This window comes from Streptomyces sp. Tue6028 (assembly GCF_002300165.1).
GTDB lineage: Bacteria > Actinomycetota > Actinomycetes > Streptomycetales > Streptomycetaceae > Streptomyces > Streptomyces siamensis.
Map to the genome: position 1 here is coordinate 1 of NZ_MLCE01000017.1, position 57,671 is coordinate 57,671.

The window sequence follows — 57,671 nt, forward strand, 5'->3', positions numbered from 1 at the left end:
CCGCCCGATACCCCTCGCCTCCGGCTCCTGGTCCCTCGGCGTCTCCGGCTCCTGGTCCCTCGGCCTCGCCCAGGTGCTCCCCGGCCCCGCCCGGCCCTGTCCGGCTCCCCGGCCAGGTGCGGGCGGGCCACCGGGCCGATGAGGAGGCCCGGGCCGGCGGGACGAAACGGCGGGCCGGGTCCGGTGGACCGACGCGACGGGCTGGGGCCGGTGCACCGACGCGACGCGCCGGAAGGCGGGCCGAACGGGTCAGCCCCTGATGATCCCCAGGACCTCGTCGCGCACCTTCGTCATCGTCGCCTCGTCGCGCGCCTCCGCGTTCAGGCGCAGCAGCGGCTCGGTGTTGGAGGGACGGACGTTGAACCACCAGTCGTCGGCGCTGACGGTCAGGCCGTCGAGTTCGTCCAGCCGGATGCCCTCGCCGCCCGCGTAGGCGGCCTTGACGGCGGCGAGGCGGGCGGCCTGGTCCTCGACCGTGGAGTTGATCTCTCCGGAGCCGACGTACCGGTCGTACTCCGCGACGAGCCGGGAGAGCGGGCCGTCCTGGCCGCCGAGCGCGGCGAGGACGTGCAGGGCGGCGAGCATGCCCGTGTCGGCGTTCCAGAAGTCGCGGAAGTAGTAGTGCGCGGAGTGCTCGCCGCCGAAGATCGCGCCGCTGCGGGCCATCTCGGCCTTGATGAAGGAGTGGCCGACGCGGGTGCGGACGGGGGTGCCGCCCTGCTCCCGCACGACCTCCGGCACCGACCAGGACGTGATGAGGTTGTGGATCACCGTGCCGCCACCGTGCTTGGCGAGTTCGCGGGAGGCGACCAGGGCGGTGACGGCGGACGGGGACACCGGGTCGCCGTGCTCGTCCACCACGAAGCAGCGGTCCGCGTCGCCGTCGAAGGCGATGCCGAGGTCGGCGCCCTCCGCCCGGACGCGTGCCTGGAGGTCCACGATGTTCGCCGGGTCGAGCGGGTTCGCCTCGTGGTTGGGGAACGTGCCGTCCAGCTCGAAGTACATGGGGACGACGTCCAGGGGCAGGCCGGCGAAGACGGTCGGGACGGTGTGTCCGCCCATGCCGTTGCCCGCGTCGACGACGACCTTCAGGGGGCGGATGGAGGTCAGGTCGACGAGGGACCGCAGGTACGCCGCGTAGTCCTCCAACGTGTCGCGCCGCGTGATCGTGCCCGGCGCCGCGTCCCGGGCGGGGGCGCCCGAGTCGAGCCAGGACTCGACGAGTTGGCGGATCTCGGCCAGGCCGGTGTCCTGGCCGACCGGCGCGGCGCCCGCGCGGCACATCTTGATGCCGTTGTACTGGGCGGGGTTGTGGGAGGCGGTGAACATGGCGCCCGGCAGACCGAACGCGCCCGAGGCGTAGTAGAGCTGGTCGGTCGAGCAGAGGCCGATCTCGGTCACGTCGGCGCCGCACGACGCCGCACCGCGCGCGAAGGCACCCGACAGACCGGGCGACGAGGGCCGCATGTCGTGCCCGATGACGACGGCGTCCGCTCCGGTCACCTGGACGAAGGCGGCTCCGAACAGCTCGGCCAGCGACTCGTCCCACTGGTCCGGGACCACCCCGCGTACGTCGTACGCCTTCACGAGCTGCGACAGATCAGCAGTCACGGCCAACCCTCCAGAAGTCCACTTCGGTCGCCCCAAACTACCCGTCCGGACCGGCCTGCCGCTGTGCGGTCGGCGAGCGGACGCGCATCGGTGACCTGCGGACCTGTGCCCGTCACCCGGGGGAAACCCGCTCGTTTCAAGAGGCCGGTTCCCGGCGCCCCCGGGTTGGCGACCCACGACCGGAGCCGGTTCGCCGGGCGCGCGTCCGGGCGCGTCCCGGGGCGGGCGGCCGGACGGCGCACGAGGGGCGGCGTCCCGGCCCGGGGCCTACGCCCAGGGCCGGGACGCCGTCCGGCCGGACTCAGGGGAGCATCCACTCCAGGACCGGTGAGCTCTGCCCGACCACGATGAGGCACATCACCAGCAGCAGCCCCACGCTCCACGGCAGCACCTTGCGCAGCAGGTCGCCCTCGCGGCCCGCGAGACCGACCGCCGCGCACGCGATGGTCAGGTTCTGCGGTGAGATCATCTTGCCGAGCACGCCGCCCGAACTGTTGGCGGCCGCGAGCAGTTCGGGCGACAGGCCGGACTCCCTGGCCGCGCTCACCTGAAGGGCGCCGAACAGGGCGTTCGCCGAGGTGTCCGAGCCGGACACGGCCACACCGAACCACCCCAGAACGGGTGACAGGAAGGCGAGGCCCGCACCGGCCGCGGCGACGAAGTGCCCGATGGTGGCGGCCTGTCCGGAGAGGTTCATGACGTAGGCGAGGGCGAGGACGGACGTCACGGTGAGGATCGCGAACCTCAACTCGTGGACCGTGGCCGCCCATTCCCTGACCGCCACGCGCGGGTGGACCCGCAGGACGACGGCCGTGCACAGCCCGGCGAGGAGCACGAGCGTGCCGCCGGTCGACACGATCGGCCAGGTGAAGACGTTCCCGCCGACCGGATTGCCCTCCGGGTCGACGACGTTCAGGAAGGGCCAGTCGTACATCTGGGTCGCCCCCGCCAGCCAGTCCTTGACGGCGGGGATCTGCGCGACGGAGAAGATGGCCACGATCAGCGCGTACGGGGCGTAGGCGCGCACCACTTCGGGGCGCGGGTCGCGCTCGTCGAGGTCGGCGCTGCGCACGCCCGTCAGCACCGCGGCCCGTACGGGCTCGGCCGCGGGCCTGCGCGCCTGCGGCACCGCCACCAGGGCCGCCGCGCCCGCCAAGGAGGCGCCGATGTCGGCGAGTTGCGCGGAGAGGTAGTTGGAGGCGGCGAACTGCGCGACGGCGAAGGCGACTCCGCACGCCAGGGCGGGCACCCAGGTCTCCCGGAGTCCCCGGCGCCCGTCGACCAGGCCGACGAGCACGAGGGGCACGACCAGGGCCAGCAGCGGGGTCTGACGGCCCACCACGGAGGCGACGGAGTCCAGCGGCAGGCCGGTGACCTGGGCGAGCGTGACGACCGGGGTGGCCATGGCGCCGAAGGCGACGGGGGCGGTGTTGGCGACGAGCGAGACGACCGCGGCGCGCACCGGGTCGAAGCCGAGCGCGACCAGCATCACCGAGCAGATCGCGACGGGGGCGCCGAAGCCCGCGAGCGCTTCGAGGAGTGCTCCGAAGCAGAAGGCGATGACGAGGGCCTGGATGCGCGGGTCGTCGGAGAGCCGCCCGAAGGAGCGGCGCAGGATGTCGAAGTGCCGGGTGCGGACGGTCATCCGGTACACCCAAAGGGCGTTGACGACGATCCACAGGATGGGGAAGAGGCCGAAGACGGCACCCTGGGCGGCGCTGGAGAGCGTCTGGCCGACGGGCATGCCGTAGGCGAGCCAGGCGACGAGGAAGGCCGCCAGGAGGCCGATGAGGCCGGCCCAGTGCGCCTTGGTGCGGACACCGCCGAGCAGGACGAGCACGATGACGAGGGGCAGAGCGGCGACGAGGGCGGACAGGCCGAGCGAGTCGGCGACGGGCTCCAGTTGCTGGACGTACACGGGCACCTCCCCGAGTTCCGTGATGCGGAAAGCGATTTCTCACGGCAAACGGAATGGTCGTGTCCGCGACAACTTCGCGTCAATGGGCGTGCACGGCTCAAAGTGATCGGTGTGCGGAAGGGTGCGGGGCGCTCAGTTGTCGGGCGAGCGCAGGATCCGCAGGTGGCCGCGGCGGGCGACCTCCATCGGGTCCGCGGAGCGGGCACTGCCACCGGCCTCCGCGGCACGCTGCTGCGGGCGGGCCGCCTCGCGCACGGCGTTGGCGAGCGCTTCCAGGTCGTCCCCGCTCGGGCGGGCGGGACCGGAGGCGTCGGCCAGCCGGACGACCTCCCAGCCACGCGGCGCGGTGAGGCGCTCGGAGTGCTCGGCGCACAGGTCGTAGCAGTGGGGCTCGGCGTAGGTGGCGAGCGGGCCGAGGACCGCGGTCGAGTCGGCGTAGACGTACGTCAGCGTCGCTACGGCGGGACGGCCGCAAGCGGTGCGCGAACAGCGACGTACAAGGCTCACGACGTTGGACGGTACCGCACTCTTGAGCGGGCCGCGACGACTCTCCCCCAGGTCACCCCACCGTGTCGTGCTGTGACACCGCCCACACGACCGTTCCGGCGCCCGACCCTGACCTGGGCGGACAACGCGTTCCGCGAGGCCGAACCGACCTGAAACCGGTCACCACTTGACGCAAACCATGTCAATTGCGATGTGCGTGACGGTCCGGGGAGGATACGGAATCGAGCCCAAGCTTGGCTGGAATGGTCATCGGGCGACATCCGGAACGAACGCCGGACCTCGTGCCGCCGGCTCTCCCGCCGAACGGCGGGCAGCCGCGTGGGGGCCGGGCGCGCGGGCCGCGCGGGGATTACTCTTCGTCAGTGATGGACAACCCCGTATCGCCCCGCGCCGCAGCACCCGGGCCCCGCCGCCGTGATCGCCACGGCAGGGGCATGCGCGGCCCGGTGGCGCCACCGCAGGTGCCACTCGCGGCGAGCCGCGCCGAGGTGTTCGCGGACCTGGTGCAGGACTCCGTGGAGCGGCTGGAGCGGCGCTGGCCGCAGCTCGCCGACATCGATTTCCTGGTCCTGGAGGTGCCCCGGCTGGAGGCGCCGGGCGAGACCTGGAGCGACGAGGCGGTGCCGCTGGGCGGCACGATCCCGGCGCGTGAGGGCCGCCCAGCGCGCGTGGTCGTCTACCGCCGTCCGGTCGAGATCCGCACCAAGGGGCGCGACGAGCGCGCCGCCCTGGTGCACGAGGTCGTCGTGGAACAGGTCGCCGAGCTGCTGGGGCTGACACCGGAGACGGTGGACCCGCGGTACGGCGAGGACTGATCACTCCCCGCCGGATCCGCGAAGGGGACCCGGCGGGGAGGACGCCGACGCCGGATTCCCAGGGATCCGGCGAGGCGGGCGCACCGGTCGAGTCCCCCGAGGGGCCCGGCCGGTCACTGCTTCAGCAGCGCGGAGAGGTCCTGCTCCGCCTCCGGCACCGACACCGTCCCGCGGTCGTCCGGGAGGGTCTGGACCGTGAAGCCGGGAACGCCGTCCTGGGTGGAGGCGAGCATCCGGGAGGCGTAGACGGGGCCTCCGGAGATCCGCTCGACCGTGAGGGCGTACGTGCCCTTGAGGCCGCTCGGGACCGGCGCCGCCACGTTCTGTGTCGTGCCGCCCTTGATCGTGAACGTCTTGGACACGGCCGTGCCGCCCTCGCTGCCCGCGGACGCGGTGACCTTCACCTGGGCCTGGCCGCCCGGGGCGGCCAGGGCGAGCGTGGTGCCCTTGGCGCTGTTGTCGGCGACGCTCGCGCGCGCGGAGACCGGACCGGTGGCGGGAATGAACGCGGTCTCCTGCTGGTCGCCCTTGCCACGCACGACCCGCAGGGCGGCGACGACCGGCACCGGCCGGTCGGTGGGCGTGAGCACCAGCGAGCCCGCCTCGCCGCGGGTGACGTCGCCGAGGTCGACCGCCGCGGTCATGCCGGCCTTCACATGCACCGTCTCGTTGCCCGCGGGGGTGATCGCGCCCGAGGGGGAGGCGAGGCGCACCTTCAGGTCGGCGTCGGTGTCGCCCGGCACGAAGGCGACGAGGCGCACCGACGTGGCGTCCTTCGGGATGCCCGGCATGACCAGGCTGCCCGCGGGGTCGGTGGACGCCGCCAGCCAGTCGCCGCCGAGCTTGTCGTCGAGGGCCTGCACCGCGGCCCCGACACGGCCGCTGCGGACCTTCACGTGCACGGTGAGGTTGGTCTGCGGGGCGTCGGTCAGCGTGTTCAGCAGGATCGGCTCGCTGGAGTGCGGCTGGACCGTGATGCCGTCGCCCACCGTGGACTTGAGGGTGCCGTCCTTGCCGTACAGCTCGATGTCGACGACCGCGGCGGAGTCGTCCGGGTTGGTCAGGTGCACGTAGTCGGAGCGATCCTCGGCGGTGCTGGCCCCCGGGAACCAGAACTCGGTGTCCGGGGCCGTGCAGTTGGTGCCGAGCAGGCCACGGCCGGTGCCCGCGGCGACCTCTGTGGTCTCCTGGACGGTCCAGCCCGGCGCGAACCTGCCCTCGGCCGTGCCGACCAGGGCGGGCGCGTCGGCACCCGAGCTGTCGCCGGTGGACGGCTTGCCCGGATCCTTGGGCTGCACGACGGGCTTGCCGGCCTTCTTGCCGTCCTTCTTGCCGCCGCTCGCGTCCGCCGACTGCTCGCTCGCGACCTGGAGTTCGGCCTTTCCGCCGGCGCTCGTGCCCTTCGAGACCGGCGTGAACGACGTGTACGCCGTGTCCGCGATGTCCGAGGTGCTCGGCTGCGGGCAGAGCAGGCTGGTGCGCTGCACGGGCAGCCGTGCGGCCGCCTTGGCGGTGTCCTCGCCGGCCGCGCCCGGAGCACTGAGCGCGGCGAATCCGGTGACGGCGGCGAGCGCGCCGGCGCCCGCGATCAGGGACAGGGTGGTGCGGTTCACTGCTGGCTCCCGTCGGGGCGCTCACTGTCGGTGCCGTGCGGCGGCTGCGGGGGCATCGGGGGCTGCGCCGGGTCGTAGGCCGGGTCGTAGCCCTGGCCCGCCCCGTCGTAGCCCTGGGCGTACGTCTGGTCGTACGACGCCGTGCCCCCGTAGGCGTACGGGTCGTACTGGCCGCCCTGGTAGGGGTCGGCCTGGTACGTCTGGTCGTAGCCGCCTGCCGTGTACTGCTGTCCGCCTTCGTACTGCTCGCCGCCGTAGGTGCCGTACTCGGCGCCCGCGTAGCTCGGTGTGTCCCATTCGCCGTACGCGTGCTGCTGCGGGACGGCGGCGGGGGCGGCCGGCGCCTCCTCGTCCCCGGGCGCGGGGGCGTCGGAGTCCTGGGCGGCCTGCTCGGCCTCGGCCTGGGCGCGCAGCCGCCGGGCGCGGCGGCCGTCGCCCGTGGTGTCCTGGGCCGGGACCGGCTGCTCCTCGGGAAGGTCGTCGTCGACGTCGCGGCGCCGGCCGGGCAGGGCGAGCACCACGAGGACGACGGCGAGCGCGCCCTGCGCCCACAGCCAGGCGGTGTGGCCGATCGGCGCGTCGAAGGTGATGTCCAACCGGCCGCCGTTCGTGGGCAGTTGGAAGCCCTGGGCCCAGCCGTCGACCGTGGTGCGGGTGAGCGGCCTGCCGTCCAGGGTCGCCACCCAGCCCTCGTCGGCCGAGTCGGCGAGACGCAGTACGCGGCCGTCGGGGCCGGCGGGGATCGTGGTGTGCACCTCGACGGGTCCGGCCGCGATGGACAGCGAGTCGCCGGACTCGGGGACGATCGCCGCGCGCGAGACCTGCTGGTCCACCCGCCACAGGGCGCTGCCGTCCTGCTGGCTGAGCCGGGTCAGGCCGGGGGTGGCGTCCAGGACGCGGCTCACCTCGCGGGGCGCGCCCTTGCGGACGAGGACGTAGCGCACGGCGAAACCGCCGAGCTCGTCGGCCTGGTCGGCGCCGGAGCCCGCCACGAGGTTCGCGACGACCTTGTCGAGCCTCTTGTTGTCGCCGCCCGCCTGCGCGAGTTCGGCGTCGCCGAGGCGGGCGCCGGAGCCGCGGACGAGCATGTAGCCGACGTCGGCGGCGGACCGGCTGTCGAGGACGAGGGTGCGGGCCTGGTCGCGGGTACCGCTCTCCTCGGCGACGAACGCGGGGACCTGCACCGGGTCGCGGCGCTCCAGGGGGCCGTCGGCGCCCCGGATCATCCAGCCCGCGGCGACGAGCAGGGGTCCGGCCGCGCAGGCGAAGGCAATGAGCGCGGCGACCGGCTGACGCCAGCCGAAGCTCTGCTCGGCCACGCGCGCGCGTGCCCCGTCGGCGCCGAGCACGGCGGCGGCCAGCAGCGCGAGGCCGTAGACCAGGGTCGCGGGACCCGCCCAGGTGGAGCCGTTCGACAGGACGGCGAAGACGAGGGCCACCAGGGCCACGGCCCAGGCCGTCCAGATGCCCGCCTGACGCTCCGTGCGCATCAGGGCGCCCAGCGCGGCCAGCACGATGCCGAAGAGCATCAGCCCGCTGACGGTCCCAGGACCGCCCGGGCTGGCGCCGAGCAGGTCGAGCGCGGAGGCCGCGCTGTCGCCGTACGAGAGGCCGGCCTGGTCGAAGAAGCCGAAGGGGAGCAGCGTCAGCGACCAGGGGGCGAGGATCAGCAGCGGGGTGCCGAGCTGGGCCAGGAAACGCAGTCCGTAGGCGGTGATCTCGCCGCGGCGCACCACGAGGAGCGCGAGACCGAGGACCAGCGCGACGGGCCACACGATCGGCGTGAACGCCGTGGTGACGGTGAGCAGCAGCGCGTACGCCCAGGTGGCGCGCCAGCTGCCGCGGGCTCCCGAGGCGTGCGCCAGTCCGCTCGCGGCGATGCCCGCGCGGGCGATGAGGGGCAGCAGGATCGAGAGGACGGCGGTGCCGATGCGCCCGCCCGCGAGCGCGCCGGTGGCGGCGGGCAGGAAGGCGTAGGCGACGGACGCCCAGGCACGCAGCAGACGGGACTCGACGAGGGGCCGCGAGGCGAAGTACGCGGCGAAGCCGGCCAGCGGCACGGACGCCACCAGCAGGACGGTGACCGCGAGGCCGGTGGAGCCGAGCATCAGCGACGCCAGCATGGCGACGACGGCGAGGTACGGGGGTGCGGACTGGGTGCCGCCGGCACCCACCGGATGCCAGCCGTCGAGATAGCGCGACCACAGCTCCGAGGAGTCCGCCGGGGCCGGGAGCAGCGCGCCGCCGGAGAGCGCGCCGCCGCCGAGCAGTTCACGGCAGGCCAGCAGCGAGACGAACAGCAGCACCAGGAAGAGCATCGGGCCGGGATTGCGGGCGATGCGCTTGAGGCGGGCGAACTGTTCGATCTCCAGGAAGTCGGCGTCGTCGCCGCCGGGTCCGGACTCGACCGCGCTGCCGTGCCGGCCGGCGCCGGCCGTGGCCTCGGCGTCGGAGCGGCCCACCAGATTGCTCGCGACCTGTTCGACGGTGGCCCGAACGGTCGCGCCGGGCGGCGGGAACAGCGCCCGCAGCTCGCCCTTGTCGACCTGTGGGCGGCCGCGCCTGCGGCGGCCCGCGACGACCCGCTCCGGGCGCAGCAGGACGCTCAGCAGGCCGCGGATCTCGTCGACGGCCTGTCCGGGGACCTTGCCGACGAGATACGCCACCGTGCGCAGCAGGGTGCCGAGGACCAGCCGGATCAGGACCCAGGGCAGCTGCGCCGTGCGGGCGTTGACCAGGAGGGTGTAGACGGCGCCCGCCTTGTCGACCTTGTGCGGGGACGCGGAGGTGCGGCCCACGCAGTCGACGGTGCGGCGCTCGCGGGAGGCGGCCTCGGCGTGCCGTACGACCGCTTCCGGCGCGACGAGGACGCGGTGGCCGGCGGCCTGGGCGCGCCAGCACAGGTCCACGTCGTCGCGCATCAGGGGCAGTCGGCGGTCGAAGCCGCCGAGCTCCTCGAAGACGTCGCGCCGGATCAGCATGCCCGCGCTGGACACGGACAGGACGGGGTGGACGTGGTCGTGCTGGCCCTGGTCCTGCTCGCGGCGGTCCAGACCCGTCCAGCGGCGGCCGGAGTTGGCGATGGTGACGCCGACCTCGAGGAGCTGACGGCGGTCGTACCAGCCGCGGAGCTTGGGGCCGACGACGGCGACGTCCCTGCCGAGCTCGTGCTCGTCCTCCACGACGCGCAGCAGTCGGGCCAGGGCGTCCGGCTCGGGGGCGCTGTCGTCGTGCAGCAGCCACAGCCACTGCTCGGGCTCGCCGTGCGGCAGGTCCGGCAGGTCGTAGGCGTCGTCGCGCCAGGTGCGCGTGACGGGGTCCCAGCCGCTGGGGCGCTTCAGATAGGGCAGGTCCTCGGGGGTGAGGACCTGGGCGGTGCGCGAGGCCTCCTCCACGGCCTGGCCGAAACCGGTGCGCCGGGCGAGGTGCAGCACCCGGTCCGCGCCGAGCGCTTCGGTGAGCAGTTGGGCGGAGTCGTCCGCGCTGCCGGTGTCGGCCGCCACCGCGTTCTGCACGGGGCGCTCCTGGCCGAGCAGCCCGGCGAGCACCTTGGGCAGCCAGCGGGCGCCGTCGTGGGAGACGACCACCGCGGTCACCACGTGGCGCGGGAACTCAGGTGTGGCAGCGGCGTCTTGATGGGCTGCCGAATGGCTGTGCACGGACATCGAGGTACGGGCCCCGGTTCGATGGACTGCGGTGGACGTCTGTGTCCGGCGGGGACAGCGGGACGTCTCGGACGAGGGCCCACACTAACGGCTGGGCAACACAGCGGCCCGCCGCCTGTGGATAACCCACCGGCGACGGGCCGTTCGTTACGTAGGAGTGTGTGCCGTTTGGTCGGGGGCACACGCGCGCGTGCACTGCTTCTCCCGGAGGGCCGCTCCCGGCGGTCCGCCTCCGGGGGACTCTCAGACGGCCGCCTTCTTCAGGCGGCGCCGCTCCCGCTCGGACAGACCGCCCCAGATGCCGAACCGCTCGTCGTTGGCGAGTGCGTATTCGAGGCACTCGGAGCGGACCTCACAGGCGAGGCAGACCTTCTTGGCCTCGCGGGTGGAGCCGCCCTTCTCGGGGAAGAAGGACTCGGGGTCGGTCTGGGCGCACAGCGCGCGCTCCTGCCAGCCGAGTTCCTCGTCCGCGTCGTCGACCAGCAGTTGCTGCACCAGCTCGGTCATGTGCGCCCCTCGTCTGTCTTTCGCGTCCCCGTGCTGCTGTCGTTACCGATTTCGGCTGAACGACACGAGTGAAATTACAAGTGTGCCGATCCGGGCCAGTCAAGCCGAGATCTGCTATTGGGCCCCTTATTCACTCTGCGGAACCAAGGCTATGCGGAAAGTGTTCAAATCGGCATAAACCCTGACAGCCCAAGGGGTCCAGGCCGGACGCCCCACCCCTCACCGGGAAGGACGACCGGGAGTTCGATCTCGTTCCGACACGGACTCCGAAGCGAACCGGATCACATTTGGATCACGGGGTCGCAGCGAGGTTTGTGCGCCCGGTTGTGCGCCATGTGTCCCGGGCGACTCCTGAACAAACCTTTCGCCTGCCAGGTGAACCGGATGAGGTGAAACATCTCCCACATCTTGGACATCAAGTTGACAGTGAAGGTGTGAACCGGTGTCCTTGAGGGCATGCTCGCGAACTTGGCGCTCACCTCGACCCGCACCGCCGGGTCCCACGGTGCTGCCCGCGCTCGCTGTAGCTGTTGCTGTCGCAGCTGTTGAGCCCTACCGCGCTCCGGCTGCCTCGCCGCCACTGAGGCGAATCCTCCGCCCCTCCCGGGGCGCACGCCCGCACCAGGGCATCCCTCCCGTCCGTGAACCGGGCGGACACGGTCAGCGACACCCCAGCACTCTCCCGCCGAGGAACCACCGCATCCATGAACAGCGACAGCGACCTGCAGATCGCCGGCGACATCCTCGAAGTACCCCACCTCCTCCAGCCGCCGCGCGAGCACCCCGCCACGGTGGCCGAGTTCGTCGGGCTCGCCCGCTCCATCGCCGCCGACCGCTCCCGGTGGGAGCACCTCGTCCGGTTCGACGCGACGTCGCGCTGGTACCACCGGCTGCACACCGGTCCCGGATACGAGGTGTGGCTCCTGTCCTGGGTGCCCGGGCAGGGCAGCGGACTGCACGACCACGGTCCCTCGTCCGGCGTACTGACCGTCCTGGAAGGCGCGTTGACCGAGCGCACCGACCGCGGATCGCGCGCGCTGGAGTCCGGCGCGCAGCGGGTGTTCGCCCCCGGTTACGTCCACGAGGTCGTCAACGACTCGCTCGAACCGGCCGTGAGCCTGCACATCTACTACCCGGGCCTCACCGAGATGCCGATGCGCCCCCGGGCCGAGCAGCGTGCGGCCGGCGCGACCCCCAACGCCCGCTGCGCCGTGGCCGAGGTCTCGTAACCGCCCTGACGCGTTGTCGTACCCGCCTGCCAGACTGAACCCCATGCGCATTGTGGTTCTGGCAGGCGGTATCGGTGGTGCCCGGTTCCTGCGTGGTCTCCAGCGGGCCGTGCCGGACGCGGACATCACGGTCATCGGCAACACCGGCGACGACATCCACCTCTTCGGGCTGAAGGTCTGCCCGGACCTCGACACGGTGATGTACACGCTCGGCGGCGGCATCAACGAGGAACAGGGCTGGGGTCGCGCCGAGGAGACCTTCCACCTGAAGGAGGAGCTCGCGGCGTACGGCGTCGGACCCGACTGGTTCGGACTCGGCGACCGCGACTTCGCGACGCACATCGTGCGGACGCAGATGCTGGGCGCGGGCTATCCGCTCAGCGCCGTCACCGAGGCGCTGTGCGACCGCTGGAAGCCGGGCGTCCGCCTCATCCCCATGTCCGACGACCGCGTCGAGACGCATGTCGCCGTCACCCTCCCCGACGACGACCCCACCGGCCCCGGCGAGCGCAAGGTCGTCCACTTCCAGGAGTACTGGGTGCGGCTGCGGGCCTCCGTGCCGGCCGAGGCGATCGTGCCGGTCGGCGCCGAGCAGGCCAAGCCGGCGCCCGGGGTGCTCGAAGCCCTGGCCGAGGCGGACGTCGTCCTCTTCCCGCCGTCCAACCCCGTCGTCTCGATCGGCACGATCCTCGCCGTGCCCGGAATCCGCGAGGCCATCGCCGACGCGGGGGTCCCCGTCGTCGGCCTCTCCCCCATCGTCGGGGACGCGCCCGTTCGTGGGATGGCCGACAAGGTGCTGGCCGCGGTGGGCGTCGAGTCCACGGCCGCGGCGGTCGCCGAGCACTACGGCTCGGGGCTCCTCGACGGCTGGCTCGTCGACACCGTCGACGCGTCCGCCGTGGAGCGCGTGGAGTCGGCCGGCATCCGCTGCCGGGCCGTGCCGCTGATGATGTCCGACCTCGACGCGACGGCACGGATGGCGCGCGAGGCGCTGGCCCTGGCCGAGGAGGTACGGACGTCATGACCGCGGAGCTGCCCCCCGAGGAAGCATCCGCGGCGGGCGAGGGCCCGGCGGACACCACCGCGCGCGGCGTCGCGGGTTACCGGGTCTGGGCGTTGGAAGGGCTGCCCGAGGTGCGTCAGGGCGACGACCTCGCGAAGCTCGTCGCCGCGGCGGAGCCCGGCCTCGTCGACGGGGACGTACTCCTCGTCACCTCGAAGATCGTCTCCAAGGCGGAGGGGCGGATCGTCGTCGCCGACGACCGCGAGGCCGCCATCGACGCCGAGACCGTCCGCGTCGTCGCGCGGCGCGGCGCCCTGCGCATCGTCGAGAACCGGCAGGGCCTCGTGATGGCCGCCGCCGGCGTCGACGCGTCCAACACGCCCGCCGGGACCGTACTGCTGCTGCCCGAGGACCCCGACGCGTCGGCGCGGGCCGTCCGGGACGGGCTGCGGGACGCCCTCGGCGTCCGGGTCGGCGTCGTGATCACCGACACCTTCGGACGGCCCTGGCGCACCGGGGTCACCGACGTCGCCATCGGCGCCGCGGGCATCCAGGTGCTGGACGACCTGCGCGGCGGCACGGACGCGCACGGCAATCCGCTCAGCGCGACCGTCGTCGCCACCGCCGACGAACTCGCCGCGGCCGGCGACCTGGTCAAGGGCAAGGCCGCCGGGCTGCCCGTCGCGGTGCTGCGCGGGCTGCCGCACGTGACCGCCGAGGACGACGGCGAGGGCACGCGCGCGCTGGTGCGCGGCGCGCGCGACGACATGTTCCGGCTGGGCACCTCGGAGGCGGTACGGGAGGCGGTGACCCAGCGGCGCACCGTGCGGGCCTTCACCGACGAACCCGTCGACCCCGGTGCCGTCCGGCGCGCCGTCGCCGCCGCGGTGACCGCGCCGGCACCGCACCACACCACCCCCTGGCGATTCGTCCTCCTGGAGTCCGAGGAGTCCCGTACACGACTGCTCGACGCCATGCGGAACGCGTGGATCGCGGACCTGCGGCGCGACGGCAAGAGCGAGGAGTCCATCGCCAAGCGGGTCCGGCGCGGGGACGTCCTGCGCAACGCGCCGTACCTCGTGGTGCCGTGCCTCGTGATGGACGGCTCCCACACGTACGGCGACGCGCGCCGCGACGGGGCCGAGCGCGAGATGTTCGTGGTCGCCACCGGCGCCGGTGTGCAGAACTTCCTGGTCGCGCTGGCCGGGGAGCGGCTCGGGTCCGCCTGGGTGTCGTCGACGATGTTCTGCCGGGACGTCGTACGGGAGGCGCTGGGGCTGCCGGAAGGCTGGGACCCCATGGGCGCCGTGGCCGTCGGGCACGCGGCGGAGGAGCCGAAGGCCCGGCCGGGGCGGGAGGCGGACGCGTTCGTCGTGGTGCGCTGAGGCCGGCCCCGGCCGCAGGGAACCGCCGGTGCCGTCAGCGCCCAGCGCCTACCCTCATAGGGCGCCCCTCGTCCCCGTGACCCCCGGGGCCCCGCACAGGACCCGACTAGGACCTCATCCGTGGCTGGACGATTCACTCCTCGGCCGACGCGTACGACGGTGCGCGGCGGACACGTCGGCGTACCCCACGGCATGCCCCGCCAGACCGCCGGGCCCGTGCGCAGCCGGACCTGGACGCCGCCCGGACCGCTCGACCTCGGGCTCGTGCTCGGGCCGCTGCGGCGCGGGCCCGCCGATCCGACGTTCCGGGCGACGCCCGACGGCTCCGTGTGGCGGGCCACCCGCACACCCGCCGGGCCGGGGACGCTCCGGGTCTCCCTGCGCGGCACGGTGGCGCGGGGCGAGGCGTGGGGGCCGGGGGCCGAATGGCTGCTCGACCGGCTCCCCGACCTGCTCGGCGCCTCCGACGACCCCGACGCGTTCGAACCGCGCCACCGGCTGCTCGCCCACACCCGCCACCGGCGGCCGGGACTGCGGCTGACGCGCACCGGGCTCGTGATGGAGTCGCTGATCCCGTCCGTGCTCGAACAGAAGGTCACCACCGACGAGGCGTACCGGGCCTGGCGCCTGCTCGTACGGAAGTACGGGGAGCCGGCGCCGGGGCCCGCGCCGGACCGGATGTACGTCATGCCCGCGCCGCGGACCTGGGCGTTGATCCCCTCCTGGGAATGGCATCGCGCCGGGGTGGACAACAAGAGGGCCTCGACGATCCTGCGGGCCGTGCGGGTCGCGGCGCGGCTGGAGGAGGCGGTGTCCTTCGAGCCGGTGCGGGCGCAGGAGCGGCTGGAGCTGGTGTCCGGGATCGGGCCGTGGACGTCCGCGGAGGTCGTGCAGCGCAGTCATGGCGCGGCGGACTCCGTGACCGTCGGGGATCTTCATCTTCCGGGCATCGTGGGGTACGCGCTGGCCGGGGACCGGGATGCGGACGATGCCGTGATGCTGTCGCTGCTCGAACCGTATGCGGGGCAGCGGCATCGGGCCGCTCGGTTCATCTTGTTGTCGGGGCGGGTGCCGGCGCGGCGCGTGCCGAAGATGCCCAAGTGGGACATCGGGCGGCTCTAGTTCGCGCGGGGGCGCGGGTGGGTGGGCGCGCGCGTCCGGCTGGGGCTCGGCTCGCCCGTTGTCGCTCGCCCGTTGTCGCTCGCCCGTTGTCGCCCGCCGTTGTCGCTCGCCGTTGCCGGGCTCGGGGTGGTTCTCGCCCCCTCCGCCCCTACCCGTCCCTTGTTCCGGGGCTCCGCCCCGTACCCCGCCTGGGGGCTCTGCCCCCTGGACCCCCGCTCCTCAAACGCCGGAGGGGCTGACATGCCCCCGGAGGGGCTGATCCGTCCGCGGAGGGGCTGATATCTCCCCGGTGGGGCCGAGTCGGGCTCGGGCCCACCGGGGTGCCGGGGCTACTGGTCCGAGGAGAAGCGGAGCGAGGACGCGGGGATGTGGGCGTCGCACCAGACGCGTACGCCCTGGCGGAGTTCGTTGTCGGGGCCCACCACCGCGCCGTCGCCGATGACGGCGTCGGTGAGGACGGTGCGTTCGCCGATGCGGGCGCGGGCTCCGACGAGGGAGTCGGTGACGATCGCGCCGGGCTCGACGACGGCGCCCGGCAGGATCGTGCTGCCCGTGATCCGGGCCCCCTCGCCGACGTACGCGTCGGCGCCGACCACCGTCCCGCCGGTGAGTTTGGCGTCGGGGGCGACCCTGGCCGTGGGCAGGACCAGGCGGTCGCCGCAGCGGCCGGGGACGGCCGGGGAGGGGGCGCGGCCGAGGACGAGGTCCGCCGAGCCGCGCACGAAGGCCTGCGGGGTGCCCAGGTCGAGCCAGTACGTGGAGTCCACCATGCCCTGGAGGTGGGCGCCGGTGGCCAGGAGCTCGGGGAACGTCTCGCGTTCCACGGAGACGGGCCGGCCCTCCGGGATCGTGTCGATGACCGAGCGGCGGAAGACGTACGCCCCCGCGTTGATCTGGTCGGTGACGATCTCCTCGGGCGTCTGGGGCTTTTCGAGGAAGGCGGTGACGCGTCCCGTCGCGTCCGTGGGGACCAGGCCGTACGCCCGCGGGTCGGTCACCCGCGTCAGATGCAGGGAGACGTCCGCGCCGGTCGTCTCGTGCGTGCGCACCAGGGCGGGGATGTCCAGGCCGGTGAGGATGTCGCCGTTGAAGATCAGCACCGGGTCGCCGGGGGCCGAGCGGAGGCGCGAGGCGACGTTGCGGATGGCGCCGCCCGTGCCGAGCGGCTCGACCTCCGTGACGTATTCGATGTGGAGACCCAGCGCGGAACCGTCGCCGAAGTACGGCTCGAACACCTCGGCCAGATAGGACGTGGCCAGGACGATGTGGTCGACACCGGCCGCTCTCGCCCGCGCCAGCTGGTGTGTGAGGAAGGGGACCCCGGCCGCCGGAACCATCGGCTTGGGGGTGTGCACCGTGAGCGGGCGCAGCCGGGTGCCTTTGCCGCCGACCAGGAGGATCGCTTCTGTCACCTGTCGTCTCTGCTTCCTGCCGGGACCGGCCGAACTGTGTTTCGGCCGGCCAGTGTATGCAGACCGTTGGATGGCGCCTTCGATGGCGGTGCGGTGACCTTCGATGGCCCGGTACGACGTCAGGTGACCTCTGCCGCGCCCGGTGGTGCCCGATGGGCCGTCCCGGGGTGGTCGCGGCTCCTCAAGAATGCTCACCGGCCCTGGTAACGGGCCGCCGCCTTTCTGGCCGAGCCGAGCTTGCCGTAGAGCTTCTGTCCGGGGCAGTCCGTGGCGAACCCGTCCCGATGGCCGGAGATCACGTTCAGTCGTACGTTCTTTCCTTTTCGGTAGAGATTGCCACCACCCGACTTCAGGTATGTCTTGCCACGCGGATTGGCTCCGAAGAGGCCGAGTTTCCACGCCGTCAGCTTCGCGATGCCGGTGACCGCGGCGGCGGGCGGCTTGGAGCTGTCGAAACTGCCGATCACGGCGATGCCCATGCTGTTGCTGTTGAACCCGAGGGTGTGCGCGCCCATGACGGCCTTCGTCACGCCCCCGGCCCGGCCCTCGTAGATGTTTCCGCACCTGTCGACGAGGAAGTTGTAGCCGATGTCCCGCCAGCCACTGCTCTCGACGTGGTAGCGGTAGATACTGCGGATGACCGAAGGGGCTTGGGAGCAGCTGTAGTTGTTGCCGGACGCCGTGTGATGCACGAAGGCCGCCTTGACCTTCTTGGTGTAGACGAAGCCGCTCTCGCGCAGGCTCTCGTCGGCGCCCCAGCCGCGCCGGGTGACGATGTGCGGGCGGGCACCGACGTACGGCTTCGCGCGCTGCTCGTCCGGGTGCGCGGCGCTGTACTCGAGTTCGGTCCGGCTCTTGGAGAGCGCGGGGATCTCGGTGGCGCCCAGCGGCGCGACGTCGGCGTTGGCGACGGACGTGGCGAAGCTCTTCAGCGACTGCAGGCCGAGGCGGGCGATCGAGTCGTCCTCGGGAGTGTCGGGGGCCGGTTCGCCGGCGCGCGGCCCCGCGCCCGGGGCGCCGTCGGGTGAGCCGGCCGACTCGGCGCCGAGGGCGTGCGACACGGCGCCCGCCAGCTCGCCGAGCGCGTCCACTCCCGCGCGTACGCCGTCCTGGACCCGGTCCGCGGACGCGCCCGTGTCCGCGGGGTCCGCGCCGGGGTCGACGAGTTCGAGGTGCAGGCCCCTGGGGAGCGGGGACTCCCCGGGGACCGTCGTCCGGTCGTCGCTCTGGGCCTCGACGCGCACCTCGACGCCGTCCGAGTCACCCACCCACAGCGGCGCCGTGGAGCCGTGCACCCGCGCCGACTCACCCTCGGCGGTGTCCGGATCGGGGCCGTGCGTGTTGTGCGTCTCGACGTCCTGCCAGCCGGACCAGTGACCGGTGCCGGTGGCACGGGTGCGCACCTGGACGCGGCCGTGCAGCTCACTGCTCGGGTCGTCCCAGATGACGCCGACCAGCGAGAACGGGCGTACGTCGCGACGGGTGAGCCCCTGCGCGTGAGCGGCGGAGCGGGTGCCGGTGAGCGGCACGAGCGGGAGGGACCGGGTGCTGCCGGGGACGGCGGCCTCGGACGTCCCCGCCGACGGCCCGGCCTGTGCCGGGGTGGGCAGGGCGAGCGGAAGGGCGAGTGCGGCCGCGCATGTGACGCCGACCGAGGAAGCAAGGAATCCACGCATGCCCTTGATCCTGGACAAAGTCATATATATCTGTCCATCGGTGATGTGACGGGCCGTCGGACACACGCTCCCCCGAACCGGTGAAGCGGCGGGGCCGCCCCACGCGCCGCCCCCGCGTACGCTTGCGCGCGTGAACGCCACCGACCGCACCCCCGCCGACCTGCTGCGATCCGCGCTCGCCGTGGACCCCGCGCGCCCCCTGGTGACCTTCTACGACGACGCCACGGGCGAACGTGTCGAACTGTCCGTGGCCACCTTCGCCAATTGGGTGGCCAAGACCGCCAATCTGCTCCAGGACGAGCTGTCCGCCGCGCCCGGCGACCGGGTCGCGCTGCTGCTGCCCGCCCACTGGCAGACGGCCGTGTGGCTGCTCGCCTGCTCCTCCGTGGGCGTCATCGCGGACGTGGCGGGCGACCCGGCCGCGGCGGACCACGTCGTCGCCGGACCGGGACGGTTCGAGGAGGGGCTCGCCTGCTCCGGCGAGCGCATCGCCCTCTCGCTCGCACCGCTGGGCCGCCGCTTCCCGACCCCGCCCGCCGGGTACGCCGACTACGCCGTGGAGGTGCCCACCCAGGGCGACCGCTTCCAGCCGTACGCGCCGGTGGACCCGGAGGAGCCCGCGCTGATCGTCGCCGGGGCCGAGTACACGGGTGCCGAGGTCGTCGAGCGGGCCCGCGCCGACGCCCCCGGGCTCGACCTGACGGGGCCCGGCTCCCGGATCCTGTCGGCGCTGCCGTACGACACCTGGGAGGGCCTCAGCGCCGGGCTGTACGCGGCGCTGTCGACCGGCGGGTCCGTGGTCCTGTGCCGCCATCTGGAGCAGCTCGGCGAGGACGCGCTGGCCAAGCGGATCGAGAGTGAACGGGTGACGGCGACCGCGCGCTGAGGACACCCCGGCGGTGGGCGGGCGCCGGCCGCCGCACGCCTGGGCGCGTCCCCCATTCGGCCTATCAGCGGGACCCCCCGCCCCCCGGGGCGGGACATGGTCGTAGGAGCAGTTCGAACACGACGCTCGACACGTTCGTACGCCATGACTCGACACGCTCGCACGCCTGAGGGGTGGACCCAGCCGTGAACGACAGCGCAGGGACGCCCTCCGGACCGGAGGGGCAGGATCCGGAGGGGTCGCCCACCGGACGCCGAGCGGGACCGGAGCTGGGCGCGTCGCCCACCGGGACCGGTGTCATACGCCGCCGGCGGCGCTGGCTGCGCTACACGGCGATCGGCGTCGCCGTCGTGGTGCTCAGCGCCGTCGGGGCCGGCTGGGCGGCGTACGAGAAGCTGAACGCGAACATCACGCCGGACGAGGCCGCCGCCGCCGAGCTCGCCCGCTACGAGAAGGAGCGGCCCACCGCGCTGGTGCGGGACGCGCAGAACATCCTGCTGATCGGTTCGGACTCGCGCTCGGGCGACGGGAACGGGAAGTACGGCCGGGACTCCGGGACCGAGCGGTCGGACACCACGATCCTGCTGCATCTCGCGGCGGACCGGCGCAGCGCGACGGCGGTCTCGCTGCCCCGCGACCTGATGGTGGACATCCCGAGCTGCCGGCGACCGGACGGCACCCGCACCCAGCCCATGTTCGCGATGTTCAACTACGCCTTCGAGGTGGGCGGTTCGGCCTGCACGATCCGCACCGTCGAGAAGCTCACGGACATCCGCATCGACCACCACATGGTCATCGACTTCCACGGCTTCAAGGACATGGTCGACGCCGTCGACGGCGTCGAGGTGTGCCTGAAGGACCCCATCACCGACAAGGACGCCAAGCTGAAGCTGCCCGCCGGCAAGGTCGAGCTCGACGGCGAACAGGCCCTCGGATACGTGCGCGCCCGCAAGAGCATCGGCAACGGCAGCGACACCGACCGCATGGACCGCCAGCAGCGCTTCCTCGGTGCGCTCGTCAACAAAGTGCGCAGCAACGACGTCCTGCTCAATCCCGCGAAGCTGTACCCCGTCCTCGACGCGGCCACCTCGTCGCTCACGACGGACCCCGGCCTCGCGAGCCTGCGCGGGCTGTACGACCTGGTCCGGGGCATGCGCAACATCCCCACGGAGCACATGCAGTTCCTGACGGTGCCGCGGACGTCGTACTCCGGCAACGCCAATCGCGACCAGCTCGTGCAGCCCGCGGCGCGGGAGCTCTTCAGCCGGCTGCGCTCGGACACGCCCGTGGAGGTCTCGAAGGACCTGCCCGAGGACTCCGCCCAACTTGCGGGGAAAAAGGGCGTGAAGACCACTTCGTCCCAAACCTCCTGCTCCTGCCCCGCGTCCGATGACAATGCGGAGTCGGACGGCGACAACAAGTCGATGGGAATCCCGGCGGGCGACTCCACCGGCAGCCCGAAACCCGTGCCGACTTTCCGGGGGAACACGGCGGCGGAGGACGCCTGCGGGTAAAGCGCACACCAAGCCGGGGAACTGTTGCGCTAAGAAGTCTCTGAGAAATAGGGCGGATTGCCCGCTTGTAGGGAAGTTGAATTTGTCACGGCCGTCGCTCCACGCTGAACTGGGCGGATAGTGTGAGCGATCCGGTGCACCCGGCCACGAGGTCCGTCCTGGAGGTCGCGCACTGCTTGACCAGACCCGAGCGCCTTTTGAGGGGGGAAGGCGCCGCGTGGCCCCGACGGAGGATTCAGACAACCGTGGACGCGCAAGGCCGTGGGCGGGCGGACAACATCGACCCCGCAGACCAGTGGGTACTCAACCCGAACACCGGCGAATACGAACTGCGACTGAGCCCTTCCGCACCGCAGTCGGGAGTGCCCCGGCCGCGGAGGGGATCTCCTTCGGGAGGGCGCGCCCGCACCGCACCGGGGCGTGACCGCGAGGCGCCGGGCCGGTCCCGCGAGGCGCCGGGCACCGACGTGCCCGGCCCGCGGCGGCGGCGTGCGGAGCCCCCGGAGCCCGCTCCGGGACGCCGGCGTTCGCGCACGCAGCGCAAGCCGAAGAAGTCGAAGGCGAAGAAGATACTGCTGTGGACCGGCGGCACCATGGCCTTCGTGCTGGTGGGTGTCTCGGCCGCCGCCTACGCCTACCTCAAGCACCTCGAAGGCAACGTCAACACGACGGACATCGGCAGCTCGGGCAAGAGCGGCTTCAGCAAGGACGACGCCTTCAACATCCTGATCATCGGTACGGACAAGCGCACCGGTAAGGGCAACGAGGGCTACGGCGACAAGAACAGCGTCGGTCACGCCGACACCAACATCCTGCTGCACGTCTCCAAGGACCGGACGAACGCGACCGCGATGAGCATTCCGCGCGACCTCATCGTCGACGTCCCGGAGTGCCGGACGAAGCAGCCCGACGGCACCGAGAAGGTCATCCAGGGCAGCAAGAACGTCCGGTTCAACACGAGCCTCGGACAGTCCGAGCGCAACCCGGGCTGCACGATGGACACGGTCAAGGCGGTCACCGGCATCACGGTCGACCACTTCATGATGGCCGACTTCAACGCGGTGAAGACGCTGACCAGCGCGGTCGGCGGCGTCAACGTGTGCCTGGCCAAGGACGTCAACGACCCCGACTCGCACCTCAAGCTCTCCAAGGGCGAGCACACGATCGAGGGCGAGCAGGCCCTCGCCTTCGTGCGCACCCGGCACAGCTTCGGCAACCAGGGCGACCTGGACCGCATCAAGGTGCAGCAGCAGTTCCTGGGCTCCCTGATGCGCAAGATGAGCTCCAGCGACACCCTCACCAGCCCCACCAAGCTGGTCAAGCTGGCCGAGGCCGCCACCAAGGCGCTGACCGTGGACACCGGCATCGGCAAGGTGAGCACGCTCAAGGACATGGCACTGGAGCTGAAGAAGGTGCCGACGAAGAACATCACGTTCACCACGGTGCCGGTGCTCGACAACCCCGCCGACGGTGTCGTCCACAAGACGGTGATCGTGAACCCGACGACGGGTCCCGAGGTCTTCGACGCCATCAAGAACGACGTGTCGTTCACCGCGGTGAAGCAGAAGCAGAAGAAGGAGAAGGCCTCGGTGGCCGCCCGTCTCAAGGGCTCCCGGTCCGCCGCCGCCGACATCCGCGTCGACATCTACAACGGCGGTGCCGCCGCCGGCTCCGCACAGGAAACTCTTAACTGGCTGCAGAATGATAAGGGCGTGCTGAAGGCCAGCCAGCTCGGAAACGCAGGTGAAACACTGAGCAGGACGACCCTGGAGTACTCTCCCGACCAGGCCGACCAGGCACGCAAACTGGCGGATCTCATGGGGTTGCCCGCTTCCGCGATGAAGCCGGGCAAGAGCGAGAAGAACTCACAGGGTCTGCCCGCGATCGTGCTGACCCTGGGCAAGGACTTCAAGGGTGCCGGGGTGCCGATGACGGCTCCGACGAAGGCGCCCGAGGTGGACAAGTCCACCGCGGACAAGACGGTGTGCGCCAGCTGATGACCTAACGGGTCCGTCAAGCGTCTAACAGGACGCGAGACGTGTGCGACCGGACGTGAGAAGTGCCCCGCCGGGCCCGGGAAGTGCCCGGCGGGACAGGGGGCATGTCCGGACGGGCACGGGACGGACCCGTTTGTCAGGCGCAGGGTGGGGAGGGGCAGGGAGATGGCGCAGAGCAGTGTGCGTGGGGAGGGAACACGACCACGCGTCCGGCGAGCCGGCGAACCCGGCTGGGACGACAGTCTGTACGAGGAGAACGGTGAACGCGTTCAGCCGGCCGGCGACAAGGGGAGTCGTACGGCCGACGACACGGCACCGCGGACGCAGGGCAGACACGGCGGCGGCGGTGGCGGCCGCCGGCACGGGGGCGGGGGGCGCCCGCGACGCCGACGCCGGATACTGCGCTGGTCGGCGACGGTCCTGGCCCTCCTGATACTCGGCACGGCCGGCGCCGGCTACCTCTACTACCGGCACCTGAACGGCAACATCAAGAAGGACGACCTCAACATCGGCGACGAGAAGGACCGCGCCGCCAAGTCCAAACCGAACGCGGCGGGCCAGACGCCGCTGAACATCCTCTTGATCGGTTCGGACGGCCGGAACTCCAAAGAGGACCAGAAGCTCGGCGGGGCGAAGGACACCTTCAACTCGGCGCCGCGCGCCGACGTCCAGATGCTGCTGCACCTGTCGGCGGACCGCACCAACATGTCGGTCGTGAGCATGCCGCGCGACACGCTGCTGCAGATCCCTGAGTGCACCGATCCCGACACCGACAAGACGTATCCCGCGAGCACCTCACTCACCATGACGAACGACTCCCTGGGCCGGGGGGGCCCCGGCTGCACGGTCGCCACGTGGGAGAAGCTGACCGACATCCACATCGACCACTTCATCATGGTCGACTTCTCGGGCGTGGTCTCGATGGCCGACGCGATCGGCGGCGTCCCCGTCTGCGTGGACGCCAGCATCTACTCGCACACCTCCAACGGCCACGGCTCCGGGCTGAAGCTGAAGAAGGGCACCACGTCCGTCAAGGGCAAGCAGGCCCTCCAGTGGCTGCGCACGCGGTACGGGTTCGAGGACGGCACGGACATCGCCCGCACCAAGGCGCAGCACCAGTACATGAACTCGATGGTGCGCCAGCTGCGCGAGAACGCCACACTGAGCAACCCGGGCAAGCTGAAGGACCTTGCGGAGACCGCCACCAAGGCACTGACCGTCGACGACGGCCTGGGCACGGTGACCAAGCTCTACGACCTCAGCAAGGAGCTGAAGAAGGTCCCGACCGGCCGCATCAACATGACCACCATGCCGTGGGTGTACGCCCCCGGCAACGTCCGTGTGCTGCCCAAGGCCAACGACGCGGACAAGGTCTGGCGGCTGCTGCGCGAGGACATCCCGCTGGACGGCGACGGGAAGAAGAAGGCCAAGGAGCGGACGTCGAAGGACCCGGCCGCCGCCGACGACCAGATCGCGGTGCAGGTGCAGAACGGCACCCGCACCGACACGCTGGCGCCGGTCGGCGGGCGGGCGAGCACGGTGGCGGGACTGCTCGTCGGCAAGGGCTTCACGCAGACGACCGCCGACCGGACGACGGCGACCGCCGAGGAGACCACGCTGATCCGCTTCCCGAGCGCCGACCTGGAGGGTGACGCCCTGCGCCTCGCCAAGGCCCTCGGCGTCCCGTCGAAGGCGGTGGAGAAGTCCGCGGACGTCTCCGGGGTCACGCTGGTCGTCGGGGCGGACTGGCGGGACGGTTCGACGTACAAGGCCCCGAAGGACGACGACTCGATGCCGTCCTCGGCGAAGCTCGACAAGGGGTCGGACACGGAGGCCTGCATGCACGTCGATCCCGCCTACAGCTGGTAGCGGCGCGGTCGCACGGTCCCGTACGCGAGTCGGGCCCCTCTCGAAACCGAGAGGGGCCCGACTCGCTTTCGCGCAGGCTCAGTCGGAGCCGGCGGACTGTTCGGCGGGGGATCCGGCCACGGCGCCGAGCACCGCCGGGCGGCGGGACGCGATGACCTTCTTGGCCAGCGCCTTCGGGCTGGTGAGGAAGCCCCAGCCCCACGACATGTGCATGGTGGCGAGGGCGACGGGGATCTGTGCCCGGGCCTTCAGCGGGAGGCCCTTGCCGGCCGGCAGCGAGCCGAGCGTGATGGCCGCGAGGTAGCCGGCGGGGACGACGAAGCCCCAGGGGGTCAGCGCCGCGCCCACGACCAGGCCCGCCGCTATGGCGCACACCGCGGTCGGCGGCGCGAGGTAGCGCAGGTTGATGGAGCCCTCGTGGTAGCGCGCGACGACGTGCCGCCAGCGCCCGTAGTCCTTGTACTGCTTGGCGAGCGCCTTCACGGAGGGCCGCGGCCGGTAGGACACGCGCAGCTCGGGCGAGAACCAGATGAGGCCGCCCGCCTCCCGGATCCGGAAGTTCAGCTCCCAGTCCTGGGCGCGGATGAACTCCTCGTTGTAGCCGCCCTGCTGCTCCAGCGCCTCGCGCCGGAAGACGCCGAGGTACACGGTCTCCGCGGGAGCGGCGTCACCGCCCGTGTGGAAGGCGGCGTTCCCGACACCGATCTTCGAGGTCATCGCGGCGGCGACCGCGTGCTCCCAGTCGTTCTCGCCCTCGGCGTGCATGATGCCGCCGACGTTCTGCGCGCCGGTCTCCTGCAGGAGGCGCACGGCGGTCGCGATGTAGTTCGGCGACAGGATGCCGTGGCCGTCGACGCGCACCACGACGGGGTGCCGCGACGCCTTGATCGCGGCGTTCAGGGCGGCGGGGGTACGGCCGGTCGGGTTCGGCACGGTGTGCACCCGCGGGTCGTCCCGCACCAGCTCGGCGGCGATCTCGTCCGTCCGGTCCGTGGAGGGACCGAGGGCGATCACGACCTCCATCTCGCCGTCGTACTGCTGCGCCAGGATCGCTTGGACGGCCCCGCGCAGATGCCGCTCCTCGTTGAGGACGGGCATGATCACAGACACGGCGGGGGACCGCACGTCAGACTTCTCGCTCATCGGACGTCACGTTACCGCGAATGGGGGACACGGGCGCGCGCCGCCCGGCCTAAGGCGCGGGCCGCAGATCGTATCGGCCTACGGTGCTCACGGATCCCCACGCCCAGGGCCTGCCGGAGGTGTCCCCCTTGCCCACGCCGCGCCGCTCCCCCGCCCGCCCGCAGCGCCACCCGCAGCCGCCCCGCGCGCGTAGGCCGGACGTGCGGTCCTCCGGACGGCCCCCGGCGCGGCGCAGGAAGCCGCGCTGGGCCATGCGGATGGCGACGACCCTGTCCGTGGTGGTCCTCGCCTCGGCGGGCATCGGGCACGCGGTGGTCACCAGCCTGGACGAGGACATCGCCCGGGTCGACCCCTTCAGGGACATGAAGAACCGGCCCGAGGCGGGCCACGGCATGAACGTGCTGCTGGTCGGCACCGACGGCCGGGACAAGATCACGGAGACGGAGCGGCGCACGTACCGGCTCGGCGGCGCGCCGTGCCACTGCACGGACACGATCATGATCGTGCACATCTCGGCGGACCGGGAGCGGGCCAGCGTGGTCAGCCTGCCGCGCGACTCCTACGCCGAGACACCGGCGCACACCGACGAGACCACCGGTAAGCAGCACGGCCCGCATCCGCTCAAGCTCAACGCGGCGTACGCGGAGGGCGGCCCGAACCTGACCGTGCGCACGGTCGAGAACATGACCCATGTGAAGATCGACCACTACCTGGAGGTCGACTTCACCAGCTTCATGAAGACGGTGGACGTGCTGGGCGGCGTCCGGGTCTGCACCACGCAGCCGCTGAAGGACTCGTACACGGGTCTCGACCTGGCGGCGGGCTCGCACCTGCTGAACGGCGGACAGGCGCTCCAGTACGTGCGGTCCCGGCATGTCGACGGGGCGTCGGACCTGGGCCGGATGCAGCGCCAGCAGCGCTTCCTCGCGGCGCTGGTCGAGCAGACCACGTCGTCCGGGGTGCTGATGAACCCGATGAAGTTCCGTGACGTGACCCGGGCCGTGCTCGGCTCGGTCCGTGCGGACAAGGGCTTCGGGACGGACGAGCTGCTCGACCTCGGCCGGGCCATGCGGAACTTCTCCCCCTCCTCGTCCGAGTTCACCACCGTGCCGATCGGGCAGATGGGATACGTCGTCAAGGGCATCGGCTCGACCCTGAAGTGGGACGGGGCGAAGTCGCGGAAGTTGTTCACGGCGCTGCACGACGACAAGCCGCTCGCGGCGCCCCGGCCGCACCGGTCCGAGGCGCGGCGGGTCGACGTGGCGCCGCAGCAGATCCAGGTCCAGGTGGAGAACGGGACGGGCACGGCGGGCCTCGGCAAGCGCGTCGACAGCGCGCTCGCGTCCACCGGGTTCCGCACCACGCGCCGGCCCACCAACGCCGCGGACCGGACCGCCCGGCGCACCGTCGTCTCCTACGACCCCCGCTGGGACCGCTCGGCGAAGTCGCTGGCGGCCGCGTTGCCCGGTGCCGAGCTGCGCGAGGTCAAGGGACAGGGCGCGGTGCTGAAGGTGACCGCCGGGTCGGACTTCGGGAAGGTGAAACGGGTGCGGGCGAACGACCCGTACCAGGGCGAGTTCGGGGCGACGACGGGCGACCAGGTGGTGTGTCCGTGACCCCTGCGCGCGAAGCCGTCCCGGATCCGGCGGGCCGGCGACCGGGCCGGAGGGCGGCCGGCTCCGTAGAACCGGAGGGCGGCCGGCTCCGTAGAAGGACTGGGGACGGTCAGTCGCCCAGGCCCTCGGCGGCCCGCTTCTCACGGAGCTCCATGATCGCCCGACGGCGGGCGAGCCGGTGGGTGCGGCGGATCTGCGCCTCCTGGTAGCGCCGCTCGTCGCGCTCGGTCTCCGGGAGCACTGGCGGCACCCGCCGGGGCTTGCCGTCCGCGTCGACGGCGGCGAACACGAGATAGGCCGAGCCGACCTGCTGGGGTGGCGTGGACTCGTTCCAACGCTCGGCGAGGACGCGGACGCCCACCTCCATCGAGGTACGACCGGTCCAGTTCACCTGAGCCTTCACATGGACGAGGTCACCCACGCGGACGGGCTCCAGGAAGGCCATCTCGTCCATGGAGGCGGTGACGGCGGGCCCGCCGGAGTGCCGCCCGGCCACCGCGCCCGCCGCGTCGTCGACGAGCTTCATGATCACGCCACCGTGCACCGTTCCCAGAAGGTTGGTGTCGTTGTGGGTCATGATGTGGCTGAGGGTGGTCCGCGACGCGGATGTCGGCTTGCCCGGAATATCGGATTCCGAGTTGGGGGCCTGGTTCGTCATGGCGTCCACCTTATGCCGCGCCGTGCAAGGGGTTGCTTTGCATCAGCTCTGCAACAGGCGTGACCCAGATCTCCCCCGTCTCTTGTAAGACACACCGTGCGGCCCTGCACACTGGTCCGCATGAACGATTGGCCCGACGCGTGGTCCGACGAGAACCGCGGCAACCGCTACGGACGCGGCAGCGCAGGCGCTCAGCCCGAGAGCGCCCGCGTCATGCGGCAGGTCCGGCGCGGCCCCGCCGCCCCGTCCTACGGTGTGCCCCAGCAGCCGACGTATGTCGACGGGCAGGGGTACGACGACGGGTACGGCGGCGGAGGCGGCTACGACGACGGCTACGACTCCGGGTACAACTCGGGCCAGGTCTACGGGAACCCCGGCGGCCCGCAGGGCCCCGGCCCGGGCGGGCCGGGCAGGCCCGCGCCGAACTGGCGGCGCCGGATCAAGTGGACGGCGATCACGCTGGTCACGCTGCTGATCGTGGTCTCCGTCGGCACGTACTTCTGGGCCGACTCCAAGCTCCACCGTGACGTGGATCTCTCGAAGGTCATCGACCGGCCCGAGGCCGGCGAGGGCACGAACTACCTGATCGTCGGCTCCGACAGCCGCGCCGGCATGACCTCCGAGCAGAAGAAGAAGCTGCACACCGGGTCCGCCGAGGGCAAGCGCACGGACTCGATGATGATCCTGCACACCGGTGACAACGGGTCCACGCTGGTCTCCCTGCCGCGCGACTCCAACGTGGAGATACCGACCTACAAGGGCTCCGACTCCGGCAAGACCTACCAGGGCACCGGCCGGCAGACGAAGCTGAACGCGGCGTACGCGGAGGACGGCCCGGAACTGCTCGTCCGCACCGTCGAGTTCAACACCGGCCTGCACATCGACCACTACGTGGAGATCGGCTTCGCGGGCTTCGCGAACATCGTCGACGCGGTCGGCGGCGTCGAGATGAACCTCGACAAGGGCTTCAAGGACAAGTACTCCGGCGCCGACTTCCAGGCGGGCAAGCAGACCCTCAACGGCGAGCAGGCCCTCGCCTTCGTCCGCACCCGGCACGCCTTCGCGGCGTCGGACCTGGAGCGCACGAAGAACCAGCAGAAGTTCCTGTCCGCCCTGGCCCACCAGGTCGCGACCCCGTCGACGGTCCTGAACCCCTTCAAGCTGTACCCGACCATGAGCGCGGGCCTCGACAGCCTCACCGTCGACAAGGACATGAGCCTGTGGGACCTGGCCGACATGTTCTGGGCGATGAAGGGCGTCACCGGCGGTGACGGCAAGTCCATGAACATGCCGATCTCCGGCTCGGCGAACGGCAACCTCGTCTGGGACAAGGCGAAGGTGAAGACGCTGGTGAGCCAGCTGAAGAACGACGAGAAGGTCACGGTCTCGGGGAACTGAGCCGGTCCCCGGCCGTTCCTCACGGACGCACCGACGCGCCACCGGGCCCCGCCGATCCGTTCGGCGGGGCCCAGCCGTGTCCGGGGTCCCGACGGCCCCGCGGGGCCGGGGTGAGTGACCGGGTGGACGGGCGAGGTCACATCGTGGCGCCCGCCATGCTGCGGCACATCTGCGCGCAGCGGCGACAGGACTCGGCGCAGCGCATCATCTGCGGGTCGTCCGGCATGGCCATACACGCCTCGGCGCACATCTCGCACGCCTTGGCGCACATCGCGCACATCTCGGCCGACATGGGCGAGCGGCGCATCATCATGTCCGCGCACATCCGGGTCATCTCGGAGCAGTCCATGAGCGCGCGCATGATCTGCATCTGGGCCTGGCCGCCCATCTGCATGCAGGAGCTCATGGTCTCCTCGCAGACGCCGTGGCAGGCCATGCAGGCCTGCACGCAGTCCTGCATCTCCTTGCTCATGGCCGTCATCGTTCCGGGCTGGTTCATGGTCATGGCTCTGCTCCTGGGCGTGATGGGGCCCGGGGCGGGCCCCGTTCCCTACCGTGGTACGCCCGGTGGGCACCTCGCGCCATCGGGCGGACGCGAACGGTCCGCCCCGCGTGCCGCGCCCGCGAGACGGCGAAAGCCCCCGGAGGCATCCGGGGGCTTTCGCCGGCGATACGCCGTCCGGCTGTCGGCGACGGCCTTGCGCTACGGAAGGTTGCGGGCCATCACGATGCGCTGGACCTGGTTGGTGCCCTCGTAGATCTGGGTGATCTTGGCGTCTCGCATCATGCGCTCGACCGGGTAGTCACGGGTGTAGCCGTAGCCGCCCAGCAGCTGGACCGCGTCCGTGGTGACCTCCATGGCGACGTCCGAGGCGAAGCACTTGGCGGCCGCACCCAGGTAGGTGAGGTCGGCGTCGCCGCGCTCGGAGGCCGCGGCGGCCTGGTAGGTGAGGGCGCGGGCGGCCGAGATCTTCATGGCCATGTCGGCCAGCATGAACTGGATGCCCTGGAAGTCGGCGATCGGCTTGCCGAACTGCTTGCGCTCCTGGACGTAGCCCTTGGCGTAGTCGAGGGCGCCCTGCGCGATGCCGAGGGCCTGCGCCGCGATCGTGATGCGGGTGTGGTCCAGCGTCTTCATCGCGGTGCCGAAGCCGGTGCCCTCCTCGCCGATCATGCGGTCGGCGGGGATGCGCACGTTGTCCAGGTAGACCTCGCGCGTCGGGCTGCCCTTGATGCCGAGCTTCTTCTCCGGAGCGCCGAAGGAGACGCCCTCGTCGGACTTCTCGACGACGAACGCGGAGATGCCCTTCGAGCGCTTCGTCGGGTCGGTCACCGCCATCACCGTGTAGTACTCGGAGACGCCCGCGTTGGTGATCCAGCGCTTCACGCCGTTGAGGACGTAGAAGTCGCCGTCGCGGACCGCCTTCGTCTTCATGCCGGCCGCGTCCGAACCCGCGTCGGGCTCGGAGAGGCAGTACGAGAACATGCCCTCGCCCTTGGCGAGCGGCGCCATGTACTTCTTCTTCAGCTCCTCGGAGCCGGAGATGATGACCGGCAGCGAGCCGAGCTTGTTCACCGCGGGGATCAGCGAGGAGCTCGCGCAGACGCGGGCCACCTCCTCGATCACGATGACCGTGGCGAGCGCGTCGGCGCCGGCGCCGCCGTACTCCTCGGGGACGTGCACGGCGTGCAGGTCGCCCGCGACCAGGGCGTCGAGCGCCTCCTGCGGGAAACGGGCCTCCTCGTCCACCGCTGCGGCGAACGGCGCGATCTTCGCCTCGGCCAGCGAACGGATCGCGTCCCGGAGCATGTCGTGCTCCTCGGACGGGCGGTACAGGTCGAAATCAGCCGATCCGGCCAAGGTCTCTCACGCTCCAAGGGACGCTGTGATGGTGGCGCTAACTACCGTTAAGTAACCCAAATTTTAGAGCTCCGCCCACGCGAGTGATACGTGAGCTTGGCGACAGGGGGAAAGTGCCCGTGAAAGCGCCCTCCCAAGCCCCGACTATGCTCGGGCGCGCACCTACGCCGCACACTCCAGGAGCACCCATGGCCCTCAAGATCACTGTGATCGGAACCGGCTATCTCGGCGCCACGCACGCCGCGGCCATGGCCGAGCTCGGTTTCGAGGTCCTCGGGCTCGACGTGGTGCCCGAGAAGATCGAGATGCTCCAGCGGGGCGAGGTCCCGATGTACGAGCCGGGACTCGAGGAACTGCTGCGCAAGCACGTCGCGGGCATCGAGGGGTCCACCGGACGGCTGCGGTTCACGATGGACTGGGCCGAGGTCGGGGGGTTCGGCGACGTCCACTTCGTCTGTGTGAACACTCCGCAGAAGCACGGCGAGTACGCCTGTGACATGTCGTACGTCGACGCGGCCTTCGAGTCGCTCGCGCCGCACCTGCACGGCCCGGCCCTCGTCGTCGGCAAGTCCACGGTGCCCGTCGGCTCGGCGGACCGGCTGGCCGCCCGGCTCGCGGAGCTCTCGCCCGCCGGCGAGGACGCCGAGCTCGCCTGGAACCCGGAGTTCCTGCGGGAGGGCTTCGCGGTGCAGGACACGCTGCACCCCGACCGGATCGTGGTGGGCGTGCGCAGCGACCGGGCGGAGAAGCTGCTGCGCGAGGTGTACACGACGCCGGTCGCCGAGGGCTCGCCGTTCGTGGTGACCGACTTCCCGACCGCCGAGCTGGTGAAGACGTCCGCGAACTCCTTCCTCGCCACCAAGATCTCCTTCATCAACGCCATGGCCGAGGTCTGCGAGGCCGCGGGCGGCGACGTCGCCAGGCTGGCCGAGGCGATCGGGCACGACGAGCGGATCGGGAAGAAGTTCCTGCGGGCGGGGATCGGCTTCGGCGGCGGCTGCCTGCCCAAGGACATCCGCGCCTTCATGGCACGCGCCGGCGAGCTGGGTGCCGACCAGGCGCTGACCTTCCTGCGCGAGATCGACTCCATCAACATGCGGCGCCGCGGGCAGATGGTCGAGATGGCCCGGGAGGCGCTCGGCGGCGGTTCCTTCCTCGGCAAGCGGGTCGCCGTGCTCGGCGCGACGTTCAAGCCGGACTCGGACGACGTGCGCGACTCGCCCGCCCTGAACGTCGCCGGGCAGATCCACCTCCAGGGCGGCCAGGTCACCGTCTACGACCCGAAGGGCATGCAGAACGCGCGGCGCCTCTTCCCGACGCTGGGGTACGCCGACACCGCCGTCGAGGCCGTGCGTGGCGCCGACGTCGTGCTGCACCTGACGGAGTGGCGCGAGTTCCGCGACCTGGACCCGGCGGAGCTCGGCGAGGCCGTCACGGCCCGTGTGCTGCTGGACGGGCGCAACGCGCTCGACCCCGAGGTGTGGCGCCGTGCCGGGTGGACATACCGGGCGATGGGCCGCCCGACCGCCTGAGACAGCCGTGGCGGCGCGCCGGAGGCCGGCGTGCCGGAGAAGGGGTGACGCCGGTCCGGCCGAGGCTCAGTCGGCCGGACCGGCGTCAGTCGCATTCTGCACCACTTCGCCGTCCCCGGAGCGGCGACCGCCCGACTCACCACCGCGGCGGGCTACTTGGCGCGGTACCGCCGCATCTTCGCGCGCGCCCCGCACACCGACATCGAGCACCAGCGACCGCGTCCGGCGGGACTGCGGTCGTAGTACGCGAAATGGCACTCGGGCAGTTCGCAGGCCTTGAGGCGGAGCCAGGTGCCCTCGGTGAGCGCCTCCCCCACCGCCGCCGCCACGCGGGACAGCAGCGGCCCCGTGTCGGCCGGGGCGAGGGCGGCCGAGCCGTCCCGTTCGTCGACCGCCACGTACAGCGGCGCCCGCGCCAGCAGTTCGCCCAGGGGCGTCACCGCGCGGTGCGGCGGGTGTCCGGCGTGCGCCAGGCACACGGCCCGCAGCGACTCGCGCAGTTCCCGCGCGCCGGCCACGTCCCGCTCCGTGACGCCGAGCGCGGCACGTCCGTCGGCCGTGTCGAGCAGATCGGCGCCCGACCCCAGGTCCACGGTGTTCACCAGCGCCTCCACGAGGGCCAGCCCTCCGGGCGCGGGCGCCCTCTCACTCATCGTCGCGACCTCATGCTTGCGACGTTACCTCCAATGCGGGAGTATCCAGTAACCGTCGTTACCGCTTGGAGCGTTCTACAGGTAACACGCCCCTTGCGGTCCACGAGCTACCGATCCCCCTGGGAGGAAGTCAATGGCTCTCGCCAAGCTGGGCGCCGTCGTCCTGGACTGTCCCGATCCCCGCGCGCTCGCCGGGTTCTACGCCGAGGTGCTGGGCGGCACGGTCCAGGGCGAAGGCGACTGGATCGACCTGGAGGTGCCCGGCGGACGGGCGCTGGCGTTCCAGGCCGCGCCCGGACACGTACCGCCGAAGTGGCCCGCGCCCGACGCCTCGCAGCAGTTCCACCTGGACCTGACCGTGGAGGACCTGGACGCGGCCGAGAAGGGCGTGCTGGCGCTCGGCGCGACACCGCTCGACACGGAGGACCGTTCGCGCACCTGGCGCGTGTACGCCGATCCGGCCGGACACCCCTTCTGTCTCTGCGCCTGCTGACCGGGCCCGGGTGGAGGAGACGTCAGCCGTCCAGTTCCGCGATCTTCGCCGAGGACGGCTCGCGGCGCTGCTGGGCGGCGCGGGCCGTGAAGTCCGCGCCGCGCAGCACCCGCTGGACGTTCCCCCAGGTGAGCAGGGCGAGGTCGGACTCGGACCAGCCGCGGGAGATCAGCTCCGCGATCAGCCGCGGATAGCAGGACGCGTCGGACAGGTCCTGCGGATGGGCGGCCCCCGAGTCGTACGTCCCCGAAAGGCCGACGCACTCCGCGCCCGCGAGGACGCGGATGTGGTCGAGATGGTCGGCGACGTCCCGCACGGACGGCCCCGCCTGCTCGGCCGTCAGCGGGACGAGGCACAGGCCCTTGGCGGCGCCCAGCTCGATGAGGACGTCGTCCGGCAGGTTGACCGGGTGGGGCCGCAGCGCGCGGGCCGCGGAACGGGTGAAGACCACCGGGGCTTTGGAGACCGCGAGAGCACGGCCGGTCGTGGCGTCCGAGGTGCCGGAGAGGTCGGCCAGCACGCCGAGCCGGTTCATCTCCCGCAGCACCTCCTCGCCGAACCGGGTCAGACCCGCCTCGCTCGCCCAGGAGGCGCCGGCGAGCGTGAGCACCCGCAGGCCGAGGGTGTGCAGCGCACGCAGGATGCCGAGGGAGTCGCCGAGCGCGCCCGCTCCGGCGGGTCCGAGCACGACGGCGACCCGGCCGCAGTTGCTGGCGTCGGTCAGACCGGAGGCGCTGTACGTCATGCGCAGGCCCTCGGGATGCGCCCGCACCACCGTCTTCACCAGATCCAGCTGCTCCAGGGTCGCGCCCACGGCACGGTCCCCGGCGAGCCCCTCCGGCAGGTGCAGCGAACAGAACACGGCACCGACGTGGCCCGCGCGCATCCGGGGCACGTCGGTGTCCACGGAGGTCTCGCCGAGCTCCAGGTCGTACCAGGGAAGGTGGCGCAGCACCCAGGGAAGACCGCTGTAGCCGTCGGCGACGGGGTGGGCGGCGAGGAAGGCGTGGGCCCGCTCCAGCGGGTCGCCTCCCGCCGTGCCGGCCGGCCCGGGCGTGCCGAGGAGCGCCGGCTCCGACTCCGGCCAGACGGCGGGCGGGTCGAGCTCGCCCACCTCGGAGGTGAGGTGCAGTTCGTCCTGCAGTTCTGCCATGACGGCCTCCGCTGGGTGGACGGTGATCGAAGTACCGCCACCGTTGCACGGAGCCCGGGGGGCTTCCTGGTGGGTGGAGCGTTCGGGGGTACGCCCCCGGGGCGGCTCTGCCCGCCGTACATCCTGCGGGTGTGCCCGCGGGCACACCCGCAGGATGTACGTCAGCCGTCCAGCTGCTCCAGCGTCGCGTTCGACGGGCCGCGCCGCGCCTTCAGGTCGCGGGCCACGTCCTCGGCCGCGCCCAGCACGCGCACCGAGTTCTGCCACGTCAGCTTGGCCAGATCGGCGGACGACCAGCCGCGGTCGAGCAGTTCGGCGACCAGGTTCGGGTAGCCGGACACGTCGTCGAGGCCGTGCGGGGTGAAGGCCGTGCCGTCGTAGTCACCGCCGATGCCGAGGTGGTCGATGCCGGCGACCTCGCGCATGTGGTCGAGATGGTCGGCGACCGTCGCCACCGTCGCGACGGGGCGCGGGTTGCTCTCCTCGAACACGCGGTGGATCTTCATCCCCTCGGCGGTCGTGTCCAGGTGGTGGAAGCCGTGCGCCCGCATGTTCTCGTCGGCCGCGGCCGTCCAGTCGACCGCCGCCTGGAGGACGAACTTCGGCACGAACGTCACCATCGCCACACCGCCGTTGGCGGGCAGCCGCTCCAGGACGTCGTCCGGGATGTTGCGCGGGTGGTCGCACACCGCGCGTGCCGAGGAGTGGGAGAAGACGACCGGCGCGACCGAGGTGTCCAGCGCGTCGCGCATCGTCGTCGCCGCGACGTGCGAGAGGTCGACGAGCATGCCCTCGCGGTTCATCTCGCGCACGACCTCGCGGCCGAAGGCCGACAGGCCGCCCACGGTGGGCACGTCCGTCGCCGAGTCCGCCCACGCGATGTTGTCGTTGTGGGTGAGGGTCATGTAGCGGACGCCCAGGGCGTACAGGCCCCGCAGCGCGGCGAGCGAGTTGTCGATGGAGTGCCCGCCCTCCGCGCCCATCAGCGAGGCGATGCGGCCCTCCGCGCGCGCCGCCTCCATGTCGGCGGCGGTCAGCGCGGCCCGCAGGTCCGCCGGATGACGGTCGATCAGCTGCCGTACGCAGTCGATCTGTTCCAGCGTCGCGGTGACGGCGCCCGGGAGGTCGGAGCGGACGTACACCGACCAGTACTGCGCGCCGACACCGCCCGCGCGCAGGCGGGCCAGGTCGGTGTGCAGGTGTGCGCTCTGGTCGGCGGCGATGTCCCGGGCGCCCAGGTCGTAGCGGACCTGTTCGCGCAGCGCCCACGGGAGGTCGTTGTGCCCGTCGACGACCGGGAACTCGGCGAGCAGCTCACGGGCCCGGCCGAGGGACGGGGACGGGGCGGAACCGGTGGACACGGACACGGACGAGGACGTCATCCGCGTCACTTCCCGAAGCCGAAGCCGCTGTTCGCGCCCTCGACCTTGGTCCGCAGCCGCTTGCCCTTCTCCGTCGCCTGGTCGTTCAGCTCCTGCTGGAACTCCCGCATGCGGCCGAGGAGCTCCTCGTCGTGCGCGGCGAGCATCCGGGCCGCCAGCAGACCCGCGTTGCGCGCGCCCGCCACCGAGACCGTCGCCACCGGCACGCCGGCCGGCATCTGCACGATCGACAGGAGCGAGTCCATGCCGTCCAGGTACTTCAGCGGCACGGGCACCCCGATCACCGGCAGCGGGGTGACCGACGCGAGCATCCCGGGCAGATGGGCGGCACCGCCCGCACCCGCGATGATCGCCTTGAGCCCGCGCTCCGCGGCCTGCTCGCCGTACGTGATCATCTCGCGCGGCATGCGATGCGCCGAGACGACGTCCACCTCGTACGGGATCTCGAACTCGTCGAGGGCCTGTGCGGCGGCCTCCATGACGGGCCAGTCGGAGTCCGACCCCATGACGATGCCTACAACGGGGCTCATTCGGTGATCGTGCCTCTCAGGTAGCCGGCTGCGTGCCGGGCGCGCTCAAGGACGTCGTCCAGGTCGTCGCCGTAGGTGTTGACGTGACCGACCTTACGGCCGGGCTTCACATCCTTGCCGTACATGTGGATCTTGAGCTGGGGGTCGCGGGCCATGCAGTGCAGATACGCGGAGTACATGTCCGGGTAGTCGCCGCCGAGGACGTTGACCATCACGGTCCACGGGGCGCGCGGGCGCGGGTCGCCCAGCGGCAGGTCGAGGACCGCGCGGACGTGGTTGGCGAACTGGGAGGTGATCGCGCCGTCCTGGGTCCAGTGGCCCGAGTTGTGCGGGCGCATCGCCAGTTCGTTGACCAGGATGCGGCCGTCGCGGGTCTGGAACAGCTCGACGGCGAGGTGGCCGACGACGCCCAGTTCCTTGGCGATGCTCAGGGCCATCACCTCGGCCTTGAGCGCGAGGGCCTCGTCGAGGTCCGGGGCGGGCGCGATCACCGTGTCGCACACGCCGTCGACCTGCTGGGACTCGACCACCGGGTAGGCGACCGCCTGGCCGTGCGGGGACCGCACGACGTTCGCCGCCAGCTCCCGTACGTAGTCGACCTTCTCCTCGGCGAGCACGGGGACACCCGCGCGGAACGGGTCCTCGGCCTCCGCCACGGAGTCCACGACCCACACGCCCTTGCCGTCGTAACCGCCGCGGACCGTCTTGAGGACGACGGGGAAGCCGTCGCCCTCCGCCGCGAACGCGGCGACGTCCGCGGGATCGCTCACGATGCGGTGCCGCGGGCACGGCACTCCGATCGCGTCGAGCCTCGCGCGCATCACACCCTTGTCCTGGGCGTGCACGAGCGCGTCGGGCCCCGGGCGGACGGGGATGCCGTCCGCCTCCAGAGCACGCAGGTGCTCGGTGGGTACGTGCTCGTGATCGAAGGTGATCACGTCACAGCCCCGCGCGAAGTCACGCAGCGTGTCGAGGTCGCGATAGTCGCCGACGACGACATCGCCGACGACCTGCGCCGCGGAGTCCTGAGGGGTGTCACTGAGGAGCTTGAACTTGATGCCGAGCGGGATGCCCGCCTCGTGTGTCATACGAGCGAGCTGACCGCCGCCGACCATGCCGACTACCGGGAACGTCACGCTCCAAGAGTATCGGCCGCGCCACCGTGGCCGGTTTCCGTGCCCGTGCGCGACCGTTTCCCCGGTGCCGGACGCGACTTTTCTTACCTGTGAGCCCTTGCACAGGCATCGCGGAAGAGAGCTGGATAGCATGGCTGAGTTGACATACTCGACCGTCGTAACCGACGACGTATCCACCGACGGGGGCTGGCGACACCATGGGCAGTGCTTCTACGGGGTCTCGTCCGGGGCCTCGCAGCGCGGTTCACCGCCGGTTCGACCTGCTGATGCGCGAGGTCGCCAAGTTCGGCGCGGTCGGCGGGGCGGGGCTGCTCGTCAATCTGCTGGTGTTCAACCTCGTACGCCATCTCACCGGGCTCCAGGTCGTGCGGGCCAGTGTCATCGCGACCGTCGTCTCCATCGTCTTCAACTACATCGGGTTCCGGTACTTCACCTACCGTGACCGCGACAAGAGCGGGCGCACCAAGGAGCTGACGCTCTTCCTGCTGTTCAGCGCGGTCGGCCTGGTCATCGAGAACGGCGTGCTCTACGCCGCGACGTACGGCTTCGGCTGGGACAGCCCGCTGCAGAGCAACGTCTTCAAGTTCCTCGGCATCGGCGTCGCGACGCTCTTCCGCTTCTGGTCGTACCGCACGTGGGTGTTCCGGGCGCTGCCCGCCCGGGAGACCGTGGCCAGCGCGGAGGCGATCCTCGACGCGCAGCCGGCGCGGACGCGGGCGCGCGCCGACATCTGAGCCCACGCCCTCACGGGCACGTCAGCGGACCGTCTGCTCCGGCTCGTCGAGCGAGGGGCGCTTCAGCGGGGTGCGGGACAGGAACAGGCCGAAGACCGGGGGCTGCGCCTGGAGCATCTCCAGACGTCCGCCGTCCGCCTCCGCGAGGTCACGGGCGACGGCGAGGCCGATGCCCGTGGAGTTGCGCCCGCTGATCGTGCGCTCGAAGATGCGGGCGCCCAGGTCGGTGGGGACGCCGGGTCCCTCGTCCGTGACCTCGATGACGGCCTGGTTGCCGGTCACACGCGTCCGCAGCGCGACGGTGCCGCCGCCGTGCATGAGTGAGTTCTCGATCAGCGCCGCCAGGACCTGCGCGACCGCCCCCGGGGTGCCCACCGCCCGCAGGTGCCGCTTGCCCGAGCTGACGATGGCGCGGCCCGCGCTGCGGTAGGCCGGGCGCCACTCCTCCAGCTGCTGCTTGATGACCTCGTCCAGGTCGAAGGAGACGGCGGAGCCGGTACGCGGGTCGCGGGCGTTCGTGAGCAGCCGCTCCACGACGTCCGTGAGGCGCTCGACCTGCGCCAGCGCGATCGTCGCCTCCTCCTTCACCGTGTCGGGGTCGTCGTTGACGGTGATCTCCTCCAGCCGCATGGACAGCGCCGTGAGCGGTGTACGGAGCTGGTGGGAGGCGTCGGCGGCGAGGCGGCGCTCGGCGGTCAGCATCCGTGCGATGCGCTCCGCGCTGCCGTCCAGCACGTCGGCGACCCGGTCCAGCTCGGGGACGCCGTACCGCTTGTGGCGGGGGCGCGGGTCACCAGAACCGAGCCGTTCCGCGGTCTCGGCGAGGTCGGTGAGCGGCGAGGCGAGCCGGTTGGCCTGCCGCACGGCCAGCAGCACCGCGGCGACGATCGCCAGCAGCGCCACCGCGCCGATGATCAGGAGCGTCCGGCCGACCTCCCGGGTGACGGACGAGCGCGGCTCCTGGACGGTGACCGTCTCGCCCTCCTCGCCCCGGGCGGTGTAGTGGATGATGTCGCCGGTCGGCTTGGTGCCGACCTCGATGGGGGCGCGGCCGGGGATCTCGATCACGGCGTACCGCTCGTCCGTGACCTGGTCCTTGAAGGTCTCCCCCGTGATCTTCTCGTCGCCGAGGATGCGGCTGTCCACGATGCTGGCCAGGCGCAGCGCCTCGGAGTCCACCCGCTCCTGGGCGCTGTTGCTGATGGTGCGGGTCTCGACGATCACGAGGGACACGCCGAAGACGGCGATCACGACGAGTACGACGGCGAGCGTGGACTGGATGAGACGGCGACGCACGGGGCCCTCCGGGCAGGTGGCTGTACGTGGTCCAGTGTGCCCCGGCGCCACGCCGGCCCGGGCGACACGACGCCCCCGGGCCGGGCCGGGGGGCCGTCAGCTCTTCTCGAAGCGGAAGCCGACGCCTCGCACCGTCGCGATGTAGCGGGGGTTCGCCGCGTCGTCGCCGAGCTTCTTGCGCAGCCAGGAGATGTGCATGTCGAGCGTCTTGGTGGAGGACCACCAGGTGGTGTCCCAGACCTCGCGCATGAGCTGGTCGCGGGTGACGACCCGTCCGGCGTCCCGCACCAGCACCCGCAGGAGGTCGAACTCCTTCGCCGTGAGCTGGAGTTCCTCGTCGCCCATCCAGGCGCGGTGCGACTCGACGTCGATGCGCACACCGTGCGTGGCGGGCGGCTGCTGGGGCTCGGCCGCGCCGCGCCGCAGCAGCGCCCGTACCCGGGCGAGGAGTTCGGCGAGCCGGAACGGCTTGGTGACGTAGTCGTCGGCGCCCGCGTCGAGGCCGACGACCGTGTCGACCTCGTCGGCACGCGCGGTCAGGATCAGGATCGGGACGGTGTGGCCCTCGGCGCGCAGCCTGCGCGCCACCTCCAGGCCGTCCATGCCGGGCAGCCCGAGGTCGAGCACGACCAGGTCGACGCCGCCCTGCATTCCGGCGTCCAGCGCGGTGGGTCCGTCCTCGCGCACTTCGACCTCGTAACCCTCCCGGCGCAGGGCGCGGGCCAGCGGCTCCGAGATGGACGCGTCGTCCTCGGCGAGCAGTACACGGGTCATGGGGTGATGGTAGTCCGCCGCGGACGACAGCCGTGTGGTGATCGGCCTCCGTAATTCACACCCTCCACCAGGGGGATTCTTACCTGTGGCTGTGGGATGCGATCCTGGTGACCACCTTCGAATGAGTGTCCGTGGTTCCACGTTCACCTGTGATCCATCTCTCAAGTCCTTCCATATGCCGCATTGACATGTCGTATGGTGACCAGAACGCCTGTAGCACCACACAGGGACCTTTGGCGAGAGATTCACGCTGAAGGTCTCTTTTGTGTGCGGGCTGGTGTTTGCCAGCCTTGAAAGGAATGACCTGTGGCCGGGCCCGAACGCGCCGTTGCGTGAAGGGCGTGGATCCCGGTGGTCGCCGTCCGCCGCTTCGCAATCCGGAGCGGACTCCCCCTGGGCGTGGGGGTGGACGACGTGCTCCGCCGGTGCCGGCAGCCCCCCACCGGGCGCGCAACGCTCATGCCGCGCGTCCCGACCAGCAAGGAACGACCATGGCGTCCAGCCTGACGAAGGACTCGGTCCGCCCGGGCACCCCCGGTTCCGAGAAGACCTTCTTCGGCCACCCCCGCGGACTGGCCACTCTCTTCATGACCGAGATGTGGGAGCGTTTCTCCTACTACGGCATGAGGGCTCTTCTCCCGCTGTACCTGGTCGCGCCGGGCGGCCTCCACCTGAGCGCGGCCACCGCGACCGCGATCTACTCGGTGTACCTGTCGCTCGTGTACCTGCTCGCGCTTCCGGGCGGCTGGTTCGCGGACCGCGTCCTCGGCCCCCGCAAGACCGTCGCCCTCGCGGGCGGGATCATCATGCTGGGTCACCTGACGCTGGCGCTGCCGACGGCCGGCACCTTCTACGCCGGGCTCGGCCTGGTGGCGATCGGTTCCGGTCTGCTGAAGGCCAACATCTCCACGATGGTCGGCCACCTCTACGACGGCCCGGACGACCCGCGCCGTGACGGTGGCTTCACCCTCTTCTACATCGGCATCAACGTCGGTGCGTTCGCCGCTCCGCTGGTCATCGGCACCATCGGCGAGAACGTCAACTGGCACCTGGGCTTCGCCCTCGCCGCGCTCGGCATGGCCCTCGGCCTCGTCCAGTACCTGCTCGGCGGCCGTCACCTGAGCGCGCGTTCCAGCGAGGTCCCCACGCCGCTGTCCGCCGAGGAGAAGGCCGCGACCCTGCGCAAGGCCGCGCTGTGGGCCGGTGTCGCCGTGGTCTTCTACGCGATCGTCGGTTTCTCCGGCCACTACACGCTGAACTGGCTGCTGGTCCCGATCACCATCGCCGGTCTGCTCATCCCGGTCCTGGTCATCGCGCGCATCAAGCGCGACAAGAGCCTCGACCGTGTCGAGCAGTCGAAGATGTCCGCGTACATCTGGTTCTTCGTCGCCGCGGCCGTCTTCTGGATGATCTACGACCAGGGCGGCTCGACCCTGTCGATCTTCGCCGACTCGTCGGCGAAGAACAGCGTCTTCGGCTGGGACTTCCCGGTCTCCTGGTACCAGTCCGTGAACCCGGTTCTGATCATGGCGCTGGCTCCGGTCTTCGCCTGGCTGTGGCTGGCGCTGAACCGCCGCGGCAAGGAGCCGAGCACGGCGGTGAAGTTCGCCTCCGGTCTGATCCTGATCGGTGCGTCGTTCTTCCTCTTCCTGGCGCCGCTGGCGATCGCCGACGGCGGTCACAAGGCCGCCGCCATGTGGCTGGTCGCGATCTACTTCGTGCAGACCGTCGGTGAGCTGACCGTCTCCCCGGTCGGCCTCTCCGTCACCACGAAGATGGCGCCCGCGAAGTACGCCTCCCAGATGATGGGTGTCTGGTTCCTGGCCGTCACCGCCGGTGACGCCACGACCGGTCTGCTCTCCATCGCCGGCGTCGACCTCAACAAGACGGGCATCGTCGCCCTGCAGGCCGCGCTCGCCGTGGCCGCCGGTTTCGCCGTCTGGATGTACCGCAAGAGGGTCAAGGAGCTCATGGGCGACGTCCACTGACGGACTCCCGCCTCCACGCGCCGAAGGGCCGTCGCACCGACCGGTGCGACGGCCCTTCGGCGTTGCGGCCCAGCCGGAGGACGGCTGCTCCGCGGCGACGGTCCGTCAGCCGCCCGCCCTGCGTCCCGGCAGGAACGTGAAGACCGCTCCGCCCAGCAGGACGACCGTCCCGGCGACCAGGCCGAGGGCCTTGAGCGCCCCGTGGCTGTCGGAGCCGGTCTCCGCGAGACCTTCGCCGGACGCCGTGCCGCCGGAGCCCGAGGCGGCGGAACCGCCGCCCGAGGCCCCGCTCGCCTGCTCCGTGGTGTCCAGGGTCAGCGAGACCTCGGACTTCGTCGGGGTGCAGGTCGTCGTCGTACCGAGCGCCTTCACCGTCAGCACGCCCGGGGAGAGGGTGGAGCTGCCGCTCGCGCCCGGCTTGTAGGTGCCGGTGAGGTCGGGGATCTCGATCGGGTCGCCCGACTTGATCGCCTTGGCGTTGGTCGGCCCCTCGACGTGCACGGTGCCCTTGTCCGACCCGCCCAGGACCACCTCCATCGACGGCTTGACCGAGTCGGCGGGGATGTCGGCGGGGCTGTCCATCACGGACTTCTTGAACTGCACGGTGAGGTCGAAACTCCCGCCGTCCTTCTTGGCGTTGATCTGCACGGGAGAGGTGGCGTTCTTGTCTCCGATGGGCGTCTTGCACGCGTAGGGGACGGAGACCTCCTTGCCCGTGAAGTCCGACTGGCCGCCGCCGTCACCGCCGGTGGTGGATCCGCCGGTGTCGCTGCCGTCGCTCTCACTGGCGCTCGGGGACGGGGTCGCCGAGCCGGTGGGCAGTGTGGGCAGCCCGGTCGGGAGGGTCGGCGTCACCGTGGGCAGACCGCCCGTCGTGCCGCCCGTGTCTCCCCCGCTTCCCGTCACCTTGATGGTCGCCGCCGGTTTCACCGTCTCCTTCGGCGTGCACTTCGTGTCGGTGGACAGCGGCTTGCTGACGTTGATGTTGTACGCGTCCGGGGTCAGCGTGACGTCTCCGGCCGCGGTGAGTTTCAGCTTGCCGGTCATGTCGGACAGCTTCATGTCGCTGTTCTTGGGGATCGCCGGGTTGGACCGCGGCCCCTCCATCGCGATGTCGGCGGTCTGCGCGCCGGCCGCCTTCAGCGTGCCCGTCGGCTTGACCGTGTCCTTGTCGAGGTCGAGGACGTCGGGATTCTTGGAGGCCGCCTGGACGAACTTCCAGGTGATGGTGACCTCGTCGCCGACCTTCGCCTCTGCGGGCGCGGTGACCTCGACCTTCGTGGTGCCCTCGACCGGGGGCAGCCCGGAGATCGAGGGCGGGATGCACTCGGTCTTGTACGACACCTCGGCGGCCTGCGCCGGGGCCGCGGCCACACCCAGCAGGATGCCCGCGCCGCCGAGCATCAGCGCGACCCCGGCCGCGCTCACTCTCCGCCCCGGTCCCGGTGCCACTCTCCGTTGCTCGCTCACGTATGTCCCTTCCTCGTCTGACTCGTCCGAGTCGTCGGGCTGTTGTCCTGCGGTGCGGAGAGCTGACCGTTCGCCGCGGTTTCCGGACCGTTGTCCGGGGTGAACCACGGCAGGGTCGGGTTCGTGGAGTTCGAGGACGCCGCCGGCGCCGTGCGCCGCTTCGGTGCCTTCCGGGTCTTCGGTGCCGCCGGCCGCCCGGGGGCCGTGTCGTCGGAGGCCGGGGACAGCGCCGGCCGCGGCAGGCGCAGGACGAGTCCGGGAAGCCTCGGGACCCGGCGGCGGGCCCGCCCGGTCGACCTGCGCGGCCGTACCCGGTCCACCACGGCCATCCCGGCACGGAACACGGCGGCCGGGACGACCAGGCAGAGCAGGATCCAGAAGACGGTCACGCCCCAGGGGCGGCCCACGCCCCACGGCTGCTCGGCGAGCACCTTGCCGCCGTACTTGAGCGAGACGCTGTAGTCGCCGTGCGCCCCGGCCGACAGTTCGACCGGGAGCTTGATCTGTGCCTTCCGGCCGGGCGCGATCGTGCCGCGCCACTGCTGCTCCTCCCACTGCGGCGCGAACACGCCGTGGGAGGTGCCGACCTGGAAGAGGGGGTTCTTCACGGGGGCGGTGCCGACGTTGCCGACGGTGAAGACGAGGGTGCGCGAGGGCGGTGAGCCGAACCAGGTGAGCAGGCCGTCGGACCCGTCGAGCCGGGTGTCCGTGAGCACCGACAGGCGCCCGCCGCTCTCCTCCTTCGGCAACGGCTCGACCGAGTGCCCGGCCACCATGAAGATCGCGTCCGCCTCGGCCTTCTCGCCGGTGACGGTGGCGACGTGCACCACGCACGGGCACGGTTTCGGCGGCTCGGCGACCGGCAGCCGCTTGCTGAAGTCGCCCTTCGCGTCGGTGGTGACGGCCCGGCCGTCGGCGTTGGCGCAGGAGTTGGTGCCGCCGATCACCCCTCGGGACGGCACGGACTGACCGCAGATCAGCATCATCAGCAGCGCCTTGGGGCGCCACCCGCTGCCGGTCACGGTGATCGAACCGCCGGTCCCCGCCTGCGAGGCGGACAGCCGCACGCCCGGCTTCCCGTCGGCGGCCACGGCGGCCGTTCCCACCGCCGGGACCAGGACGAGCGCGAGCGCCGCGCCCAGCGCCGCCATCCGCACCTTGACGCTCACGACACCGCTCCCGTCAGTTCGACTTCCGCACACGGCTCTTCACTCGCCCCGCCGCGGCCCGTCCCGCCACCGGTGCGGCGCCGTACGACGACGAGGGCGCCCACCGCCGCGAGGGCGCCCGCCACCCCGGCCACCGGGCCCCACGGCACGAACCGCACCGACGTGGTCGAGGTGTCGCGTGCGCCGCCCGCGGCCGTCACGGTCAGCCGGACGTCGACCGAGTCCAGCGCCGGCGGGTCGTGCCACGGCTCGCTGAGCATGACGCGGCGGCCCGGCAGGAGTTCGACGGGCAGGGCGCGCGGAGCACGGTCGAGGAGCTCGCCGAGGACGCCTTCGGCATGGACCGCGAGTCTCGGGGCGAGGACGGTGGTGCCGCGGTTGACCAGCTCGTAGGAGATCCGGTCGTGGCGCACGGTGACGTGCTCGACGGTGAGCGCCGACAGCGTGGGTCCGCCGACGCGCAGGTGGACGCGGACCGCCGAGGACCGTCCGCCGGCGCTCGCGACGATCGCGCCGGGATGGTCGCCGGGTGCGGCCCCCGCCGGGACCCTCACGGTGAACGGCACGTCGGCGCGGGTGCGGGCCGGGACCCGCACCGCCACCGTGCGCACCCCGGCCCGCCGGCCGGCGTGGGCGTCGGCGGCGCGGTCGCCGGTCCCGGTCTCCCGTGCGAAGCCGATCCACGCGCCGGTGTCCGACGACCTGCTCCGCACGGTGAAGGCGCCGTCCGCGGTGTTGTCGGCGTCCGCGCCGCGCAGCCGTACGGTGAGCGGCTCCGGGCCCGGGTTCAGCACGGACACCGAGTCCTGGAGCACCGCGCCGGCGGCTCCCTCCGCGTAGACGTAGGGGCGGGCGCCGGCCGGGTCCGCCGTGCTCGTGGACGGCACCACGGACCAGCCGTCGGCCCCGAGGGCCGCGGTCGCGGGCGCCGCGACCGACAGCGCCAGGGTCAGGCCCAGCGCACGGGCGGCGAAGAGTGCGTACGGCATCGGCGGCTCCCTGGGGCTTCGGGCGTGCGAGGCGTCAGCGGCGTACCGCCTGATGCCTGCGCGTGAGCCACAGGACGCCGGCCGCCCCCGCGAGCAGCACCGTGCCGCCGAGGGTGCCGAGGGCGATCGCCGAGTCCTCCGGGCCGGTCTGCGGAAGCTCGCCGCCGGAGTCCGAACCGGCCTGGCTCTGGCTCGAACCCGACGAGCCCGAGCCGCCGCCCGCGGCCGTGACGTCGAGGGTCAGGGAGGGCTTGGGGTCGTTCGAGGGGGTGCACGTGGTGGTCGTGCCGAGGGCCTTGATGGTGAGCACGCCCGCGGTGAAGGTGACCTTGCCGGACTTCTTCGGCGTGTACGTGCCGCTCAAGTCGCTGATCTTGATGGGGGTGTTGGCGGGGATCGCCGCCGCGTTGGCGGGCCCGCTCACCGCCACCGTTCCGCTGTCCGCGCCGCCCACCTTGATCACGGCGCTCGGCTTCATCGCGCCCTTGCCCAGCTCCACCGGGCTGGAGGAGACGCCCTTCTGCCAGGACATCGTGAGCTTGTAGCCGCTGCCGCTCTTGACGCTCTTGATGTCGATCGGCGAGACGGCGCTCTTGTCGCCGATCGGCGTCTTGCACTGGTAGTTGACGTTCACCACGGCGGCCTGGGCTGCGGGGGCGGCCATCAGCACCGCCGAGCCGGCCAGGGCCGCGGCGGACGCGAGCGCGGCGGTTCGTTTCTGGTACGTCCGGTACGACACCTCGAAGTCCCTCCGTCGCCGAGATTTCCTGACGGCACATCAGATCGGGCGCTCAAAGTACGCCCGGGGTCTTGCGGAGGGAAGACAAAGTGCGCGCCGGATCTGAGGAGATCCGGCGCGCATGCGGCGACGTACGAAGAAGGGTTCGAACCGCCGGTAACCCCAGTTGCCGGGGCGGGACGGACACGGGGCGGCGGGTGCGCGAGGGCGCGGCGCGCCGTGGGCGGCGGGTGCGCGCGTGCCGGGCGGGGCGCGGCGTGGCGGATGTGCGCACGCCGGGCGCGCGCCGCACGAGGACCGTACGGCGGTTCCGCGAGGGCTACGCGGGCGCCCCGAGCTCCGCCCACACGGTCTTGCCCGCGACACCCGGGGTCCGCACGACACCCCAGTCGAGGCACAGCCGCTGCACGATGAACATGCCGTGGCCGCCGGGACGGCCGGCGCGGTGCGGGGTGCGCGGCGCGGGCTGGCCGTTGCCCCGGTCGGAGACCTCGATGCGCAGCACCTTGTTGTCGCAGCTGATCCTGAGTTCGTCCGGACCCTCGGCATGCAGGCAGGCGTTGGTGACAAGTTCGGAGACGACCAGCAGGACGTCCTCGGCGGCGGCCCGCTGATCGGCGCCCGAGGCGGGCAGCCAGCCCCACGCGTACAGCGCCTGGCGGGCGAAGTCGCGGGCGAGCGGCACCACGCCGCTCGCGCCGTCGAAGTTCAGCCTGCGGGCCTGGCGGTCGGCGGAGGGGACGGCCGCGACGACCGGGGGCGCACCGTCTCCGGGCGCCAAGCCGCCCACGGACGCCCCGGAAGCGCCGCCGTCGCCCGACTCCGGGCCGCGGTCGCCCGGCGGGTAAGGCCGGGTGGTGCTCATCAGCGCTTCACCTCACCGATTCACCGGTTCACAATTCAAGACTCGGTACGTTTCAGATCTCAGTACGTGCGGATCGAACTTGTGGATCAAACATGCGGACCGACGGCGTGTGCACCGCCGCTCCGCTCCCGCCGCCGGCACATGTGCTGCCGACACGTTCAGGATGTCTCCTGCCCGACCGAACCGTCCGAACACCCACTTATTCGGCACGGAACGTGTGACGCGGGTAACGCATCGGTCACTCAGGGGCAACTGGGGCACAACCTCGAGGCGGGAGGGCCTGCGGAACAGGGCGATCAGCCGGCGAGGGCGGCTTCGAGCGTCTCGTGGACGGTGAAGACGGCCTCGGCCCCGGTGATCTCGAAGACCCGGGCGACCACGGGCTGCATCGCCGCCAGATGGACCCCACCGCCCGCGGCCTCGGCCTTCAGCCGGGCACCGAGCAGCACATTGAGTCCGGTCGAATCACAGAACTCAAGGCGTGAGCAGTCGACGACCAACCGTGAGTACCCCTTTTCGAGGCACTTCTCGAGTGGCTCACGCAACAATTCGGCCGTGTGGTGATCCAACTCACCCGCGGGAGTCACGACGGCGCTTGAGCCCTCTTCCCGCACCTCGACAAGAAGCCGGCCCGACTGTGCGCTGCCGACCGTCCCGCGGTCCATGCCGTCTCTCTCCCGGGTGTCGTGACTGCTGAAATCTGCACTTGAACACTACGCCTTCCCTACGACCCCCGACACCCGAACAACCCCCTGAAAATGGACATTTCACCGCGAATCATACTTGCGGTGACCTTGTGAAAGCGGGTAGGGCTAGTAGAGACACGTATTCGACACGGCCGGCTTTGGAGGCGCCGCACACCGCAGTGCACGTATTGGCTTCGGCGGCCATATGCCGAGAACGATGGAGGACATCATGTCACCCCGGCTCGACGCATCGCAGACCCAGACGGCGACGTCGACACCTTCTCTGGACCTTCCGGAGCACCTCGAAAGGACCGGTGGCCCCGATTCGGCCGCCGAAACCCACGAGTTCGACGGTTTCGACGCCCTCGCCGGACTTCCTGAGATCCCCCCGTACGACGAGGTGGGGCCGGTGGACGCACGGGCTCTGTCCAAGACGCTCTTCCAGCGGCTCGAGTCTCTCGAAGAGGGCACCCACGAGCATGCCTACGTACGCAACACGCTCGTCGAACTGAACCTCGCGCTGGTGAAGTTCGCCGCCTCCCGCTTCCGCTCGCGCAGCGAGCCGATGGAGGACATCATCCAGGTCGGCACCATCGGCCTGATCAAGGCGATCGACCGCTTCGAGCTGAGCCGCGGCGTCGAGTTCCCCACGTTCGCCATGCCGACGATCATCGGCGAGATCAAGCGCTTCTTCCGGGACACGTCGTGGTCCGTGCGGGTGCCGCGCAGGCTGCAGGAACTCCGCCTGGACCTCGCCAAGGCGGGCGACGAACTCGCCCAGCAGCTGGACCGCGCCCCGACCGTCGGTGAACTCGCCGGACGCCTCGGCATCAGCAACGACGAGGTCGTCGAGGGCATGGCCGCCTCGAACGCGTACACGGCCAGTTCGCTGGACGCCCAGCCCGAGGAGGACGACTCCGAGGGCGCGCTCGCGGACCGCATCGGCTACGAGGACCACGGCCTCGAAGGCATCGAGTACGTCGAGTCCCTGAAGCCCCTGATCGCCGAACTCCCGCCGCGCGACCGGAAGATCCTCTCGCTGCGCTTCGTCGCCAACATGACCCAGTCCGAGATCGGCGACGAACTCGGCATCTCCCAGATGCACGTCTCCCGGCTGCTGTCCCGCACGCTGGTGCGGTTGCGCAAGGGGCTGACCGTCGAGGAATGACCTCCCCCGCCCTCGCCGGGCCGACCGCGTCCCACCGGTCGGCGTCCGGCTGAGCGGCGTCCGGCCGACCGGCTGTGTCCGGTACCCGATCGCCCGGGTACCGGACACAGCCGGTTCCGGGCCCGCCGCGAGGCCGACGTGCCCGCCACCCGGCGCCGCCGGCGACCGCCGCGGTCACGGCTTGGCATCAAGCCGAGTTACCCCCGGAAACCCCTTTTCCCGCCGGATCGCCTCCACCACTATGGGCCCCCCATACCCGCCGGTAGGTCAGGGCTCCGGCGGGCGGGCCGAGGGGATGCGAGGAGGCACGGGAATGGCTGGGGCCGGCCGGACCGACGCTGAGGACACCGGGGACGAGGCCGGGGGCGAGGGCATGTTCGCCACCGTCTCCGACGCGCAGCTCACCGAACTGCTGCGCGCCGACACCCCGACCGCGTATCCGGCGCTGCGCGAACTGCGCCTGCGCCACCGGCCCGCGGTCCACGCCTACGCCCGCATGTGCACGGCGGGCGAGGCCGCCGCCCGCCAACTGACCGCGCAGGCCTTCGCGCTCGCCGCCCGCGACACCGCGCTCGGCAGCGACCCGCGCGGACCGTGGCGCCATCAACTCCTGCTCCTCGTAGGACAGGTGGCCGTCTCCTGGGCCACCGGGGAACGCGCGAGCCGCCTCGACCCCGACCTGCTCGGACGGCTCCTGCACGCCGGTCCCGACGGCCCCGTCCCGCCGATGCTCGACGCCTTCGCGTCACTGCCGACCCGCGTCCAGGGACTCGTCTGGTACGGCGTCGTCGACGAGGAACCCGACGAGCGGACCGCGACGCTCCTCGGCATCACCCCGCAGGACGCGACCTACGGGCGCGGACCGGCCTTCCAGGCCCTGCGCCAGGCCTGTCTGAAGACCCGCCTCGCCCGCTCCGGCAACCCGCGATGCCAGGACTTCCGGCGGCTGATCGAGGAGGCCGCGCACCCCGAGAGCCCCCGCTACAGCGCCGACCTGCACGCCCACATGGCGCACTGCGGACACTGCGCCGCCGCGTACGAGGAGCTGGGCGCCCTGCGGGACACCCCGCGCGAGGCCCTGGCGGAGGGGCTGCTGCCGTGGGGAGGTGCCGCTCTCGTGGGGCGCCGCGACGGGGAGCACCGGACCGCGCCCGCCGCGCGGGACGGCTGGGCCGGACTGCCCTCGCGGCGCTTCGTGCTGGTCTCCGCCGCGCTCGGCGTCGCGGTGGCGCCGCTGCTGCTGTTCCTGCTGACGTCCGGCGGCTCGGACCCCGCGCCCACGGCCGGAACGGTCCGCACCCCCGAGGCGCCGCCCCCTGTGACGGTGACGGCGACGGTCTCCGCGTCCGCGTCGCCTTCCCCGTCCGCCACCTCCCGGCGCCCCAGCCGGCCGCCGACGCCCTCACCGACCGCGAAGCCGTCGAAGACGCCCGCGAAGACGCCGAAGCCGTCGCCGACGCGCAGCGCCTCCCGTCCGCCGGACGGCACCTTCGCCCAGGTGGTGAACATCGGCTCCGGCCGATGCCTGGACATCCGCGACGGCGACCTGGACCGCGGCACGGACGTGATCACGGCCCGCTGCACCTCGTCGCCCACCCAGATGTGGCGCGTCGACACCGACCGCGACGTCCTCCAGTCGTACGCCGACCCGGACTACTGCCTCGACAGCCGCGGCGACACCGACCGGGGCGTCGGCATCTGGGAGTGCGACTCGGTCTACGGCTCCCACGGCCAGAACCTGCGCTTCACCGTGGACGGCGACGGCGTGATCCGGCCCGCCATCGCCCCGGACCACGCGGTCACCCCGGACGGCTACGGCGTCGCGCTCTTCACCGTCGGGGGAGGCGAGGACCAGCGCTGGCGCGCCGGGGCGACGGCTACGTGACCGGGACGCCGCGCCGCCACACGCGCGACACGAGCGGGACGCCCGGCCGGTAGGCCAGGTGCACATGGCTCGGGGCGTCGAGCAGGGCCAGGTCGGCGAAGGCGCCCGGGGTGAGACGGCCGACGTCGTCACGGCGCAGGGCCGCCGCCCCGCCCGCCGTCGCCGACCAGAGCGCCTCGTCCGGGGTCATCCGCATGTCGCGCACGGCCAGGGCGATGCAGAAGGGCACGGACGACGTGAAGGACGACCCCGGGTTGCAGTCCGTGGACAGGGCGACGGTGACGCCCGCGTCCAGGATGCGGCGGGCGTCGGGCCATTCGGCGCGGGTGGAGAACTCGGCGCCGGGCAGCAGCGTGGCCACGGTCCGGCTGTTGGCCAGGGCGTCCACGTCGGCGTCCGTCAGATGCGTGCAGTGGTCCGCGCTCGCCGCGTCCAGTTCCACGGCGAGCTGGACGCCGGGGCCGTAGGAGAGCTGGTTGGCGTGGACGCGCGGGTGCAGGCCCTTCGCCTTGCCCGCCGTGAGGATCGCGCGCGCCTGGTCGCCGTCGAAGGCGCCCTTCTCGCAGAACACGTCGACCCACCGGGCGTACGGGGCGCAGGCGTCGAGCATCTCGCCGGTGACCAGGGCCACGTACCCGGCCGGATCGTCCGCGTGGTCCGGCGGGACGATGTGGGCGCCGAGATAGGTGACCTCGTCGGTGTGCGCCGCCGCGATGCGCAGGGCCCGCGCCTCGTCCTCGACGGTCAGGCCGTAGCCCGACTTCGTCTCGAACGTGGTCGTGCCCTGGCGCAGGGCCTCGGCCAGGTAGTGCGTGAGGTTGCGCTCCAGGGCCGCGTCGTCCGCGGCGCGGGTCGCGGCGACGGTGGTGCGGATGCCGCCCGCCGTGTAACCGCGGCCCGACATACGGGCGTTGAACTCCTCGGTGCGGTCGCCCGCGAAGACGAGGTGCGAGTGGGAGTCGACGAAGCCGGGGATCACGGCCCGGCCCCCGGCGTCGACCCGGTCGTCGGCGGCGGGTGCCTTGTCCGACGCACCGGTCCACGCGATGCGGTCGCCGTCGATGACGACGGCCGCGTCCCGGATCAGGCCCAGGGGCGACCCGTCACCGAGGGAGGGGTCGTTGGTGACCAGGCTTGCGATGTTCGTGATGACGGTGGTGCTGCTCATGGCGTCCTCAGGGGTGGCGGGACTGCGGGTGGGCATCAGGCGCGCAGGGCTTCGACGGCGTCCGCGAGCGCGGTCGGCACGTCCGGCACGAGCGTGTGCACCCCGTCCCGTACGACGTGCCGGCCGGCCACGACCGTATGGCGTACGTCGGCCCCCGTCGCGGCGAACACGGCCGTCTCGGCGCCGAGGCGCGGCAGGGGTCCCGCCGTTCTGACCGTGTCGAGGGCGATCGTGGTGAAGTCGGCGGGCGCGCCCGCTTCGAGGATGCCGGCGTCGTCCCAGCCGAGGGCCGCGTGGCCGTCGGCGGAGGCGGCGCGCAGCAGGGCGGCCGCCGTCCAGTGACCGCGGGTCCGGGTGCGCAGGCGCTCGTTCAGCTCCATCGCGCGGGCCTCTTCGAGCAGGTCGATGACGGCGTGGCTGTCGGAGCCCAGGGACAAGGGCGAGCCGGCCCGCTGGAGGGCGACGGCCGGCCCGATGCCGTCCGCCAGGTCGCGTTCGGTGGTCGGGCACATGCAGGTGCCGGTGCCCGAACCGCCGATCAGGACGATGTCCTCGTCCGTGAGGTGCGTGTTGTGGACGCCGGTCGTGCGCGGCCCGAGGACTCCGTGGTCGGCCAGGAGCCGTGTGGGCGTGCAGCCGTGCGCTTCCCGGCAGGCCTCGTTCTCCGCCGTCTGCTCGGACAGGTGGGCGTGCAGCGGGGCCCGCCGTTCCTCGGCCCAGCGCGCCACGGTCGACAGCTGGTCCGCGGGCACGGCCCGTACGGAGTGGACGGCGGCACCGATCCGTGCGTGCTCCCGGTCCTTGAGCAGCGAGGCGCGCTGCGCCCAGGCGTCGGCCGTGCCGTCCGAGAAGCGCCGCTGGTGCGCGTTGGGCGGCTGTCCGAAGCCGGAGGAGAGGTAGGCCGTGTCGAGGAGGGTGATGCGGATCCCGGCCTCCCGCGCGGCCTCGATCAGCGCTTCGCCCATCGCGTTCGGGTCGGCGTACGGGGCGCCGCCGGGGGCGTGGTGCACGTAGTGGAACTCGCCGACCGCGGTGACGCCCGCGAGCGCCATCTCCGCGTACACCGCGCGGGCGAGGGCGCGGTAGGTGTCCGGGGTCAGCCGGTCGGCGAAGGAGTACATGACCTCGCGCCAGGTCCAGAAGGTCCCGGAGCCGACCTGGACGGTGCCGCGCAGGGCCCGGTGGAAGGCGTGCGAGTGGGCGTTGGCGAGTCCCGGGAGGGTGAGTCCGCGCAGGATCTCGGCGCCCGGCGGCGGGGTCTCGGCTCCGGTGCGGACCGCGGTGATGCGGCCGTCCCGTACGTCCAGGGCGACGCCCGGCTCGACGTGGGTGTCGAGCCAGGCGTGTTCCAGCCAGTACGTCTGCGTCACCTGCAGGCCAGCCCTTCGAGTACGTCGGCGAGTGCGGTCACCCCGGCCACGCAGTCGTCCTCGGCGGCGTGCTCGGCCGGGGAGTGCGAGACGCCCGTGGGGTTGCGTACGAACAGCATGGCGGTCGGCACGGTGCCGGAGAGGATTCCGGCGTCGTGTCCGGCACCCGTACCCAGAACGGGGACGGTGAGGTCCGCCTCCTTGCCCAGGATGCGCGCGAGTTCGTCGCGCAGCGCGTGCTCGAACTCCACGACGGGGGTGAACGACTCGCGGACGACGTCGAGTTCGATGCCGTGCGCCTCGGCGTACTCGCGGGCCGCCTTCTCGACGCCGGTGACGACGGTGTCGAGGGTCGGCTGGTCGGCGGCGCGGGAGTCGAGCCAGCCGCGGACGAGGGAGGGGATCGCGTTCACGCCGTTCGGCTCGACGGAGATCTTCCCGAAGGTGGCGACGGCACCGGCGAGTTCCGCCTCGCGCCTGGCGGCGAGCACGGTCTCGGCGTAGGACAGCATCGGATCACGGCGGTCCACGAGCCGGGTCGTGCCCGCGTGGTTGGCCTCGCCGCGGAAGTCGAACCGCCACCGCCCGTGCGGCCAGATGGCGCTGGCGATGCCGACCCGGTCGCCGCTCAGGTCGAGGGCGCGGCCCTGTTCGACGTGCAGCTCGACGAAGGCGCCGATCCGGGCGAGCCGCTCGGGGTCGGGCCCGATCGTGGCGGGGTCGTACCCGGCCCGTTCCATGGCCTGCGGCAGGGTCACGCCGTCCGCGTCGGTGAGCCGGTGGGCCTGTTCGACGGTCAGCTGTCCGGCCGCGAGCCGGGAGCCGACGCAGGCGAGCCCGAACCGGGCGCCCTCCTCGTCGCCGAAGTTGACGATGGCCACGGGCTTGGTGAACCGGACGCCCCTCGCGCGGAGTTCGTCGAGCGCGGCGAAGGAGGACACGACACCGAGGGGCCCGTCGAAGGCGCCTCCATCGGGGACCGAGTCCAGGTGCGATCCGGTGACCACGGCGTCCTGCCCGGCGGGGTCGCCGAGCCAGGCCCACTGGTTGCCGTTCCGGTCGAGCTCGTAGGTCAGGCCGCGGGTCTCGGCCTGGTCCTTGAACCAGGCCCTGCAGTCGGCGTCGGCACCGGTCCAGGCGAACCGGCGGTATCCGCCGGAGGCGGAGCTGCGGCCGACCGGCAGCAGCTCCGCCCACATGCTCCGGAAGCTCACGCCTCGCCGCCCTCACGCATCGGCACGCGCACGCCGCGCTCGTCGGCGACCGACTCGGCGATGTCGTAACCGGCGTCGACGTGACGGATGACGCCCATGCCGGGGTCGTTCGTCAGGACCCGGCGGATCTTCTCGCCGGCCAGCTTCGTGCCGTCGGCGACGGAGACCTGGCCCGCGTGGATGGACCGGCCCATGCCGACGCCGCCGCCGTGGTGGAGGGAGACCCAGGAGGCGCCGGAGGCGACGTTCACCATGGCGTTCAGCAGCGGCCAGTCGGCGATCGCGTCCGAGCCGTCGAGCATGGCCTCCGTCTCGCGGTACGGGGAGGCGACGGAACCGCAGTCGAGGTGGTCCCGGCCGATGGCCAGCGGTGCCTGGAGCTCGCCGCTCGCGACCATGTCGTTGAACCGCTCGCCGGCCTTGTCGCGCTCGCCGTAGCCGAGCCAGCAGATGCGGGCGGGCAGGCCCTGGAAGTGGACGCGCTCGCCGGCCATCTTGATCCAGCGGTGCAGGGACTCGTTCTCCGGGAAGAGGTCGAGGATCGCCTTGTCGGTCTTGGCGATGTCGGAGGCCTCGCCGGACAGGGCCGCCCAGCGGAAGGGGCCCTTGCCCTCGCAGAACAGGGGGCGGATGTAGGCGGGGACGAAGCCGGGGAAGGCGAACGCCCGGTCGTACCCGGCGAGCTGGGCCTCGCCGCGGATCGAGTTGCCGTAGTCGAAGACCTCCGCGCCGGCGTCCATGAAGCCGACCATCGCCTCGACGTGCTTGGCCATCGACTCGCGGGCGCGGGCGGTGAAGCCGGCCGGGTCCTTGGCGGCCGCGTCGGCCATGTCGTCGAAGTCGACGCCGACGGGGAGGTAGGCGAGCGGGTCGTGGGCCGAGGTCTGGTCGGTCACGATGTCGATGGGGGCGCCCTCGGCGAGCATGCGGGGCAGCAGCTCCGCCGCGTTGCCGAGCAGGCCGATGGAGAGCGGCTTGCGCTGGTCGCGGGCCTCGGTGGCCAGCTGGAGGGCGTGCTCCAGGGAGTCGGCCTTCACGTCGAGGTAGCGGTGTTCGATGCGGCGCTCGATCGCGCGGGGGTCGACGTCGATGCAGATCGCGACGCCGTCGTTCATCGTCACGGCCAGCGGCTGGGCGCCGCCCATGCCGCCGAGGCCGGCGGTCAGGGTGATGGTGCCCGCGAGCGTGCCGTTGAACTTCTTCGCGGCGACGGCGGCGAAGGTCTCGTAGGTGCCCTGGAGGATGCCCTGGGTGCCGATGTAGATCCAGGAGCCGGCCGTCATCTGGCCGTACATGGTGAGGCCGAGGGCCTCCAGGCGCCGGAACTCCTCCCAGTTGGCCCAGTCGCCCACCAGGTTGGAGTTGGCGATGAGGACGCGCGGGGCCCACTCGTGGGTCTGCATGACGCCGACGGGACGGCCGGACTGGACGAGCATCGTCTCGTCCTGCTTCAGGGTCTGCAGCGTGCGGACCATGGCGTCGAAGGAGCGCCAGTCACGGGCGGCCTTGCCGGTGCCGCCGTAGACGACGAGCTTGTCGGGGTGCTCGGCGACCTCGGGGTCGAGGTTGTTCTGCAGCATCCGCAGGGCGGCTTCCTGCTGCCATCCCAGGGCGCTCAGTTCCGTACCGCGCGGCGCTCGGACGGGGCGGGGTCCTGACATGGGCTGCCTCCTGTGCGGACGGGTCCGGTGTCCGGACTGTTCAGCGACTGTTGCTATGGATATTCACATCCTGACTTCTTGAATAGAGCTAGTCAATAGCGGCGTGCGCCAGCGCCGCCGAGCCGGGGATGTTTGGCTGGGATGTATGGGTGCAGACAGGGACAGGACGGGGGATCCGGTGGAGCACGCGGAGGGCGGGAACGGGACGGAC

General features: G+C 71.9%; 47 protein-coding genes (1 of these 47 running past the window's edge). 18 read left to right on the plus strand and 29 right to left on the minus strand.

Annotated features, from left to right (window positions below):
• Positions 1–249: 249 nt before the first annotated feature.
• From BKI49_RS14925 to BKI49_RS14935, 3 genes are all read right to left on the minus strand, one after another.
• Positions 250–1,611, minus strand: a complete 1,362-nt coding sequence (locus tag BKI49_RS14925) for a phosphomannomutase/phosphoglucomutase (RefSeq protein WP_095934767.1) — start codon at positions 1,609–1,611, stop codon at positions 250–252.
• A gap of 301 nt (positions 1,612–1,912) precedes the next feature.
• Positions 1,913–3,529 carry an L-lactate permease gene (locus tag BKI49_RS14930; protein ID WP_095934852.1) on the minus strand — a complete coding sequence of 539 codons (1,617 nt, stop codon included), beginning with the start codon at positions 3,527–3,529 and terminating at the stop codon, positions 1,913–1,915.
• A 132-nt stretch (positions 3,530–3,661) separates the two neighbouring features.
• The gene (locus BKI49_RS14935; protein WP_095934768.1) at positions 3,662–4,087 is read right to left on the minus strand and encodes a DUF3499 domain-containing protein; all 426 of its coding nucleotides are present in this window, start codon (positions 4,085–4,087) and stop codon (positions 3,662–3,664) included.
• Positions 4,088–4,401: 314 nt separating this feature from the next.
• On the opposite strand from BKI49_RS14935, the gene BKI49_RS14940 reads away from it, so the two are divergent.
• Positions 4,402–4,851, plus strand: a complete 450-nt coding sequence (locus BKI49_RS14940; protein ID WP_179332454.1) for a metallopeptidase family protein — start codon at positions 4,402–4,404, stop codon at positions 4,849–4,851.
• A 113-nt stretch (positions 4,852–4,964) separates the two neighbouring features.
• On the opposite strand, the gene BKI49_RS14945 is transcribed toward BKI49_RS14940, so the two are convergent.
• The 3 genes from BKI49_RS14945 to BKI49_RS14955 form a co-directional block, all read right to left on the minus strand.
• Entirely contained in the window at positions 4,965–6,464 is a 1,500-nt protein-coding gene (locus BKI49_RS14945) for a DUF5719 family protein (RefSeq protein ID WP_095934769.1), read from the minus strand.
• The gene (locus tag BKI49_RS14950) at positions 6,461–10,129 is read right to left on the minus strand and encodes a glycosyltransferase family 2 protein (RefSeq protein ID WP_095934770.1); all 3,669 of its coding nucleotides are present in this window, start codon (positions 10,127–10,129) and stop codon (positions 6,461–6,463) included. The genes BKI49_RS14945 and BKI49_RS14950 overlap by 4 nt, the downstream gene beginning before the upstream one ends.
• Before the next feature lie 243 nt (positions 10,130–10,372).
• The gene (locus BKI49_RS14955) at positions 10,373–10,636 is read right to left on the minus strand and encodes a WhiB family transcriptional regulator (protein WP_003975777.1); all 264 of its coding nucleotides are present in this window, start codon (positions 10,634–10,636) and stop codon (positions 10,373–10,375) included.
• A gap of 704 nt (positions 10,637–11,340) precedes the next feature.
• Here BKI49_RS14955 and BKI49_RS14965 point away from each other — a divergent pair.
• From BKI49_RS14965 to BKI49_RS14980, 4 genes are all read left to right on the plus strand, one after another.
• Positions 11,341–11,865, plus strand: a complete 525-nt coding sequence (locus tag BKI49_RS14965) for a cysteine dioxygenase (protein WP_095934772.1) — start codon at positions 11,341–11,343, stop codon at positions 11,863–11,865.
• Positions 11,866–11,908: 43 nt separating this feature from the next.
• Positions 11,909–12,889: a 2-phospho-L-lactate transferase gene (gene cofD / locus BKI49_RS14970; protein WP_095934773.1), complete on the plus strand. Its 981-nt coding sequence runs from the start codon at positions 11,909–11,911 to the stop codon at positions 12,887–12,889.
• Positions 12,886–14,253: a coenzyme F420-0:L-glutamate ligase gene (locus tag BKI49_RS14975; protein WP_095934774.1), complete on the plus strand. Its 1,368-nt coding sequence runs from the start codon at positions 12,886–12,888 to the stop codon at positions 14,251–14,253. Before cofD ends, BKI49_RS14975 begins: the two co-directional genes overlap by 4 nt.
• 120 nt (positions 14,254–14,373) lie before the next feature.
• On the plus strand, positions 14,374–15,375 hold the full coding sequence (locus BKI49_RS14980; RefSeq protein ID WP_095934775.1) for a DNA-3-methyladenine glycosylase family protein: 1,002 nt from the start codon (positions 14,374–14,376) through the stop codon (positions 15,373–15,375).
• Positions 15,376–15,704: 329 nt separating this feature from the next.
• On the opposite strand, the gene BKI49_RS14985 is transcribed toward BKI49_RS14980, so the two are convergent.
• Together BKI49_RS14985 and BKI49_RS14990 are read right to left on the minus strand one after the other, a co-directional pair.
• Complete coding sequence (locus BKI49_RS14985) at positions 15,705–16,787, minus strand: mannose-1-phosphate guanylyltransferase (protein WP_095934776.1); 1,083 nt, start codon at positions 16,785–16,787, stop codon at positions 15,705–15,707.
• A 191-nt stretch (positions 16,788–16,978) separates the two neighbouring features.
• Positions 16,979–18,463 (minus strand): peptidoglycan recognition protein family protein, encoded by a 1,485-nt coding sequence (locus BKI49_RS14990; protein ID WP_095934777.1) that lies wholly within the window; start codon positions 18,461–18,463, stop codon positions 16,979–16,981.
• Between the two features lie 130 nt (positions 18,464–18,593).
• Here BKI49_RS14990 and BKI49_RS14995 point away from each other — a divergent pair, with 130 nt between their 5' ends.
• The 4 genes from BKI49_RS14995 (at position 18,594) to BKI49_RS15010 (ending at position 24,729) form a co-directional block, all read left to right on the plus strand.
• Entirely contained in the window at positions 18,594–19,349 is a 756-nt protein-coding gene (locus BKI49_RS14995; RefSeq protein WP_095934778.1) for a TIGR03089 family protein, read from the plus strand.
• A 185-nt stretch (positions 19,350–19,534) separates the two neighbouring features.
• Complete coding sequence (locus tag BKI49_RS15000) at positions 19,535–20,863, plus strand: LCP family protein (protein ID WP_095934779.1); 1,329 nt, start codon at positions 19,535–19,537, stop codon at positions 20,861–20,863.
• A gap of 245 nt (positions 20,864–21,108) precedes the next feature.
• On the plus strand, positions 21,109–22,860 hold the full coding sequence (locus tag BKI49_RS15005; protein ID WP_095934780.1) for an LCP family protein: 1,752 nt from the start codon (positions 21,109–21,111) through the stop codon (positions 22,858–22,860).
• A 165-nt stretch (positions 22,861–23,025) separates the two neighbouring features.
• Positions 23,026–24,729, plus strand: coding sequence for an LCP family protein (locus tag BKI49_RS15010; protein WP_095934781.1), 1,704 nt, complete (start codon positions 23,026–23,028; stop codon positions 24,727–24,729).
• Positions 24,730–24,807: 78 nt separating this feature from the next.
• Here BKI49_RS15010 and BKI49_RS15015 read toward each other — a convergent pair whose 3' ends face one another.
• Entirely contained in the window at positions 24,808–25,872 is a 1,065-nt protein-coding gene (locus tag BKI49_RS15015; protein WP_095934782.1) for a glycosyltransferase family 2 protein, read from the minus strand.
• Between the two features lie 128 nt (positions 25,873–26,000).
• Between BKI49_RS15015 and BKI49_RS15020 the strand changes: the two genes are divergently transcribed.
• On the plus strand, positions 26,001–27,488 hold the full coding sequence (locus BKI49_RS15020; RefSeq protein WP_441350888.1) for an LCP family protein: 1,488 nt from the start codon (positions 26,001–26,003) through the stop codon (positions 27,486–27,488).
• A 109-nt stretch (positions 27,489–27,597) separates the two neighbouring features.
• Here BKI49_RS15020 and BKI49_RS15025 read toward each other — a convergent pair whose 3' ends face one another.
• A complete protein-coding gene (locus tag BKI49_RS15025) occupies positions 27,598–28,146 on the minus strand; it encodes an acyl-CoA thioesterase (RefSeq protein WP_095934784.1) in 549 nt (182 codons plus the stop codon).
• A 120-nt stretch (positions 28,147–28,266) separates the two neighbouring features.
• Between BKI49_RS15025 and BKI49_RS15030 the strand changes: the two genes are divergently transcribed.
• Positions 28,267–29,544, plus strand: a complete 1,278-nt coding sequence (locus BKI49_RS15030) for an LCP family protein (protein WP_095934785.1) — start codon at positions 28,267–28,269, stop codon at positions 29,542–29,544.
• 136 nt (positions 29,545–29,680) lie between these two features.
• On the opposite strand, the gene BKI49_RS15035 is transcribed toward BKI49_RS15030, so the two are convergent.
• Both BKI49_RS15035 and BKI49_RS15040 read right to left on the minus strand, forming a co-directional pair.
• Positions 29,681–30,049 (minus strand): four-helix bundle copper-binding protein, encoded by a 369-nt coding sequence (locus BKI49_RS15035; RefSeq protein WP_095934786.1) that lies wholly within the window; start codon positions 30,047–30,049, stop codon positions 29,681–29,683.
• Between the two features lie 198 nt (positions 30,050–30,247).
• A complete protein-coding gene (locus tag BKI49_RS15040) occupies positions 30,248–31,405 on the minus strand; it encodes an acyl-CoA dehydrogenase family protein (RefSeq protein WP_095934787.1) in 1,158 nt (385 codons plus the stop codon).
• Positions 31,406–31,593: 188 nt separating this feature from the next.
• Between BKI49_RS15040 and BKI49_RS15045 the strand changes: the two genes are divergently transcribed.
• Positions 31,594–32,937, plus strand: coding sequence for a UDP-glucose dehydrogenase family protein (locus BKI49_RS15045; protein WP_095934788.1), 1,344 nt, complete (start codon positions 31,594–31,596; stop codon positions 32,935–32,937).
• Positions 32,938–33,089: 152 nt separating this feature from the next.
• On the opposite strand, the gene BKI49_RS15050 is transcribed toward BKI49_RS15045, so the two are convergent.
• Positions 33,090–33,590 (minus strand): CGNR zinc finger domain-containing protein, encoded by a 501-nt coding sequence (locus tag BKI49_RS15050; RefSeq protein ID WP_095934789.1) that lies wholly within the window; start codon positions 33,588–33,590, stop codon positions 33,090–33,092.
• A gap of 133 nt (positions 33,591–33,723) precedes the next feature.
• Here BKI49_RS15050 and BKI49_RS15055 point away from each other — a divergent pair, with 133 nt between their 5' ends.
• Entirely contained in the window at positions 33,724–34,083 is a 360-nt protein-coding gene (locus tag BKI49_RS15055) for a VOC family protein (protein WP_095934790.1), read from the plus strand.
• A gap of 22 nt (positions 34,084–34,105) precedes the next feature.
• On the opposite strand, the gene BKI49_RS15060 is transcribed toward BKI49_RS15055, so the two are convergent.
• The 4 genes from BKI49_RS15060 to BKI49_RS15075 all read right to left on the minus strand — a co-directional run bounded on the left by BKI49_RS15060 (position 34,106) and on the right by BKI49_RS15075 (position 38,284).
• Positions 34,106–35,236 (minus strand): dipeptidase, encoded by a 1,131-nt coding sequence (locus BKI49_RS15060; protein WP_095934791.1) that lies wholly within the window; start codon positions 35,234–35,236, stop codon positions 34,106–34,108.
• A gap of 161 nt (positions 35,237–35,397) precedes the next feature.
• Positions 35,398–36,618, minus strand: a complete 1,221-nt coding sequence (locus BKI49_RS15065) for a dipeptidase (protein WP_095934792.1) — start codon at positions 36,616–36,618, stop codon at positions 35,398–35,400.
• A 5-nt stretch (positions 36,619–36,623) separates the two neighbouring features.
• The gene (gene purE, locus BKI49_RS15070; protein WP_078629328.1) at positions 36,624–37,148 is read right to left on the minus strand and encodes a 5-(carboxyamino)imidazole ribonucleotide mutase; all 525 of its coding nucleotides are present in this window, start codon (positions 37,146–37,148) and stop codon (positions 36,624–36,626) included.
• Positions 37,145–38,284: a 5-(carboxyamino)imidazole ribonucleotide synthase gene (locus tag BKI49_RS15075; RefSeq protein WP_095934793.1), complete on the minus strand. Its 1,140-nt coding sequence runs from the start codon at positions 38,282–38,284 to the stop codon at positions 37,145–37,147. The genes purE and BKI49_RS15075 overlap by 4 nt, the downstream gene beginning before the upstream one ends.
• Before the next feature lie 197 nt (positions 38,285–38,481).
• On the opposite strand from BKI49_RS15075, the gene BKI49_RS15080 reads away from it, so the two are divergent.
• A complete protein-coding gene (locus BKI49_RS15080; RefSeq protein WP_095934794.1) occupies positions 38,482–39,018 on the plus strand; it encodes a GtrA family protein in 537 nt (178 codons plus the stop codon).
• 21 nt (positions 39,019–39,039) lie between these two features.
• On the opposite strand, the gene BKI49_RS15085 is transcribed toward BKI49_RS15080, so the two are convergent.
• Both BKI49_RS15085 and BKI49_RS15090 read right to left on the minus strand, forming a co-directional pair.
• On the minus strand, positions 39,040–40,314 hold the full coding sequence (locus tag BKI49_RS15085; protein ID WP_095934795.1) for an ATP-binding protein: 1,275 nt from the start codon (positions 40,312–40,314) through the stop codon (positions 39,040–39,042).
• A gap of 96 nt (positions 40,315–40,410) precedes the next feature.
• Positions 40,411–41,088 (minus strand): response regulator transcription factor, encoded by a 678-nt coding sequence (locus tag BKI49_RS15090; RefSeq protein ID WP_018566970.1) that lies wholly within the window; start codon positions 41,086–41,088, stop codon positions 40,411–40,413.
• Positions 41,089–41,579: 491 nt separating this feature from the next.
• Here BKI49_RS15090 and BKI49_RS15095 point away from each other — a divergent pair, with 491 nt between their 5' ends.
• Positions 41,580–43,076: an oligopeptide:H+ symporter gene (locus BKI49_RS15095; RefSeq protein WP_095934796.1), complete on the plus strand. Its 1,497-nt coding sequence runs from the start codon at positions 41,580–41,582 to the stop codon at positions 43,074–43,076.
• Positions 43,077–43,181: 105 nt separating this feature from the next.
• Here the strand turns inward: BKI49_RS15095 and BKI49_RS15100 are convergent, their stop codons facing one another.
• From BKI49_RS15100 to BKI49_RS15125, 6 genes are all read right to left on the minus strand, one after another.
• A complete protein-coding gene (locus BKI49_RS15100; RefSeq protein WP_095934854.1) occupies positions 43,182–44,480 on the minus strand; it encodes a hypothetical protein in 1,299 nt (432 codons plus the stop codon).
• A gap of 62 nt (positions 44,481–44,542) precedes the next feature.
• Positions 44,543–45,697, minus strand: a complete 1,155-nt coding sequence (locus BKI49_RS15105; RefSeq protein ID WP_095934855.1) for a hypothetical protein — start codon at positions 45,695–45,697, stop codon at positions 44,543–44,545.
• Between the two features lie 14 nt (positions 45,698–45,711).
• Entirely contained in the window at positions 45,712–46,704 is a 993-nt protein-coding gene (locus BKI49_RS15110) for a hypothetical protein (RefSeq protein WP_257004797.1), read from the minus strand.
• A gap of 34 nt (positions 46,705–46,738) precedes the next feature.
• Positions 46,739–47,443, minus strand: a complete 705-nt coding sequence (locus tag BKI49_RS15115) for an LPXTG cell wall anchor domain-containing protein (protein WP_095934798.1) — start codon at positions 47,441–47,443, stop codon at positions 46,739–46,741.
• A gap of 319 nt (positions 47,444–47,762) precedes the next feature.
• Positions 47,763–48,308, minus strand: coding sequence for an ATP-binding protein (locus tag BKI49_RS15120; protein ID WP_095934799.1), 546 nt, complete (start codon positions 48,306–48,308; stop codon positions 47,763–47,765).
• A 296-nt stretch (positions 48,309–48,604) separates the two neighbouring features.
• A complete protein-coding gene (locus BKI49_RS15125) occupies positions 48,605–48,973 on the minus strand; it encodes an STAS domain-containing protein (protein ID WP_028803863.1) in 369 nt (122 codons plus the stop codon).
• 238 nt (positions 48,974–49,211) lie between these two features.
• Between BKI49_RS15125 and BKI49_RS15130 the strand changes: the two genes are divergently transcribed.
• Both BKI49_RS15130 and BKI49_RS15135 read left to right on the plus strand, forming a co-directional pair.
• The gene (locus BKI49_RS15130; protein ID WP_179332455.1) at positions 49,212–50,162 is read left to right on the plus strand and encodes an RNA polymerase sigma factor SigF; all 951 of its coding nucleotides are present in this window, start codon (positions 49,212–49,214) and stop codon (positions 50,160–50,162) included.
• A 313-nt stretch (positions 50,163–50,475) separates the two neighbouring features.
• Positions 50,476–52,047 carry a ricin-type beta-trefoil lectin domain protein gene (locus tag BKI49_RS15135; protein ID WP_373557552.1) on the plus strand — a complete coding sequence of 524 codons (1,572 nt, stop codon included), beginning with the start codon at positions 50,476–50,478 and terminating at the stop codon, positions 52,045–52,047.
• Here BKI49_RS15135 and hutI read toward each other — a convergent pair.
• Genes hutI through hutU form a run of 4 tightly spaced genes read right to left on the minus strand, consistent with a single transcriptional unit; the run spans position 52,040 to position 57,460 of the window.
• Positions 52,040–53,251, minus strand: a complete 1,212-nt coding sequence (hutI, locus tag BKI49_RS15140) for an imidazolonepropionase (RefSeq protein WP_257004798.1) — start codon at positions 53,249–53,251, stop codon at positions 52,040–52,042. The two genes, BKI49_RS15135 and hutI, sit on opposite strands and share 8 nt — an antisense overlap.
• Positions 53,251–54,591 (minus strand): formimidoylglutamate deiminase, encoded by a 1,341-nt coding sequence (locus BKI49_RS15145; protein WP_095934802.1) that lies wholly within the window; start codon positions 54,589–54,591, stop codon positions 53,251–53,253. Before BKI49_RS15145 ends, hutI begins: the two co-directional genes overlap by 1 nt.
• Positions 54,582–55,799 (minus strand): allantoate amidohydrolase, encoded by a 1,218-nt coding sequence (locus BKI49_RS15150; protein ID WP_095934803.1) that lies wholly within the window; start codon positions 55,797–55,799, stop codon positions 54,582–54,584. The genes BKI49_RS15145 and BKI49_RS15150 overlap by 10 nt, the downstream gene beginning before the upstream one ends.
• Positions 55,796–57,460: a urocanate hydratase gene (hutU, locus tag BKI49_RS15155; RefSeq protein WP_095934804.1), complete on the minus strand. Its 1,665-nt coding sequence runs from the start codon at positions 57,458–57,460 to the stop codon at positions 55,796–55,798. Before hutU ends, BKI49_RS15150 begins: the two co-directional genes overlap by 4 nt.
• 145 nt (positions 57,461–57,605) lie before the next feature.
• Between hutU and BKI49_RS15160 the strand changes: the two genes are divergently transcribed.
• Positions 57,606–57,671: the 5' portion of a type III PLP-dependent enzyme domain-containing protein gene (locus tag BKI49_RS15160; RefSeq protein WP_257004800.1), read on the plus strand. 1,458 nt of this gene lie beyond the right edge of the window; the window shows 66 of its 1,524 coding nt (coding positions 1–66); it begins with the start codon at positions 57,606–57,608; its stop codon lies off the right edge, out of view.

Bases quoted from the DNA above. Each gene is read 5' to 3' on its own strand.
- BKI49_RS14940 (WP_179332454.1), top strand. From the start codon at position 4,402: ATGGACAACCCCGTATCGCCCCGCGCCGCAGCACCCGGGCCCCGCCGC.
- BKI49_RS14950 (WP_095934770.1), bottom strand. From the start codon at position 10,129: ATGTCCGTGCACAGCCATTCGGCAGCCCATCAAGACGCCGCTGCCACA.
- BKI49_RS14955 (WP_003975777.1), bottom strand. From the start codon at position 10,636: ATGACCGAGCTGGTGCAGCAACTGCTGGTCGACGACGCGGACGAGGAA.
- BKI49_RS14965 (WP_095934772.1), top strand. From the start codon at position 11,341: ATGAACAGCGACAGCGACCTGCAGATCGCCGGCGACATCCTCGAAGTA.
- cofD (WP_095934773.1), top strand. From the start codon at position 11,909: ATGCGCATTGTGGTTCTGGCAGGCGGTATCGGTGGTGCCCGGTTCCTG.
- BKI49_RS14975 (WP_095934774.1), top strand. From the start codon at position 12,886: ATGACCGCGGAGCTGCCCCCCGAGGAAGCATCCGCGGCGGGCGAGGGC.
- BKI49_RS14990 (WP_095934777.1), bottom strand. From the start codon at position 18,463: ATGCGTGGATTCCTTGCTTCCTCGGTCGGCGTCACATGCGCGGCCGCA.
- BKI49_RS15010 (WP_095934781.1), top strand. From the start codon at position 23,026: ATGGCGCAGAGCAGTGTGCGTGGGGAGGGAACACGACCACGCGTCCGG.
- BKI49_RS15015 (WP_095934782.1), bottom strand. From the start codon at position 25,872: ATGAGCGAGAAGTCTGACGTGCGGTCCCCCGCCGTGTCTGTGATCATG.
- BKI49_RS15025 (WP_095934784.1), bottom strand. From the start codon at position 28,146: ATGACGAACCAGGCCCCCAACTCGGAATCCGATATTCCGGGCAAGCCG.
- BKI49_RS15030 (WP_095934785.1), top strand. From the start codon at position 28,267: ATGAACGATTGGCCCGACGCGTGGTCCGACGAGAACCGCGGCAACCGC.
- BKI49_RS15035 (WP_095934786.1), bottom strand. From the start codon at position 30,049: ATGACCATGAACCAGCCCGGAACGATGACGGCCATGAGCAAGGAGATG.
- BKI49_RS15045 (WP_095934788.1), top strand. From the start codon at position 31,594: ATGGCCCTCAAGATCACTGTGATCGGAACCGGCTATCTCGGCGCCACG.
- BKI49_RS15050 (WP_095934789.1), bottom strand. From the start codon at position 33,590: ATGAGTGAGAGGGCGCCCGCGCCCGGAGGGCTGGCCCTCGTGGAGGCG.
- BKI49_RS15055 (WP_095934790.1), top strand. From the start codon at position 33,724: ATGGCTCTCGCCAAGCTGGGCGCCGTCGTCCTGGACTGTCCCGATCCC.
- BKI49_RS15060 (WP_095934791.1), bottom strand. From the start codon at position 35,236: ATGGCAGAACTGCAGGACGAACTGCACCTCACCTCCGAGGTGGGCGAG.
- BKI49_RS15065 (WP_095934792.1), bottom strand. From the start codon at position 36,618: ATGACGTCCTCGTCCGTGTCCGTGTCCACCGGTTCCGCCCCGTCCCCG.
- purE (WP_078629328.1), bottom strand. From the start codon at position 37,148: ATGAGCCCCGTTGTAGGCATCGTCATGGGGTCGGACTCCGACTGGCCC.
- BKI49_RS15080 (WP_095934794.1), top strand. From the start codon at position 38,482: ATGGGCAGTGCTTCTACGGGGTCTCGTCCGGGGCCTCGCAGCGCGGTT.
- BKI49_RS15090 (WP_018566970.1), bottom strand. From the start codon at position 41,088: ATGACCCGTGTACTGCTCGCCGAGGACGACGCGTCCATCTCGGAGCCG.
- BKI49_RS15095 (WP_095934796.1), top strand. From the start codon at position 41,580: ATGGCGTCCAGCCTGACGAAGGACTCGGTCCGCCCGGGCACCCCCGGT.
- BKI49_RS15100 (WP_095934854.1), bottom strand. From the start codon at position 44,480: ATGCTCGGCGGCGCGGGCATCCTGCTGGGTGTGGCCGCGGCCCCGGCG.
- BKI49_RS15105 (WP_095934855.1), bottom strand. From the start codon at position 45,697: ATGGCGGCGCTGGGCGCGGCGCTCGCGCTCGTCCTGGTCCCGGCGGTG.
- BKI49_RS15110 (WP_257004797.1), bottom strand. From the start codon at position 46,704: ATGCCGTACGCACTCTTCGCCGCCCGTGCGCTGGGCCTGACCCTGGCG.
- BKI49_RS15120 (WP_095934799.1), bottom strand. From the start codon at position 48,308: ATGAGCACCACCCGGCCTTACCCGCCGGGCGACCGCGGCCCGGAGTCG.
- BKI49_RS15125 (WP_028803863.1), bottom strand. From the start codon at position 48,973: ATGGACCGCGGGACGGTCGGCAGCGCACAGTCGGGCCGGCTTCTTGTC.
- BKI49_RS15130 (WP_179332455.1), top strand. From the start codon at position 49,212: ATGGAGGACATCATGTCACCCCGGCTCGACGCATCGCAGACCCAGACG.
- BKI49_RS15135 (WP_373557552.1), top strand. From the start codon at position 50,476: ATGGCTGGGGCCGGCCGGACCGACGCTGAGGACACCGGGGACGAGGCC.
- hutI (WP_257004798.1), bottom strand. From the start codon at position 53,251: ATGCCCACCCGCAGTCCCGCCACCCCTGAGGACGCCATGAGCAGCACC.
- hutU (WP_095934804.1), bottom strand. From the start codon at position 57,460: ATGTCAGGACCCCGCCCCGTCCGAGCGCCGCGCGGTACGGAACTGAGC.